The organism is Pseudomonas frederiksbergensis (assembly GCF_003732275.1).
Taxonomy (GTDB): Bacteria; Pseudomonadota; Gammaproteobacteria; order Pseudomonadales; family Pseudomonadaceae; genus Aquipseudomonas; species Aquipseudomonas frederiksbergensis_H.
In genome coordinates, this window is the sequence record NZ_MOBM01000039.1 from 343630 (window position 1) to 399989 (window position 56360).

Annotated in this window: 61 protein-coding genes and 2 pseudogenes (2 of these 63 only partly in view); 9 read left to right on the forward strand and 54 right to left on the reverse strand. The window is 59.2% G+C overall.

Annotation, left to right across the window (positions count from 1 at the left end; all coding sequences use genetic code 11):
* The 3 genes from BK662_RS27605 to BK662_RS27615 form a co-directional block, all read left to right on the forward strand.
* Nucleotides 1-401 carry the end of an urea transporter gene (locus BK662_RS27605; protein ID WP_123360177.1) on the forward strand. The gene continues 514 nt to the left of window position 1, outside the view, so 401 of the gene's 915 nt are visible here — the last part of the coding sequence; the start codon falls outside the window, past its left edge; its stop codon occupies nucleotides 399-401.
* 21 nt (nucleotides 402-422) lie between these two features.
* Nucleotides 423-1247 (forward strand): ion transporter, encoded by an 825-nt coding sequence (locus BK662_RS27610; RefSeq protein WP_123360178.1) that lies wholly within the window; start codon nucleotides 423-425, stop codon nucleotides 1245-1247.
* 106 nt (nucleotides 1248-1353) lie between these two features.
* Nucleotides 1354-2352 (forward strand): sulfate ABC transporter substrate-binding protein, encoded by a 999-nt coding sequence (locus tag BK662_RS27615; RefSeq protein WP_123360179.1) that lies wholly within the window; start codon nucleotides 1354-1356, stop codon nucleotides 2350-2352.
* Nucleotides 2353-2520: 168 nt separating this feature from the next.
* On the opposite strand, the gene BK662_RS27620 is transcribed toward BK662_RS27615, so the two are convergent.
* Complete coding sequence (locus tag BK662_RS27620; RefSeq protein WP_123360180.1) at nucleotides 2521-3150, reverse strand: hypothetical protein; 630 nt, start codon at nucleotides 3148-3150, stop codon at nucleotides 2521-2523.
* Nucleotides 3151-3386: 236 nt separating this feature from the next.
* Between BK662_RS27620 and BK662_RS27625 the strand changes: the two genes are divergently transcribed.
* The gene (locus tag BK662_RS27625; RefSeq protein ID WP_123360181.1) at nucleotides 3387-4592 is read left to right on the forward strand and encodes an MFS transporter; all 1206 of its coding nucleotides are present in this window, start codon (nucleotides 3387-3389) and stop codon (nucleotides 4590-4592) included.
* A gap of 113 nt (nucleotides 4593-4705) precedes the next feature.
* Here BK662_RS27625 and BK662_RS27630 read toward each other — a convergent pair whose 3' ends face one another.
* The 12 genes from BK662_RS27630 to ccmA form a co-directional block, all read right to left on the reverse strand.
* Entirely contained in the window at nucleotides 4706-5110 is a 405-nt protein-coding gene (locus tag BK662_RS27630) for a type II toxin-antitoxin system HicB family antitoxin (protein ID WP_123360182.1), read from the reverse strand.
* The gene (locus BK662_RS27635) at nucleotides 5110-5322 is read right to left on the reverse strand and encodes a type II toxin-antitoxin system HicA family toxin (protein WP_032836301.1); all 213 of its coding nucleotides are present in this window, start codon (nucleotides 5320-5322) and stop codon (nucleotides 5110-5112) included. The genes BK662_RS27630 and BK662_RS27635 overlap by 1 nt, the downstream gene beginning before the upstream one ends.
* A gap of 322 nt (nucleotides 5323-5644) precedes the next feature.
* A complete protein-coding gene (locus BK662_RS27640) occupies nucleotides 5645-6046 on the reverse strand; it encodes a hypothetical protein (protein WP_123360183.1) in 402 nt (133 codons plus the stop codon).
* A gap of 14 nt (nucleotides 6047-6060) precedes the next feature.
* Nucleotides 6061-7263, reverse strand: a complete 1203-nt coding sequence (gene ccmI / locus BK662_RS27645) for a c-type cytochrome biogenesis protein CcmI (protein ID WP_123360184.1) — start codon at nucleotides 7261-7263, stop codon at nucleotides 6061-6063.
* A complete protein-coding gene (locus tag BK662_RS27650; protein WP_123360185.1) occupies nucleotides 7256-7729 on the reverse strand; it encodes a cytochrome c-type biogenesis protein in 474 nt (157 codons plus the stop codon). The genes ccmI and BK662_RS27650 overlap by 8 nt, the downstream gene beginning before the upstream one ends.
* On the reverse strand, nucleotides 7726-8262 hold the full coding sequence (locus BK662_RS27655) for a DsbE family thiol:disulfide interchange protein (RefSeq protein WP_123360186.1): 537 nt from the start codon (nucleotides 8260-8262) through the stop codon (nucleotides 7726-7728). Before BK662_RS27655 ends, BK662_RS27650 begins: the two co-directional genes overlap by 4 nt.
* Entirely contained in the window at nucleotides 8259-10262 is a 2004-nt protein-coding gene (locus BK662_RS27660) for a heme lyase CcmF/NrfE family subunit (RefSeq protein ID WP_123360187.1), read from the reverse strand. Before BK662_RS27660 ends, BK662_RS27655 begins: the two co-directional genes overlap by 4 nt.
* A gap of 3 nt (nucleotides 10263-10265) precedes the next feature.
* A complete protein-coding gene (gene ccmE / locus BK662_RS27665; RefSeq protein WP_123360188.1) occupies nucleotides 10266-10721 on the reverse strand; it encodes a cytochrome c maturation protein CcmE in 456 nt (151 codons plus the stop codon).
* The gene (gene ccmD, locus BK662_RS27670) at nucleotides 10718-10894 is read right to left on the reverse strand and encodes a heme exporter protein CcmD (RefSeq protein WP_123360189.1); all 177 of its coding nucleotides are present in this window, start codon (nucleotides 10892-10894) and stop codon (nucleotides 10718-10720) included. Before ccmD ends, ccmE begins: the two co-directional genes overlap by 4 nt.
* On the reverse strand, nucleotides 10891-11646 hold the full coding sequence (locus BK662_RS27675; protein WP_123360190.1) for a heme ABC transporter permease: 756 nt from the start codon (nucleotides 11644-11646) through the stop codon (nucleotides 10891-10893). Before BK662_RS27675 ends, ccmD begins: the two co-directional genes overlap by 4 nt.
* A 97-nt stretch (nucleotides 11647-11743) precedes the next feature.
* On the reverse strand, nucleotides 11744-12412 hold the full coding sequence (gene ccmB / locus BK662_RS27680; RefSeq protein ID WP_105339828.1) for a heme exporter protein CcmB: 669 nt from the start codon (nucleotides 12410-12412) through the stop codon (nucleotides 11744-11746).
* On the reverse strand, nucleotides 12409-13044 hold the full coding sequence (gene ccmA, locus BK662_RS27685) for a cytochrome c biogenesis heme-transporting ATPase CcmA (protein ID WP_030131760.1): 636 nt from the start codon (nucleotides 13042-13044) through the stop codon (nucleotides 12409-12411). Before ccmA ends, ccmB begins: the two co-directional genes overlap by 4 nt.
* Nucleotides 13045-13242: 198 nt before the next feature.
* Here ccmA and fliK point away from each other — a divergent pair, with 198 nt between their 5' ends.
* Entirely contained in the window at nucleotides 13243-14817 is a 1575-nt protein-coding gene (fliK, locus tag BK662_RS27690) for a flagellar hook-length control protein FliK (RefSeq protein ID WP_123360191.1), read from the forward strand.
* The gene (locus BK662_RS27695) at nucleotides 14814-15143 is read left to right on the forward strand and encodes an EscU/YscU/HrcU family type III secretion system export apparatus switch protein (RefSeq protein ID WP_123360192.1); all 330 of its coding nucleotides are present in this window, start codon (nucleotides 14814-14816) and stop codon (nucleotides 15141-15143) included. Before fliK ends, BK662_RS27695 begins: the two co-directional genes overlap by 4 nt.
* Before the next feature lie 117 nt (nucleotides 15144-15260).
* On the opposite strand, the gene BK662_RS27700 is transcribed toward BK662_RS27695, so the two are convergent.
* The 14 genes from BK662_RS27700 to flhA all read right to left on the reverse strand — a co-directional run bounded on the left by BK662_RS27700 (nucleotide 15261) and on the right by flhA (nucleotide 29645).
* On the reverse strand, nucleotides 15261-15653 hold the full coding sequence (locus BK662_RS27700) for a DUF2802 domain-containing protein (RefSeq protein WP_123360193.1): 393 nt from the start codon (nucleotides 15651-15653) through the stop codon (nucleotides 15261-15263).
* Nucleotides 15654-16139, reverse strand: a complete 486-nt coding sequence (locus BK662_RS27705) for a chemotaxis protein CheW (protein ID WP_007980742.1) — start codon at nucleotides 16137-16139, stop codon at nucleotides 15654-15656.
* Nucleotides 16140-16222: 83 nt separating this feature from the next.
* Nucleotides 16223-17089 (reverse strand): CheW domain-containing protein, encoded by an 867-nt coding sequence (locus BK662_RS27710; protein ID WP_123360194.1) that lies wholly within the window; start codon nucleotides 17087-17089, stop codon nucleotides 16223-16225.
* A gap of 117 nt (nucleotides 17090-17206) precedes the next feature.
* Nucleotides 17207-17995: a ParA family protein gene (locus tag BK662_RS27715; RefSeq protein WP_030130563.1), complete on the reverse strand. Its 789-nt coding sequence runs from the start codon at nucleotides 17993-17995 to the stop codon at nucleotides 17207-17209.
* A gap of 43 nt (nucleotides 17996-18038) precedes the next feature.
* Nucleotides 18039-18929: a flagellar motor protein MotD gene (motD, locus tag BK662_RS27720; protein WP_123360195.1), complete on the reverse strand. Its 891-nt coding sequence runs from the start codon at nucleotides 18927-18929 to the stop codon at nucleotides 18039-18041.
* A gap of 15 nt (nucleotides 18930-18944) precedes the next feature.
* Complete coding sequence (locus BK662_RS27725; RefSeq protein ID WP_123360196.1) at nucleotides 18945-19685, reverse strand: flagellar motor protein; 741 nt, start codon at nucleotides 19683-19685, stop codon at nucleotides 18945-18947.
* A complete protein-coding gene (locus BK662_RS27730; RefSeq protein ID WP_123360197.1) occupies nucleotides 19685-20815 on the reverse strand; it encodes a protein-glutamate methylesterase/protein-glutamine glutaminase in 1131 nt (376 codons plus the stop codon). The genes BK662_RS27725 and BK662_RS27730 overlap by 1 nt, the downstream gene beginning before the upstream one ends.
* Nucleotides 20816-20864: 49 nt before the next feature.
* Nucleotides 20865-23090, reverse strand: coding sequence for a chemotaxis protein CheA (locus BK662_RS27735; RefSeq protein ID WP_123360198.1), 2226 nt, complete (start codon nucleotides 23088-23090; stop codon nucleotides 20865-20867).
* A 53-nt stretch (nucleotides 23091-23143) separates the two neighbouring features.
* Nucleotides 23144-23932, reverse strand: coding sequence for a protein phosphatase CheZ (locus BK662_RS27740; RefSeq protein WP_123360199.1), 789 nt, complete (start codon nucleotides 23930-23932; stop codon nucleotides 23144-23146).
* 22 nt (nucleotides 23933-23954) lie between these two features.
* Nucleotides 23955-24326, reverse strand: a complete 372-nt coding sequence (locus BK662_RS27745; RefSeq protein ID WP_007975363.1) for a chemotaxis response regulator CheY — start codon at nucleotides 24324-24326, stop codon at nucleotides 23955-23957.
* A 167-nt stretch (nucleotides 24327-24493) separates the two neighbouring features.
* Entirely contained in the window at nucleotides 24494-25234 is a 741-nt protein-coding gene (gene fliA, locus BK662_RS27750) for an RNA polymerase sigma factor FliA (RefSeq protein ID WP_007894214.1), read from the reverse strand.
* Entirely contained in the window at nucleotides 25231-26061 is an 831-nt protein-coding gene (gene fleN, locus BK662_RS27755) for a flagellar synthesis regulator FleN (RefSeq protein WP_003222917.1), read from the reverse strand. Before fleN ends, fliA begins: the two co-directional genes overlap by 4 nt.
* 117 nt (nucleotides 26062-26178) lie before the next feature.
* On the reverse strand, nucleotides 26179-27504 hold the full coding sequence (gene flhF, locus BK662_RS27760; RefSeq protein WP_123360200.1) for a flagellar biosynthesis GTPase FlhF: 1326 nt from the start codon (nucleotides 27502-27504) through the stop codon (nucleotides 26179-26181).
* Between the two features lie 11 nt (nucleotides 27505-27515).
* Nucleotides 27516-29645: a flagellar biosynthesis protein FlhA gene (gene flhA / locus BK662_RS27765; RefSeq protein ID WP_123360201.1), complete on the reverse strand. Its 2130-nt coding sequence runs from the start codon at nucleotides 29643-29645 to the stop codon at nucleotides 27516-27518.
* A gap of 582 nt (nucleotides 29646-30227) precedes the next feature.
* Between flhA and BK662_RS27770 the strand changes: the two genes are divergently transcribed.
* Nucleotides 30228-30587, forward strand: a complete 360-nt coding sequence (locus tag BK662_RS27770) for a DUF6124 family protein (RefSeq protein WP_123360202.1) — start codon at nucleotides 30228-30230, stop codon at nucleotides 30585-30587.
* A gap of 76 nt (nucleotides 30588-30663) precedes the next feature.
* Here BK662_RS27770 and BK662_RS35575 read toward each other — a convergent pair.
* Nucleotides 30664-30813: pseudogene (locus tag BK662_RS35575) on the reverse strand (hypothetical protein); the annotation flags it as partial.
* A 155-nt stretch (nucleotides 30814-30968) separates the two neighbouring features.
* Here BK662_RS35575 and BK662_RS27780 point away from each other — a divergent pair.
* Nucleotides 30969-31673: a transposase gene (locus tag BK662_RS27780; protein WP_123360204.1), complete on the forward strand. Its 705-nt coding sequence runs from the start codon at nucleotides 30969-30971 to the stop codon at nucleotides 31671-31673.
* Nucleotides 31674-31724: 51 nt separating this feature from the next.
* On the opposite strand, the pseudogene BK662_RS27785 reads toward BK662_RS27780, so the two are convergent.
* A pseudogene (locus BK662_RS27785) lies at nucleotides 31725-32033 on the reverse strand (EscU/YscU/HrcU family type III secretion system export apparatus switch protein); the annotation flags it as partial.
* A gap of 89 nt (nucleotides 32034-32122) precedes the next feature.
* Here BK662_RS27785 and BK662_RS27790 point away from each other — a divergent pair.
* A complete protein-coding gene (locus BK662_RS27790) occupies nucleotides 32123-33268 on the forward strand; it encodes an RHS repeat-associated core domain-containing protein (RefSeq protein ID WP_123360205.1) in 1146 nt (381 codons plus the stop codon).
* A 356-nt stretch (nucleotides 33269-33624) separates the two neighbouring features.
* On the opposite strand, the gene flhB is transcribed toward BK662_RS27790, so the two are convergent.
* From flhB to BK662_RS27920, 25 genes are all read right to left on the reverse strand, one after another.
* A complete protein-coding gene (gene flhB, locus BK662_RS27795) occupies nucleotides 33625-34764 on the reverse strand; it encodes a flagellar biosynthesis protein FlhB (protein WP_123360206.1) in 1140 nt (379 codons plus the stop codon).
* Nucleotides 34765-34767: 3 nt separating this feature from the next.
* The gene (gene fliR / locus BK662_RS27800; protein WP_123360207.1) at nucleotides 34768-35550 is read right to left on the reverse strand and encodes a flagellar biosynthetic protein FliR; all 783 of its coding nucleotides are present in this window, start codon (nucleotides 35548-35550) and stop codon (nucleotides 34768-34770) included.
* Nucleotides 35551-35553: 3 nt separating this feature from the next.
* Nucleotides 35554-35823 (reverse strand): flagellar biosynthesis protein FliQ, encoded by a 270-nt coding sequence (gene fliQ, locus BK662_RS27805; protein WP_007938648.1) that lies wholly within the window; start codon nucleotides 35821-35823, stop codon nucleotides 35554-35556.
* The gene (gene fliP / locus BK662_RS27810) at nucleotides 35820-36578 is read right to left on the reverse strand and encodes a flagellar type III secretion system pore protein FliP (protein WP_123360208.1); all 759 of its coding nucleotides are present in this window, start codon (nucleotides 36576-36578) and stop codon (nucleotides 35820-35822) included. Before fliP ends, fliQ begins: the two co-directional genes overlap by 4 nt.
* Nucleotides 36578-37024 (reverse strand): flagellar biosynthetic protein FliO, encoded by a 447-nt coding sequence (fliO, locus tag BK662_RS27815; protein WP_123360209.1) that lies wholly within the window; start codon nucleotides 37022-37024, stop codon nucleotides 36578-36580. The genes fliP and fliO overlap by 1 nt, the downstream gene beginning before the upstream one ends.
* Nucleotides 37025-37483, reverse strand: coding sequence for a flagellar motor switch protein FliN (gene fliN / locus BK662_RS27820; RefSeq protein ID WP_123360726.1), 459 nt, complete (start codon nucleotides 37481-37483; stop codon nucleotides 37025-37027).
* A gap of 67 nt (nucleotides 37484-37550) precedes the next feature.
* Nucleotides 37551-38519, reverse strand: coding sequence for a flagellar motor switch protein FliM (fliM, locus tag BK662_RS27825; protein WP_123360210.1), 969 nt, complete (start codon nucleotides 38517-38519; stop codon nucleotides 37551-37553).
* Nucleotides 38520-38528: 9 nt separating this feature from the next.
* Nucleotides 38529-39032: a flagellar basal body-associated protein FliL gene (gene fliL, locus BK662_RS27830; RefSeq protein ID WP_123360211.1), complete on the reverse strand. Its 504-nt coding sequence runs from the start codon at nucleotides 39030-39032 to the stop codon at nucleotides 38529-38531.
* A 227-nt stretch (nucleotides 39033-39259) separates the two neighbouring features.
* Nucleotides 39260-40621 (reverse strand): flagellar hook-length control protein FliK, encoded by a 1362-nt coding sequence (locus BK662_RS27835; protein WP_123360212.1) that lies wholly within the window; start codon nucleotides 40619-40621, stop codon nucleotides 39260-39262.
* 106 nt (nucleotides 40622-40727) lie between these two features.
* On the reverse strand, nucleotides 40728-41075 hold the full coding sequence (locus BK662_RS27840) for an Hpt domain-containing protein (RefSeq protein ID WP_123360213.1): 348 nt from the start codon (nucleotides 41073-41075) through the stop codon (nucleotides 40728-40730).
* A 31-nt stretch (nucleotides 41076-41106) separates the two neighbouring features.
* Nucleotides 41107-42810 (reverse strand): ATP-binding SpoIIE family protein phosphatase, encoded by a 1704-nt coding sequence (locus BK662_RS27845; protein WP_123360214.1) that lies wholly within the window; start codon nucleotides 42808-42810, stop codon nucleotides 41107-41109.
* A 5-nt stretch (nucleotides 42811-42815) separates the two neighbouring features.
* Nucleotides 42816-43121, reverse strand: coding sequence for an STAS domain-containing protein (locus tag BK662_RS27850; RefSeq protein WP_123360215.1), 306 nt, complete (start codon nucleotides 43119-43121; stop codon nucleotides 42816-42818).
* 178 nt (nucleotides 43122-43299) lie between these two features.
* A complete protein-coding gene (fliJ, locus tag BK662_RS27855; RefSeq protein ID WP_123360216.1) occupies nucleotides 43300-43749 on the reverse strand; it encodes a flagellar export protein FliJ in 450 nt (149 codons plus the stop codon).
* A gap of 6 nt (nucleotides 43750-43755) precedes the next feature.
* Entirely contained in the window at nucleotides 43756-45114 is a 1359-nt protein-coding gene (fliI, locus tag BK662_RS27860; protein WP_123360217.1) for a flagellar protein export ATPase FliI, read from the reverse strand.
* Nucleotides 45104-45913, reverse strand: a complete 810-nt coding sequence (fliH, locus tag BK662_RS27865) for a flagellar assembly protein FliH (RefSeq protein WP_123360218.1) — start codon at nucleotides 45911-45913, stop codon at nucleotides 45104-45106. The genes fliI and fliH overlap by 11 nt, the downstream gene beginning before the upstream one ends.
* 7 nt (nucleotides 45914-45920) lie before the next feature.
* Nucleotides 45921-46940, reverse strand: a complete 1020-nt coding sequence (gene fliG / locus BK662_RS27870; RefSeq protein WP_008006649.1) for a flagellar motor switch protein FliG — start codon at nucleotides 46938-46940, stop codon at nucleotides 45921-45923.
* Nucleotides 46933-48720, reverse strand: a complete 1788-nt coding sequence (gene fliF / locus BK662_RS27875; protein WP_123360219.1) for a flagellar basal-body MS-ring/collar protein FliF — start codon at nucleotides 48718-48720, stop codon at nucleotides 46933-46935. Before fliF ends, fliG begins: the two co-directional genes overlap by 8 nt.
* 15 nt (nucleotides 48721-48735) lie before the next feature.
* Nucleotides 48736-49065, reverse strand: coding sequence for a flagellar hook-basal body complex protein FliE (gene fliE, locus BK662_RS27880; protein ID WP_008072611.1), 330 nt, complete (start codon nucleotides 49063-49065; stop codon nucleotides 48736-48738).
* Nucleotides 49066-49345: 280 nt separating this feature from the next.
* Nucleotides 49346-50731, reverse strand: a complete 1386-nt coding sequence (locus tag BK662_RS27890) for a sigma-54-dependent transcriptional regulator (protein WP_123360727.1) — start codon at nucleotides 50729-50731, stop codon at nucleotides 49346-49348.
* 5 nt (nucleotides 50732-50736) lie between these two features.
* Nucleotides 50737-51942, reverse strand: a complete 1206-nt coding sequence (locus BK662_RS27895; protein WP_185047195.1) for a sensor histidine kinase — start codon at nucleotides 51940-51942, stop codon at nucleotides 50737-50739.
* Between the two features lie 128 nt (nucleotides 51943-52070).
* Nucleotides 52071-53546, reverse strand: coding sequence for a sigma-54 dependent transcriptional regulator (locus BK662_RS27900; protein ID WP_007894189.1), 1476 nt, complete (start codon nucleotides 53544-53546; stop codon nucleotides 52071-52073).
* A 171-nt stretch (nucleotides 53547-53717) separates the two neighbouring features.
* Nucleotides 53718-54014 (reverse strand): flagellar protein FliT, encoded by a 297-nt coding sequence (gene fliT, locus BK662_RS27905; RefSeq protein ID WP_008006639.1) that lies wholly within the window; start codon nucleotides 54012-54014, stop codon nucleotides 53718-53720.
* Between the two features lie 11 nt (nucleotides 54015-54025).
* On the reverse strand, nucleotides 54026-54421 hold the full coding sequence (gene fliS / locus BK662_RS27910; protein ID WP_123360222.1) for a flagellar export chaperone FliS: 396 nt from the start codon (nucleotides 54419-54421) through the stop codon (nucleotides 54026-54028).
* Nucleotides 54422-54547: 126 nt separating this feature from the next.
* Nucleotides 54548-55990 carry a flagellar filament capping protein FliD gene (gene fliD / locus BK662_RS27915; RefSeq protein WP_123360223.1) on the reverse strand — a complete coding sequence of 481 codons (1443 nt, stop codon included), beginning with the start codon at nucleotides 55988-55990 and terminating at the stop codon, nucleotides 54548-54550.
* Nucleotides 55991-56072: 82 nt separating this feature from the next.
* Nucleotides 56073-56360, reverse strand: the 3' portion of a protein-coding gene (locus BK662_RS27920) for a flagellar protein FlaG (RefSeq protein WP_123360224.1). 81 nt of this gene lie beyond the right edge of the window; 288 of the gene's 369 nt are visible here — the last part of the coding sequence; its start codon lies off the right edge, out of view — the gene reads right to left on this strand; it ends in the stop codon at nucleotides 56073-56075.

Sequence of the window (56360 nt, forward strand, 5' to 3'; positions counted from 1 at the left end):
TGTTTCTCGGTCATCCGCTGGCCGGCGCTCTGATTGCCACCGGTTTGCTGATCGCCGACCGTCGTGCCTTCCTGTGGGCGCTGCTCGGCTCCGTTGCCGGCCTTGGATTCGCCTTTCTGCATCACGAAACATCAACCGCGCTGCTGGGTTTGAGCGGCTACAACGCCGTGCTCGCCGCCCTCGCCTTCAGCCAAAATCGTCGCCAGCCTTGGCTGCCATTGTTGGCAATCCTGCTGGCGGTGTTGCTCACACCGGGGTTCGCCGCACTCGGCCTGGCCACGTTGACCGCGCCTTTCATCCTCGCGTGCTGGCTGATTCGCGCAGGCATTCGGGTGTTGCGTCAGGCCGCCATAGACAGCGCGCCTTGCGCTACCGGGGAGAATCGACCTAGGCTTCGCTGATTCTCGATTCAGGCGTTTTCCATGGACAGCAGCAAAAACTGGCGTGAAGAGCTTTACGTCATCATTTTCCAATCCGATACCCCGGCCGGTCGCCGCTTCGACAGCATTCTGCTGCTGATCATCCTCGCCAGCCTGGTGATCGTGATTCTGGACAGTATCGACAGCGTTCACCAGAACTACGCCGACATACTGGCGTACATCGAATGGGGCTTCACCGTCGTTTTCGCCATCGAGTACGGTCTGCGCCTGTACTGCTCGCCCAAGCCGTTGCGCTACGCGTTCAGCTTCTATGGGCTGGTGGATTTGCTGGCGATCGTGCCTGGCATCCTCGCGCTGTATTACAGCGATGCGCAGTACCTGCTGATTATCCGGATCATTCGGATGCTGCGGATTTTCCGCGTGCTCAAGCTCAGCCCGTATCTGAAGCAAGCCAACTACTTGATGACGGCGCTGCGCGGCAGCAAGCAGAAGATCGTGGTGTTTCTGCTCAGCGTCAGCACTCTGGTGACCGTGTTCGGCACTCTGATGTACGTGATCGAAGGCCCGGAACACGGCTTCACCAGCATCCCCAAAGGTATCTATTGGGCCATCGTCACGCTGACTACCGTGGGTTTTGGCGACATCGTGCCCAGGACGCCGTTGGGTCAGGTGGTTTCGTCGCTGGTGATGATCACCGGTTACTCGATCATCGCCGTGCCAACAGGGATCTTTACTGCGGAACTGGCCAACGCCATGCGCGGCGAACAACTGCAACACGATTGCCCGACCTGCCAGAAAAACAGTCACGAACATGGCGCAGCATTTTGCTCCCGTTGCGGCAATGCGCTGTTCAAGAAACTGGAATAAGCAAAGTGCTTTTTAATCTTTAAAGGACTATGCGAGCCCGGCTATAGTCGCTGGCAAATTGCCAACACTTTCCATAGAACATGTTTGATAAAACAAGGAATGCGCAGTGAAAAAACTCTTTGGCGCCTCACTTCTGGCCGCTGGCCTGGCCTTGGGTAGCATGGCTCAGGCTGCTCCGACCCTGCTTAACGTTTCCTACGACGTGATGCGAGATTTCTACAAGGACTACAACGCTGCCTTCCAGAAACACTGGCAAGCCGAACACAACGAAAACATCACGCTGCAGATGTCCTTCGGCGGTTCCAGCAAACAGGCGCGTTCGGTGATCGATGGCCTGCCGGCGGATGTCATCACCATGAACATGGCCACCGACATCAACGCCCTGGCGGACAACGGCAAACTGGTCCCGGAAAACTGGGTCACGCGCCTGCCGAACAACAGCGCGCCGTTCACGTCGGCCACCGTGTTCATCGTGCGCAAAGGCAACCCGAAAGCCCTGAAAGACTGGCCAGACCTGCTCAAGGATGGCGTGCAAGTGATCGTCCCCAACCCGAAAACCTCGGGCAACGGCCGCTACACCTATCTCTCGGCCTGGGGCTATGTGCTGAAGAACGGCGGCGACGAAAACAAGGCAAAAGCCTTCGTCGGCAAACTGTTCAAACAAGCCCCGGTGCTCGATACGGGCGGCCGAGCAGCGACCACCACGTTCATGACCAACCAGATCGGCGACGTGCTGGTGACCTTCGAAAACGAAGCGGAAATGATTGCGCGTGAATTTGGTCGTGATCAGTTTGAAGTGATTTACCCGAGTGTTTCCGCTGAGGCCGAGCCGCCGGTGTCCGTGGTCGACAAAGTGGTCGAGAAAAAAGGTACTCGTGCTGCCGCTGAGGAATATTTGAAGTACCTGTGGTCGCCGGAAGGTCAGGAGATTGCCGCGGCCAACTACCTGCGTCCGCGTGATCCGGCGGTATTGGCCAAGTACACCGATCGCTTCCCGAAAGTGGATTTCCTTTCGGTGGAGAAGACCTTTGGTGACTGGCGCACGGTGCAGAAGACCCACTTCAATGATGGTGGGGTTTTTGATCAGATTTACAGCGGCCAGTAATTCCTGAGCCAAACGAAAAGGCGACCTAGGTCGCCTTTTTTTGTGGGGGCTTGAAGATCAAAAGATCGCAGCCTTCGGCAGCGCCTACAAAGGCTTTTGCGTACACCTGTAGGAGCTGCCGAAGGCTGCGATCTTTTGATTTTGATTTTCAGGGTTTGCGCCATGCCGTTACATGGGTGGAGTTATGCCGTCCTTGCCGGCCGCGATGGATTGGGCGGTGAGTGTCCCATCGGCACTTTGGGTCACGAACGTCACGATCTTCACGCCCACCTTCAACAAGCTCCGATCCCCCGGCACCAGATTCACGATCGGCACATCCTCCGGCACCAGAATTTTCTGCTGGCCGCCCTTGTAGTTGACGGTCAGCACCCGGCCGTTGCTGACCACCAGATCGCCCACGCTGCCATTGGTCATGCTGCTGCCCTTGACCAGATCAAAGGGCCGATGGCCGTCGCCGCTGCCGGCCAGTTCTGGTGGGAACACGTGGACTTCCAGGGCCTTGAGAGAGCCATCTTCCTGCGGCACGGCAGCCGAGCCGATGTAGCTGCCGGGTTTGATGTCTTCGATATTGGCCACAGTAACGGCGCGGACGTTGGTGTCCTTGGTCAGGTTGATCACCACGTCTTCGCCGCTGTTGACGTGGACTTTCAGAATGTCGGCGCTGATACCGGTAATCTCGCCGCGTACACCGATACGCATACCCGGTGCGTCCTGGGCCTGAGCCAAGGTTATCGTGAACACAGTGATCAAGGTGACTGCTGAAGCGCCGCGGATCAGGTGACGGAACATCGCATTCATGAAAGTGCCTTCCGTTTTATGAAGCGTTAAGAGAGAACATAAGCACGCTATCGAACAAGATGTTAGTGAATGTATCATCGGACGCGACGATAGCGACCGACGATTCAAAGGTCCAAATGAACGGCCTCTCTCAATCATTCTTCAGAGGCATGATTACTATCACCCTAATCCCTCTTCCGCCGCTCTAGCCAGCTGATTAGCCTCTGCGCATTCCTTTTTGTTCAACGAGATCCGTTATGAACCCAACGACTCAGGTGCCCCACGGTGCCGCGACAATGACCCGAGGCATGGTGCTGCTCTTCGCCTTCTGCTGCGGCGCCATCGTGGCCAACATTTACTACGCCCAGCCGATCATCGGCCTGATCGCGCCGGACATCGGCCTGACCGACACCATGGCCAGCCTGATCGTTTCGCTGACGCAGATTGGTTATGCGCTGGGTCTGTTCTTCCTGGTGCCGTTGGGTGATCTGCTGGAAAACCGCCGTCTGATGATTATCACCACCGTGGTGGCGATTGCCAGTTTGCTGGGTGCGGCGTTCACCGATCAGCCGAATGTGTTTCTGCTGATCTCGTTGCTGGTGGGTTTCAGTTCGGTGTCGGTGCAAATCCTGATTCCTCTGGCCGCCCACCTGGCGCCGGAAGAATCCCGTGGCCGCGTGGTCGGCGGCATCATGGGTGGTTTGCTGCTGGGGATTCTGCTGGCTCGACCGGTGTCCAGCGTAATAGCCGACCACTTCGGCTGGCGTGCGATGTTCGTCATCGCTGCGGTATTGATGGCGGCCATCAGCCTCGTGCTGGCCCTGACCATTCCCAAGCGCCAGCCCGATCACAGCGCTTCTTATGGCCAGTTGCTGGGTTCGCTCTGGACGCTCTTGCGTCAGCAGCCAGTGTTGCGTCAACGGGCATTTTATCAAGCCTGCATGTTTGCCACATTCAGCCTGTTCTGGACTGCAGTGCCGCTGGAACTGTCGCGCAACCATGGCTTGTCGCAAACCCAGATCGCGATCTTCGCCCTGGTCGGCGCCATCGGCGCGATTGCCGCCCCCATCGCCGGTCGACTGGCGGATGCCGGCCATACCCGCATCGCCTCGCTGCTGGCCTTGCTATTCGCCAGCCTGAGCTTCCTGCCCGCCTTCATCCACCCGGCCTACAGCGTTATCGGCCTGGCGGTGACGGGGGTGGTGCTGGATTTCTGCGTGCAAATGAACATGGTCCTCGGCCAACGCGCGGTCTATACCCTCGACGCTAAAAGCCGCGGCCGCCTGAATGCGCTGTACATGACCAGCATCTTCATCGGCGGCGCATTTGGTTCTTCGGTGGCCAGCGCGGTGTATGAGCATGGCGGCTGGTTGTGGATCGTGATTGTGGGTAGTGCGTTTCCGTTGTTGGCGTTGTTGCGGTTTTTGAGTGCTTCGCAGAGGCATTCGTTGGCGACGGCTTAGGCCGCTAAAAGCTTCGCGGGCAAGCCTCGCTCCTACACGTATTGCATTATCCCTGCAGGAGCGAGCGGTGCGGCGATCCGACTTGCCCGCGAAGGCGATTCGACTGATACCACTCAATGCCGAACCAGCTTCTCCATCGCCGCATCCGCGAGAAAGGAGGAGCGGCTTTTGACATTGTGCTCTCGCACATAACGGTCAATGCGCTGGATCACGTAGCCAGGCAGCGTCACGTTGACCTTCTCGGTCTTGCCCAGATAGGGCGAGATGTCGAGTTCCAGCATCCCCCAACCCATGTCGGCAAATTCCGGATTCTCGCGGTGCGCAGCCGCTGAGGTCGGCATCGGAACTGACTCCCCGCCAGCCATGATCTCCTGCAGCATGATGTGGGCAATTTCGACCGCCGCGTTGTAAGCCTCTTCAAACGTATCCCCGGCCGTTACGGCACCTGGGATATCGGGGATCTGAATACCGATGGCGGTGTTCTCGTCGCCCCACTCGATACAGATTGGGTATTGCATTATGGATCTCCTGCCAAACTGGCTCCCGGGCAATAAAGCCCGGCTCGCCTCCTGATGCTTTTAACCGTCCCGATCGGCAAATCCTTCTTCGGATGAGGGACGGGTATCGTGTAAGGGTTGTAACGGTGAGTGAAGATGTGATGACTGCCGGTGACCCGGTCCAGTGTCCAGCCCGCCTCTATCAGTTCCTTGATCAATAACCTGCTCTGCACCACCAGCCTCCTTGCTCCGGCCCAACAAAAAATAACCCTAGAGTTACTTTTACTCAAGCATAAAAACCCGGATAGCGACGCTCGGTTGTTTTACAGGGTGTTGATTTGATCGGACCTACGTCGAGGTGCTCACTCTCTTGTGTTTTGTACCCCGCTCCCTGCGCTACACAATCAAGATCAAAAGATCGCAGGCTTCGCCAGCTCCTACCTTTACGTACATCCGTCGTTCATCGTCGTACGCGATCCTGTAGGAGCTGGCGAAGCCTGCGATCTTTTCAGACCCCAAAAAGCAAAACGGCGATCCTTAGATCGCCGTTTCCATTCACTGCCCGAATTGCCTGCCCAACCCACCCGGCACGCCATGGATATCTGTCTCTTCCCACGGCCCGTTCGGGCTGATCGAGCGGCTCCAGCCGTTGTTCCAGCGGTAGTAGGTGCGCTGACGGTAGAAAGTGTTGGTCTGATCATCGAGAACGTAAACGCCGAGTTTCGCGTCCCAATGGCTATTGCCACCCGGTGGCGGGGCGAAGCTGGCGGAGGTGCGTGGAATCGGCTTGGACGGTTTGACCGGGGTACTCGGTTTGCTCGGTGTCGTTGGAGCCGGTTTGGTGCTCGGCTGCGAAGGCGGAATTGGCGGCAGCCGTGTGGGCTCGGGCTGCTGGACCGCACAGGCGCTTAACCCCAAAACCATACTGAGCAGAGTGATACGAGCGATGGCGGTCATGGTGATGCTTCCTGTTATTTATCCGGGCTGTCGATGGTCAGTTTTTGTGGCGCGGTGGTGCTGGTGGCCAAGGGTTGGCTGCGACCGATCCATTCGCCGGCAGTCGGTTGGCCGGCGCGGGAGATGCGCGCAACCAGTTGGACTTCAGGGAAGTTCGACAGTTTCAACTGCGGCATCATGGCGTCGGCATCACCCAGTTCGACAGTCGCCGGCAAGTCGGCAACGGTCAGACGCTTGGCGGCCAGCGGCGCGGGCGGGCCGGAGATAGCGCGGGCGAAGATGAACACGCTGTCACCCGGCTGGACCTTGGCTTTGAGCTCTGGCGCCAGATCGACTTGCACCTTGAGCAGTGCTGCAGCTTGGGCCGCAGGCGCTTGGGCAACCTTGCCACCACTGGCTTCGAGTTTCTCGGCGGCCCGAGTAATGCCGCCTTGCAGCGCGACGCGAGATTTATCATCCGGCGGCAGTTGCGCCAGCAGGCGATTCCAGTAGTCGATGGCATCCTGGTAACGCTCGCTTTCAAAGGCCGCGATGCCCAGCAGACCGAGGCTGGTGACTTCTTTCGGATCAGCTTTCAGCGCTTCGTCGGTCAAGGCCTGAACCTTGTCCGACCACTTCTTGCCATCGGCGAAATATTGCGCCTGGGCCCATTGCCCGAGCAGTTCCGGCTGACGACCGGCCAGGGTCACGGTGCGTTCGAAGATCTTCGCTGCATCAGCCGGACGGTCCTGAGCCATGTAGGTGCGGCCGAGGAAGTACAGGCCTTCGGCCGAATCCGGTTGGGCGGCAACCGCACGTTCCAGGCGACGGGTCATCTCTTCCATCGACTGCGGCGCCTGAGCGAATTCGCGGGTCAGCTCGACTTTGTCACTGGCGCCGAAATGCAAGTACAGCCCAAGGCCCAGCACCGGCACCAGAATCGCCGCCAGCAATGGCAACGGTTTGCCCAGACGCGACACACGCGGCACCTCGACGCCTTCGGTGTCGGCGAGCAGTTCACGGGCAGCTTCGGCGCGGCCGGTGTCCATTTGTTCGGCGTTGAGCACGCCCTCTTCCTGCTGAGTCTGCAACTCAGCCACGCGCTCCTGATAAAGCGCGACGTTCAGTGCCGTGCGGTCCTCCTCAAGCTGAGCGCGGCGACCACGCAGAACGGGGATCAGCAGAAAACTCAGGGCAACCAGGAGCAGCAGGCCTGCAGCGAGCCAGAAATCAATCATTCTTGGTTTTATCCAACAGGTGGTCGAGGCGCTCGCGCTCCTCGGCAGAAAGCGAGTCCGGGCTGTCAGTGCGTCGCACGCGACGACGGCGGACGATCACGGCGATGATCACAAAACCGCCCAGCAGCAGGCCGGCGGGGCCGAACCAGAGCAGTGCGGTTTTGGCGTTGAGGGCAGGTTTGTAGCGGACGAAATCACCGTAGCGGTCGACCATGAAATCGATGATCTGCTGGTTGTCCTTGCCCTCGCCGAGCATGCGGAAAATCTCTTTGCGCAGGTCGGCGGCGATCGGTGCATTGGAATCGGCGATGTCCTGATTCTGGCACTTGGGGCAACGCAGCTCTTTGGTCAGCTCACGAAAACGCTCACGGTCGCCTTCTTTGGCGAACTCGTAGGTATCGATGGCCGCGTGGGCCATACCGGCCATGCTCAAACCCAATACGGCGGCGGCAATCCAGCGCTTCATGGCTTGGCCTCGTCGACCAGCGCCTGATACTTGGCCGCCAGTTTTTCGCGCCAGACTTGCTCGTCGATCACGCCGACGAATTTGTCGCGGATGATGCCCTTGGCGTCGATGAAGAAGGTTTCCGGTGCGCCGTACACGCCAAGGTTCAGGCCCAGGGTGCCGGCATCGTCACGGATGTCCAGTTGATACGGGTTGTGGAACTCGGCCAGCCATTTCAAGGCATCGGTGTTGACGTCCTTGTAATTGATGCCGTAGATCACCACGCCCTGCCCGGCCAGTTTGTTCAGCACCGGGTGCTCGACCCGGCAGGAAATGCACCAGGTGCCCCAGACATTGACCAACGCCGGTTTACCCAGAAGGTCCGCTTTGCTCAGGGTTTCGTCGCCCTGCACCGAGGGCAGCGAAAACTCCGGGAACGGTTTGTTGATCATCGCCGAAGGCAGCTCGGCCGGGTCCAGGTACAGACCTCGATACAGAAAAACAGCAACCACCAGAAAAATCGCCAGTGGCAACAGCATCAACCAACGTCTCATGCGGTGGCTCCCGTCATGCCGAGCGCTTCACGCACGCGACTTTTCACCTTGACCCGATAACGACGATCCAGCGCCGCCAGCAACCCGCCGAGACCGGTGAGCAACCCACCGAACCAGATCCAGCGCACGAACGGTTTGACGTGTACACGGACCGCCCAGGCACCCTCGCCCAGCGGCTCACCCAGTGCGACGTAAAGATCACGGGTGAAACCGGCGTCGATCCCGGCTTCGGTCATCACCGAGTTCTGCACGGTGTACAGGCGTTTTTCCGGGTGCAGCACGCTGACTTCCTTGCCGTCGCGGATCACCCGTACGGTGCCCTTGTCGGACGTGAAGTTCGGCCCTTCGAAATGCTTGGCGCCTTCAAATACGAATTGATAGCCGGCCAGGCTCATGGACTCACCCGGTGCCAGGCGCAGATCACGCTCGGCACTGTTCTGGCTCGACAACACGACGCCCAGCGCACAGACGGCAATGCCCAAATGCGCGACTTGCATGCCCCAATAGCTGCGGGTCAGAGTCGGCAGACCTTTGATCAGGCCCTTGTGACGGGTCTTGTCGAAGATATCCCGCACACCGGCCAGCAACACCCAGGCAGCCAGCATGAATGTCGCCAGCACTGCCCAATTGAAATCGCCGTAAGCGACGCCCGCCACGACGGCCAGCGCAGCGCTGCCGAGCAACACCGGGGTCAACATGCTCATCAGCCATTTGACCGGGGTGTCTTTCCAGCGCACCAGCATGCCGACCGCCATCACCACCATCAGCAACGCCATCAATGGAATGAACAGCGCGTTGAAGTACGGCGGGCCGACCGACAGCTTGGCGCCGGTCATCGCATCGAGAATCAGCGGATACAAGGTGCCGAGCAGGATCATCGAAGCGGCCACCACCAGCACCAGGTTATTGCCCAGCAGCAGGGTTTCCCGGGACCAGAGGTTGAAGCCGACGTGGCTCTTGACCACTGGGGCGCGCAGGGCGAACAGCGTCAGCGAGCCGCCGACCACGAATAGCAGGAAGATCAGGATGAACACACCGCGCTCAGGGTCGGACGCAAAGGCGTGAACCGAGGTCAGCACGCCGGAACGCACGAGGAAGGTCCCGAGCAAACTCAACGAAAACGCGGCGATGGCCAGCAGCACCGTCCAGCTCTTGAACACGCCACGTTTTTCCGTGACCGCCAACGAGTGAATCAGCGCCGTGCCCACCAGCCAAGGCATGAAGGATGCGTTTTCCACCGGATCCCAGAACCACCAGCCGCCCCAGCCGAGTTCGTAGTAGGCCCACCAGGAGCCCAACGTAATACCGATACCGAGGAAGGCCCAGGCCACGATGGTCCACGGACGCGACCAGCGCGCCCACGCCGCATCGAGGCGACCGCCCAGCAGCGCGGCGATAGCGAAGGCAAACGCCACGGAGAAACCGACATAGCCCATGTACAGCATCGGCGGGTGAACGATCAGGCCGATGTCTTGCAGCAGTGGATTGAGGTCGCGACCATCCGTCGGCATCTGCGGCAGGATTCGGGTGAACGGGTTGGACGTCAGGATCAGGAACAGCAGGAAGCCAGTGCTGATCATGCCCATCACCGCCAACACGCGAGCCAGCATCACTTGCGGCAACTGCCGGGAGAACACCGACACCGCGAAGGTCCAGCCGCCGAGGATCAGTGCCCACAGCAGCAACGAACCTTCGTGAGCACCCCAGACGGCGCTGAACTTGTAGTACCACGGCAGCGCACTGTTGGAGTTGCTGGCCACGTAAGCGACGGAGAAGTCGTCCGCCATGAACGCGTAAGTCAGGCAACCGAAAGCGAACAGCAGAAACGCGAACTGCCCCCATGCGGCCGGCTGGGCCAGGCTCATCCACAAGCGATCGCCACGCCAGGCACCGAGCAACGGCACCACGGCCTGCACCAGCGCGAAACACAGCGCCAGGATCATGGCCAGGTGGCCCAATTCGGGGATGAACAGCCCTGAACTATGGAGAGCAGAAGTCATCAATTAACCCTCTTTCGCGGGAGTGGGTGCCGACTGGCCGCTGTCTTTCAGGGCCTTGGTCACTTCCGGTGGCATGTACTTTTCATCGTGCTTGGCCAGTACTTCGTCGGCCACCACCACGCCGTCAGCGTTGATCTTGCCGAGGGCGACGATGCCCTGCCCTTCGCGGAACAGGTCCGGCAGGATGCCGCGATAACTGATGGTCACGGATTTGTTGAAGTCGGTGACGATGAATTTCACGTCCAGGGAATCGCCGGAGCGTTGCAGCGAACCTTTCTCGACCATGCCACCCGCGCGGATACGCGTGTCTTGCGGCGCTTCGCCGTTGGCGATCTGGGTCGGGGTGTAGAACAGATTGATGTTCTGTTTCAAGGCGCTCAAGGCCAGGCCGACGGCAGCGCCGACACCGACCAGGATCGCAAAAATGATGATAAGACGCTTTTTACGCAGCGGATTCACTTGCCGTTCTCCCGGCGCAGACGACGCGCCTCTTGTTGCAGATACCGCTTGCGGGCCAGGATCGGCACCGCCACGTTGAGGGCCAGCACCGCCAGGCTGATGCCATAGGCTGACCAGACATACAGGCCGTGATGGCCCATGGCGAGAAAGTCGCCGAATGAAGCGAAACTCATCGAGCGACCTCCAGACTGTTCTGCACTTCGGTTTTAACCCAGCTCGCCCGGGCTTCGCGCTTGAGCACTTCAAGGCGCATGCGCAGCAACAGCACCGCGCCAAAGAAACAGTAGAAACCCAGCGCCGTCAGCAGCAGTGGCAGCCACATCTCGGCGGGCATCGCCGGTTTTTCGGTGAGGGTGAAGGTCGCGCCCTGGTGCAGGGTGTTCCACCACTCCACCGAGTATTTGATGATCGGGATGTTGATCACGCCGACGATTGCCAGTACCGCACAGGCCTTGGCCGCACTGTCACGATTGCTGATGGCGTTGCCCAGCGCAATAAGACCGAAGTACAGAAACAGCAGAATAAGCATGGACGTAAGTCGCGCATCCCAGACCCACCACGAACCCCAGGTCGGTTTGCCCCAGATCGCGCCGGTAACCAGCGCCACGGCGGTCATCCAGGCACCGATCGGCGCGGCGCATTGCAGGGCGACATCGGCCAGCTTCATCTTCCACACCAGCCCGACGATGCCGCACACGGCCAGCATCACGTAGATGGACTGCGCCAGCATAGCGGCCGGGACGTGGATATAGATGATCCGAAAGCTGTTGCCTTGCTGGTAGTCCGGCGGTGCGAAAGCCAGCCCCCAAACCACGCCGACGCTAATCAGCAGCAACGCCGCGACGCTCAGCCACGGCAGCAGTTTGCCACTGATGCCGTAAAACCATTTGGGTGAGCCGAGCTTATGAAACCAGGTCCAGTTCATTGCTGTTTCCATCACGGGTGCTGCTCGCCATCACGAGCAGCGAAGGGTCTGCCTTTCATTTAAAAGAAAGCGATCAAAAATTGATCAGACCTCATTATTATTCGCCGACGCTGATCTTCAGGCCAGCAGCTATTGCAAAAGGTGTCAGCGTTATCGCCAGGGCGGTCAGGCTACCAAGCCACAAGAGATAACCGGTCGCCGGCATGCCCTGCAATGCCGCCTGCAAGGCGCCACTGCCGAGAATCAACACCGGGATGTACAGCGGCAGAATCAACAGCGCCAGCAACAGGCCGCCGCGCTTCAATCCTACCGTCAACGCCGCGCCCACCGCACCGAGCAGGCTCAGCACTGGTGTACCCAGCAATAAAGAAAGCAGCAACACCGGCAGACAGGCGGCAGGCAAACCAAGCATCAACGCCAGCAAGGGTGCGAGCAAAACCAGCGCCAGGCCGGAAAAGGCCCAGTGTGCCAGTACCTTGGCCAGCACCAGAAGAGGCAGGGGGTGCGACGAAAGGACCCACTGCTCAAGCGACCCGTCTTCGAAATCACTGCGGAAAAGCCCGTCCAGCGAGAGCAAAACCGATAAAAGTGCTGCCACCCAGACCAACCCTGGGGACAAGGTTTGCAACAATTGAGTCTCGGGGCCGACCGCCAATGGGAACAAAGAGACGACGATGGCGAAGAACACCAGCGGATTCGCCAATTCGGCAGGACGGCGGAACAGCAAACGTGCCTCGCGGGCGACCAACAGGCCGAAAACACTCATACGGCCCAGTTCCCCAAATCAATGTCGCGATAGCCGGCCGGCATCCGGGTCAACGTGTGGTGAGTGGTCAGGACCACCATGCCACCCCGCTCGCAGTGTGCGGCCAGGTGTTCTTCGAGTTGCGCCACGCCTTGTTTGTCGAGCGCGGTGAACGGCTCATCGAGAATCCACAGCGGCGGGCTGTCCAGATACAAGCGCGCCAACGCGACACGGCGTTGTTGCCCGGCGGAGAGCGTGTGGCAGGGAACATCCTCAAAACCGCGCAGCCCCACAGCCGTCAGCGCCTGCCAGATCGCCTCATGGGAGGCCGGTTGATGCAAGGCGCAAAGCCAACTGAGGTTTTCCTCGGGAGTCAGCAAGTCCTTGATCCCGGCCGCATGGCCGATCCACAGCAGGTTACGCGCCAGTTCGCTGCGTTGCTCATGCAGTGGCTGGCCGTTTAGCAATACTTGACCGGCAGTCGGGTGCATCAAACCGCATAGCAGACGTAAAAGACTGGTCTTGCCACTGCCGTTGGGGCCGCTGATTTGCAACATTTCGCCACTGGCCAGTCTCAATTCGAGATTTTCGAAGAGCAGCCGAAGGTCTCGCTCACAGGCAAGGGCAACGGTTTGCAGGACAGGACTGGTCAAGAGATCACGGGCCTTTTGCGGTTCAAGTCGGCAGTGGAGCGGCCGCTAAAGAGATGCAGGATAGATGCATTGGCGGCCCGTTTTAGAGAGCTGCGTCAATCAATTGCAATGTTTTTAGCGCCCCGGTTGCATCGGGGCGGCATTATACATGCCATGCCCGACTCTAAAGAGCGCAATTTCCACAGGTTGTGACCGCATATGACAGGCGAAATGAACATCCTTCCGCTGCCGCAGACCACGCCCGCGACTTCGCGGCCGCTGGTGGTGAGTGGTGAGCTACTCAAGCTGCTGACGCCGATGGAGGGCCTGATCTCCGTTGGGCAAACCGCCAAGGCTGAAGTGCTCTCGCTCAAGCAGACGGATCAGACTTTTCAACTGTTGCTCAAGGTCACCCTCGACAGCGGTCGCCAGACCACGGTCCAGGCCACCAGCACTCAGCCGTTGCCCCAGGGCACCAGCCTGGCGATCACCCAGCCATCGGCGGGCAATCTGGCGATCACGGTGCAACAGGCCATCGCCTCCAGTGTCGCGACCCTCACCCGCATTGACATGGCGCAACTGCCGGTCGGGACGTTGCTGCAAGGCAAAGTACTGACCTCTCAGGTAATGCCGCAGGTACCGGGTCAGCCAACGGTGTTTCGCTCGATGGTGAGCCTGCTCAACACGGCGCTAAGCGGCAGCACGTTGAGCATCGACAGCCCGACGCCGCTGCGCATCGGTACGTTACTGAGCGCCTTGGTGCAGGACACCCAGACCCTGAAGTTCATCCCGCTGAGCAGCCGTCAGGAACAGTTGGCGGTGACCCAACAACTGGTCAGCCAGCAAAGTCGCCAGGGCTCTCTGGATGGCTTGATCAAAGTCCTGCAAAACCTGCCGCCGTCGGATCAGACCTCCAGCGACCTGCGCGCTGTCGTGGACAAATTGCTCGCCGGCCTGCCGGATGTTCAGCAACTGAGCACGCCCAAAGGTCTGGCCCAGGCGCTGGCCAACAGCGGCCTGTTCCTTGAAGCGAAACTGTTGACCGGACAAAACCCGACGCTGACGCCAGACATGAAGGGCGACCTGCTCAAACTGATCGCACAACTGACGCCGGGGCTGCCGGCCAACACCAATCTCAACGCGATCATTGCCGCCAACACCTTGGCCCAGGCGCTGCCGAGTTTCGTGCGCAGCGCCCTCGGTATGCTGGGGCAAGTCAGCGCCAAACCATTGCCGACCAGTTTCCCGCTCCCCGAGCGTCTGCTGCAAAGTCAGGACGGTGAAAATGATCTGGAACACTTGCTGCGCCTGGCTGCGGCGGCCGTCTCGCGTCTGCAAAGCCATCAACTGTCGAGCCTGGAACAGACCGGCCTCACCGACGACCGCCGCCTGCTCAGTACCTGGCAGCTGGAAATCCCCATGCGCAACCTGCAGGACATCGTGCCGTTGCAGGTCAAATTCCAGCGCGAAGAAGCACCCGAGAAAGAACAACCGCACGAGCGCCGCGACGAACGCGAACCCAAGCAACAGTTGTGGCGCGTCGAACTGGCGTTCGATATGGAGCCGTTAGGGCCGTTGCAGATTCAGGCTCAGCTGATCAAAGGCAGCCTCTCCAGTCAGCTGTGGGCCGAACGGCCGTACACCGCGAGCCTGATCGAAAACAATCTGGCCGGGCTGCGCGAACGTCTGCTGGCGTCAGGCCTGAACGTCGGCGATCTGGATTGCCACCTCGGCACACCGCCACAAGGCCCTCAAACCCGCCTCGAACAACGCTGGGTCGACGAAACCGCATGAACGAATCCACCGCACCGCGCCAGGCCATCGCCCTCAAATACGACGGCACCCACGCCCCTACCCTCACGGCCAAAGGTGACGAGGAATTGGCCGAAGCCATTCTGCAGATTGCCCGTGATTATGAAGTGCCGATCTACGAAAACGCCGAACTGGTGAAACTGCTGGCGCGGATGGAATTGGGGGAGAGCATTCCGGAGGCGTTGTATCGCACGATTGCCGAAATCATTGCGTTTGCGTGGAATTTGAAGGGTAAGTTTCCTGAGGGGCAGGATCCGCATGCGGTGATGGTGGAGAAGGACATCACCCAGCGCGGAGATGATTATTGAATCTTTGTTGAATGCAAAAAGATCGCAGCCTCGTTGCACTCGACAGCTCCTACATTGGGACGGTGTACGCCCTGTAGGAGCTGTCGAGTGCAACGAGGCTGCGATCTTTTGATCTTTTCAGTTTCTGTGCAACTTACTCATCAACTCCGCCTCAGCCTGGGTCAACCCGCAAGACTGAGTCAGTTCATCGACGCTGGCCCCCATCCCCACCAGGCGTGCTGCCTGAGCGAATGAAAGACTCGACGGATCACGCTGCTCCAGCTGAGCCAGTTTGTCCGGCAACGGCCCGACTACAGCGCGCAGTTCGTGCAGGTCTTCACCCATGCGCACGTTGCCGTTCTGGTAGTCGTCGACGCGTTTGGCCAGGTCCTTGATGCGCTGATCGCGCAGCGCATCGCCCTCGGCCTGTTGCGCGGCGATCTGCCGCTGAGCGCGGATGTACGCCAGGAACATCGCCAGCGTGCCTGCCCAGAAGAGGAACAGGACAATGACAGCTACCTCAAGAATCAATCAGATACTCTCCAGTTCCGACCATTCTTCTTCGCTCATCATCTTGTCCAGCTCGACCAGGATCAGCAGTTCGTTGTTCTTGTTGCACACGCCTTGAATGAACTTGGCGGACTCTTCGTTACCGACGTTCGGCGCGGTCTCGATTTCCGACTGACGCAGGTAAACCACTTCAGCCACGCTGTCGACCATGATTCCGACCACTTGCTTGTCGGCTTCGATGATGACGATACGGGTGTTGTCGCTGATCTCGGCATTCATCAGGCCGAAGCGCTGACGGGTGTCGATCACCGTGACCACGTTACCGCGCAGGTTGATGATGCCCAGCACGTAGCTCGGAGCACCCGGGACCGGGGCGATTTCGGTGTAGCGCAGGACTTCCTGAACGCGCATCACGTTGATGCCGTAGGTTTCGTTGTCCAGCTTGAAGGTTACCCATTGCAGGATCGGATCTTCGGAACCCTTTGCAGCTGTCGCCTTATCATTCATACCCTGACCCCTCAAAAAACCGCCCTGGCGGTGTGTGTTCTGTGCGACGTCACTGAATGCCGTCGCTTGTCTGTTATGCAGCTTTATGTCGGTTTGTGGATCGGCTTGCCGCCGCCCATGTGCTTTGCCCCACCGCTGGCGATCAGCTCCGCCAGTGCGGAAACGTCGAGCAAGGCGCACATGTGCTCAATCACCGTGCCCGCCAGCCACGGCCGTTGACCCCGGTGGCTGCGCCATTTGATTTCGTTCGGGTCCAGGCGCAATGAGCGGCTGACCTGATGCACCGCCAGCCCCCACTCGTAGCCCTGAACCGAAATTACGTATTGCAGGCCTTGGCGGAAATCATCGCGGTAGCGGTCCGGCATGACCCAGCGCGCGGTGTCCAGAACTTTCAGGTTGCCGGCCTGGCTCGGCAGGATCCCGAGGAACCATTCCGGCTGGCCGAACAACGGTGTCAGCTCGTGACCGGCCAGGGAATAAATCGAACCCAGGCACACCAGCGGCACCGCCAGGGTCAACCCGGCGACGTCGAACAACAGACACTCGAACGGCTCGGCAGCCCATGCCGGACGACCGTCGGTTTCCACCGGTGGTGGCGTGTTGCTTGGTGGCAGATGAACTTCAACCACCGGCGGCACCAACGTTTGCAGCAGTGGTGCAATCGTCGACACGGGCGCCAGAATCGGTGCCGGCGCGTCGATCACGGCCACCGGTGCCTTCATCACTGGCACAACGATGGGTGCAGCGGCCACTGCCGGTTTCTGCGCATCACGGGCCTGTTCTTCAAGCACGGCCGCATGGAACTCATCCAGCACAGCTTCAACCTCGACAACCTCGGGAAGCGCCTCGATTTCTGGCGGCAACTCTTCGGTTGCGTCCTGCAGCAAGGCGTCCAGATAGGACTGGAGGGCCAGTTGCGGACGCGAGGTGATCTTCACCGGCCGAGTCATGCGCACACCATCGTAGGAGCTGCCGAAGGCTGCGATCTTTTGGCGGATTCGAAGATGTCACAAAGCAAGATCAAAAGATCGCAGCCTGCGGCAGCTCCTACAGGGATCGGGTTCATCTCAAGCCACCTGCGGAACAAGTTGTGCCGCCAGCAGATGCTTGAGCAATGCACGGTAAGCGAGAACGCCACGACTTTTGCCGTCGAATTGCGAAGGTGTCAGCCCTGCCCGGCTCGCATCACGCAAGCGGGTGTCGATCGGGATGTAGCCTTGCCAGATTTCTTCCGGGTACTTGTCACGCAGCACGCGAAGGGTGCCGAGGGAAGCCTGGGTGCGACGGTCGAACAGGGTCGGCACGATGCTGAACGGCAGCGCCTGTTTGCGCGAGCGGTTGATCATCGCCAGGGTGTTGACCATGCGTTCCAGGCCTTTAACGGCCAGATGCTCGGTCTGCACCGGGATCACCAACTGCTGGCTGGCCGCCAAGGCATTGACCATCAGCACACCGAGCAACGGCGGGCTGTCGATCACGGCGTAATCAAAATCCTGCCAAAGTTGCGCCAGGCTCTTGGCGATTACCAGGCCCAACCCACTCTGGCCCGGCGACTGGCGCTCAAGGGTTGCCAGCGCGGTGCTCGATGGCAACAGGGAAATGCGTTCATCACTGGTGGGCATCAGCAACTGACCGGGCAAACCTTGCGGCACGCTGCCCTTGTGCAGAAACAGGTCGTAGCTGCTGTGTTCCAGGCTGTCGGGATCGTAACCGAAGTAGCTGGTCATAGAGCCGTGGGGGTCGAGATCGACCACAACCACGCGCTTGCCCGCCTCGGCCAGCAAACCGGCTAAAGCGATGGAGGAAGTGGTTTTACCAACACCACCCTTTTGATTGGCGACTGCCCAGACTCTCATTCGGATTGTTCCTCCCGGTCGAAAAGGTCGGCCGAGAAATAGCTCAACGTATTAATGCGGGTGACGGAGAATTGACGGCGCTCTCTCGTCCCGGCGACTTGACCGGGGTCGGTGCAGTTTGTGTGCCAGCCCGCTTCAACGCGGCATCCGGTTTCGCATTGGCGGTTCCGGTGCCGGTGAGGCTGCGGCGTACATCGAGATTTCGTGAAACCACCAGCACCACCCGACGGTTTCGCGCCCGGCCTTCGGCAGTGGCGTTATTGGCCACCGGCTGGAACTCGCCGTAACCCACCGAGGCCAGACGACCGGGGTTCACGCCCTGCATCGCCAGCATGCGCACGATGCTTGCCGAACGGGCCGAGGACAGTTCCCAGTTGGTCGGGTATTGCGCGGTACGAATCGGCTGATCGTCGGTAAAACCTTCGACGTGGATCGGGTTGTCGAACGGCCTGAGGATCGCGGCGACCTTGTCGATGATGTTGAACGCGATGTCGCTGGGCATGGCGTCGCCACTGCCGAACAACAGGCTGGAATTGAGTTCGATCTCGACCCACAACTCATTGCCGCGCACGGTCATCTGATTGGAACTGATCAAGTCGCCAAACGCCGCGCTGATGTCATCGGCAATGCTTTTGAGCGGGTCGCTGGCACCGGCGATGCCGGCGTCGACCTGCTCGCTGTCTTTGACCAGCGGCTTGGCCGGGGTCACGGTCTTCGGTCGCTCATCGCCGATAGGAATCGGCTTGAGGGCGCGATCAGAGTCGGTAAACACCCCTATCAGCGCCTCGGAAATGATCTTGTACTTGCCTTCGTTGATCGACGAGATCGAGTACATCACCACGAAGAAAGCGAACAGCAACGTAATGAAGTCGGCGTAGGAAACGAGCCAGCGCTCATGGTTTACATGTTCTTCAGGTTGCCTGCGACGAGCCATAATCCATTACCCCCATCAATCCATGAAGCCTTGAAGCTTCAACTCAATAGAGCGAGGGTTTTCACCTTCGGCGATCGACAGAATCCCTTCCAGCAACATCTCGCGATAACGCGACTGCCGCAACGCGATGGACTTGAGCTTGGCGGCAATCGGCAGCAACACCAGGTTGGCACTGGCCACGCCGTAGATGGTGGCGACGAAGGCGACGGCAATGCCGCTACCCAGTTGCGATGGATCGGCCAGGTTGCCCATGACGTGGATCAGGCCCATCACCGCACCGATGATGCCGATGGTCGGCGCGTAGCCGCCCATGCTTTCAAAGACTTTGGCGGCTTCGATGTCGCGGCTTTCCTGGGTGTAGAAATCCACTTCCAGAATGCTGCGAATCGCTTCCGGTTCGGCGCCGTCCACCAGCAATTGCAGGCCTTTGCGCGAGTAGCTGTCGGGTTCTGCGTCGGCCACCCCTTCCAGGCCGAGCAAACCTTCCTTGCGGGCGGTCAGGCTCCAGTTCACGACGCGATCGACGCCGCCGGCCAGGTCCACGCGAGGAGGGAACAGGATCCAGGCAAGAATCTGCATGGCGCGCTTGAAGGCGCTCATTGGCGATTGCAGCAGCGCCGCACCGATGGTCCCACCGAGTACGATCAACGCTGCCGGGCCGTTGGCCAACGCGCCGAGGTGACCGCCTTCAAGGTAGTTGCCGCCAATGATGGCGACGAACGCCATGATGATCCCGATAAGGCTGAGTACATCCATCAGAGACACGCCTCGACCAAGTGTCGGCCGATATCGTCCAGGCTGTACACCGCGTCCGCGAGCTCGGCTTTGACAATCGCCATCGGCATGCCGTAGATCACGCAGCTGGCTTCATCCTGAGCCCAGATCGCACTGCCACCTTGCTTGAGCAGACGCGCGCCTTCGCGACCGTCGGCGCCCATGCCGGTCAGTACCACCGCCAGAACTTTGTCACCGTAGGATTTGGCTGCGGAACCGAAGGTGATGTCCACGCACGGCTTGTAGTTCAGACGCTCGTCGCCCGGCAGGATTTTCACCGCGCCACGGCCGTCGATCATCATTTGCTTGCCACCCGGCGCCAGCAGCGCCAGGCCCGGACGCAGGATGTCGCCATCCTCGGCTTCCTTGACGCTGATGCGGCACAACTTGTCCAGACGCTCGGCGAACGCCTTGGTGAAGGCTGCTGGCATGTGCTGGATCAACACGATCGGTGCCGGGAAATTCGCCGGCAACTGTGTCAGCACCCGTTGCAGTGCCACCGGGCCACCGGTGGAGGTGCCGATGGCGACCAGTTTGTAGGCTTTGCGTTTGGGCGCTGGAGACGACGGAGTCGCTGCATGGCTGCGAGCCGGAATCGGTGCCGGTGCCGGACGCGCAGGCGCGCTGCTGCCGTAGCTGCCGACGCTCGAAGGCGCAGGCGTCGGCGCTGGTGCGGCCACTGGAGCCGGAGCACTGTAGGTGCTGACACGACGGTTACTGCGCGAGATGCTGAGAATCTTTTCGCACAGCAGTTGTTTGACCTTCTCCGGGTTACGGGAGATGTCTTCGAAATTCTTCGGCAGGAAGTCCACCGCGCCGGCGTCCAGCGCATCGAGGGTGACTCGCGCGCCTTCGTGAGTCAGCGAGGAGAACATCAACACCGGGGTCGGGCAGCGCTGCATGATGTGCCGCACTGCCGTGATGCCATCCATCATCGGCATCTCGTAGTCCATGGTGATCACGTCTGGCTTGAGGGCCAGCGCCTGATCGATCGCCTCTTTGCCATTGGTCGCCGTACCGACGACCTGGATATTCGAATCCGCTGAAAGAATTTCCGAGACGCGGCGGCGGAAAAACCCCGAATCGTCCACCACCAGGACTTTGACTGCCATAAACACTCCGTTAGACGGGGCGAGGCTCAGTCGCCCCGCTCCCCCAGAATCAAATACGCCGTGCGGCGTAACGCTTGAGCATGCTCGGAACATCGAGAATCAGCGCAATGCGGCCGTCACCGGTGATGGTGGCGCCGGACATGCCGGGGGTTCCCTGGAGCATTTTGCCCAATGGCTTGATGACCACTTCTTCCTGGCCCACCAGTTGGTCGACGACGAAGCCGATCCGCTGAGTGCCCACCGAAAGGATCACCACATGGCCTTCGCGCTGCTCTTCGTGAGCGGCGGAGCTGACCAGCCAGCGCTTGAGGTAGAACAGAGGCAGCGCCTTGTCCCGCACGATCACCACTTCCTGGCCGTCCACCACGTTGGTGCGCGACAGGTCGAGGTGGAAGATCTCGTTGACGTTCACCAGCGGGAACGCGAACGCCTGGTTGCCGAGCATGACCATCAGCGTCGGCATGATCGCCAGGGTCAACGGGACCTTGATGACGATCTTCGAGCCCTTGCCCTTGGTCGAGTAGATATTGATGGTGCCGTTGAGCTGGGCGATTTTGGTTTTCACCACGTCCATGCCCACGCCGCGCCCGGAGACGTCGGAAATCTCGGTCTTGGTCGAGAAACCCGGGGCGAAGATCAGGTTGAAGCAATCCGACTCGCTGAGACGGTCCGCCGCATCCTTGTCCATCAAGCCTTTCTTCACGGCGATACCGCGCAGAACATCGGCGTCCATGCCTTTGCCATCATCGGAGATGGACAGCAGGATGTGGTCGCCTTCCTGTTCCGCGGACAGGATCACCTTGCCGCTGCGAGGCTTGCCCATCGCTTCGCGCTCAGCCGGCTCTTCGATACCGTGGTCGACCGAGTTGCGCACCAAGTGGACCAGCGGGTCGGCCAGGGCTTCGACGAGGTTCTTGTCGAGGTCGGTTTCTTCGCCGACCAACTCCAGGTTGATCTCTTTCTTGAGCTGGCGAGCCAGGTCGCGAACCAGACGCGGGAAGCGCCCGAAAACTTTCTTGATCGGTTGCATCCGGGTCTTCATGACCGCGGTTTGCAGGTCGGCCGTGACCACGTCGAGGTTCGACACGGCCTTGGACATGGCTTCGTCGCCGCTATTGAGGCCCAGACGGACCAGGCGGTTACGCACCAGTACCAACTCGCCGACCATGTTCATGATTTCGTCGAGACGCGCGGTATCGACACGCACGGTGGTCTCGGCTTCGCTGGCCGGTTTTTCCGGTGGTGGCGCAGCCGGGGCACGAGCAGGCGACGGTGCTGCTGCGGCGGCTGGTTTGGGCGCTTGGGCTTTTGGCTCAGGGGCTTTGGCGACCGGGGTTGCTAGCGCCGAAGCAGCAGAACCTGTGCCCACTTCTGTGAACTTGCCTTTACCGTGTAATTCGTCGAGCAGCGATTCGAACTCGTGATCGGAGATCAGATCGCCGCCGGCGGCTTTAGCGGTTGGCGCAGCCGGGGCCGGAGCCGAAGCAATCGCCGATTCCAGCGCATCGACCGCAAAGTTGCCTTTGCCGTGCAGCTGGTCGAGCAGTGCTTCGAATTCGTCGTCGGTAATGTCGGCGCTGTCGCCTGCCGCTTTCGGGGCAGCCGGTGCGGTAGGCGCCGCGGCCACGGCATCGGGGGCGAACTGGCCTTTGCCGTGCAATTGATCGAGCAATGACTCGAACTCGGCATCGGTGATTTCGTCAGTGGCCGCCGCATCGCTGGTCGGCGCCGGTGCCGGAACAGCAGCTGGCGCCTCGGCCTGAGCCTTGACGGCATTCAGCGAGTCCAGCAGTTGTTCGAATTCGTTATCGGTGATGTCACCTGACTCGCTTTCGGCGGCAGGCTCTTGCACCACTTCAGCGACAGGTGCCGCTTCATCGGCGGTTTGCGGCTCGGCCAAACGGGCCAACGCTGCCAGCAATTCAGGCGTGGCAGCCGTGATCGGGCTGCGTTCGCGGACTTCGCTGAACATGCTGTTCACCGCGTCCAGTGCTTCGAGAACCACGTCCATCAGTTCCGAGTCGACGCGTCGTTCACCCTTGCGCAGGATGTCGAAGACGTTCTCGGCGATGTGACAGCACTCCACCAGCTCATTGAGCTGGAGGAAGCCGGCGCCCCCTTTTACAGTGTGAAAACCGCGAAAAATTGCATTGAGCAAATCCGCATCATCCGGTCGGCTTTCAAGCTCGACCAGCTGTTCGGACAGTTGCTCTAGAATCTCGCCGGCCTCAACCAGGAAATCCTGAAGGATCTCTTCATCGGCGCCGAAGCTCATTAAGGGGGTGCTCCTGAGGTCTAAAAACCTAAAAAACCTAAAATGCTAAAACTCTAAAATCCTAGGCTGGATAACAAATCGTCCACATCGTCCTGACCGGACACAACGTCTTCTCTTTTATCGGCATGAATCTGCGGACCTTCACCCTGAGAGAGATGTTTTTGTGGATCTTTTTCAGCCAGCATCGCTTCACGGTCATGTTCGATACCCGCAAAGCGGTCGACCTGACTGGCCATGAGCACGAGCTTGAGCAAATTGCTTTCAACTTCGGTGACCAATTGGGTCACGCGCTTGATCACCTGACCGGTGAGGTCCTGGTAATCCTGGGCCAGCAGAATGTCGTTGAGGTTGCTCGACACGACGCGGTTGTCTTCACTGCTGCGCGTCAGGAAACCATCAACCCGCCGGGCCAGTTCACGGAACTCTTCAGCCCCGACTTCGCGACGCATGAACCGCCCCCAATCCGTGCTCAGCGCCTGAGCTTCGTCGCTCAGGCCGTTGATCAGCGGCGTGGCGTTTTCCACCAGATCCATGGTGCGGTTGGCCGCGGCCTCGGTCAGCTTGACCACATAGCCCAGGCGCTCAGTGGCATCGGTAATCTGAGACACCTCTTCGGCTTGCGGCATGTGCGGGTCAATCTGAAAATTGACGATCGCGCTATGCAGCTCGCGGGTGAGCTTGCCCACTTCCTGATACAGGCCGCGGTCACGGGTCTGGTTGAGCTCATGGATCAGTTGCACAGCGTCGCCGAACCTGCCTTTTTCAAGGCTTTCGACCAATTCGACCGCGTGTTTTTTCAGGGTCGATTCAAAATCGCCCTGTGAAGATTCGATATGCTCCATAGCTCCCCCGTGGCACAGTTTCTCAACCGATGCGTTCGAAAATCTTCTCGATTTTTTCTTTTAACGCCTGGGCCGTGAAGGGCTTGACCACATAGCCGTTAACACCGGCCTGGGCCGCTTCGATGATCTGCTCGCGCTTGGCTTCAGCGGTCACCATCAGCACCGGCAGGTGCTTGAGCCTTTCATCGGCGCGCACGTGACGCAGCAGGTCGATACCGGTCATGCCAGGCATGTTCCAGTCCGTTACCAGAAAGTCGATGCTCCCGCTGTTGAGCACTGGAATGGCAGTGGTGCCATCATCCGCCTCGACCGTGTTGGTGAACCCAAGGTCACGCAACAGGTTTTTTATGATCCGCCGCATCGTTGAGAAGTCATCAACGATGAGGATTTTCATGTTCTTGTCCAATTCGACCTCCAAGCAGTCTTAAACGCGCCCAGCACCTGGACGCGCCATTTCAATCAATCCGGCAAAGCACTCAATGACTGTCTGGAGCACAACAGATCGAGACGGGCGCAGTTCAACACCACACCCGCTCCATTCGCAGTGTCCCCACACTGCCTTCAGCGCGCTCGCCACTCCCCCAAACGCCCCCGCAAACGGGCCGCGCACTGGCTGTGTAACTGGCTGACCCGCGATTCGCTGACCCCCAGGACCTCACCGATTTCCTTGAGATTCAACTCTTCGTCGTAGTACAGCGCCAAGACCAGTCGCTCACGCTCCGGCAAATTGGCAATCGCGTCCGCCAGCGCCGCCTGGAAGCGTTCATCTTCCAGATCGCGTGACGGCTCGAGATGAGCACTCGCGCCATCCTCATGCAGCCCTTCGTGTTCGCCGTCCTGCAACAGATCGTCGAAACTGAATAACCGGCTGCCGAGGGTGTCGTTCAAAATCCCGTAATAATCGTCGAGACTCAATTGGAGTTCGGCCGCAACCTCATGATCTTTAGCGTCACGACCGGTTTTAGCTTCAATCGAGCGAATCGCGTCGCTGACCATACGGGTATTGCGGTGAACCGAACGTGGCGCCCAGTCCCCCTTGCGCACTTCATCGAGCATCGCGCCGCGGATTCGAATGCCCGCGTACGTCTCGAAACTCGCGCCTTTGCTGGCGTCGTATTTGGTTGATACTTCAAGCAGGCCGATCATGCCGGCCTGGATCAGGTCTTCGACCTGGACACTGGCCGGCAAACGCGCCAGCAAATGGTAGGCAATGCGTTTGACCAGTGGCGCGTAACGCTCGATTAGCTCGTACTGCGCGTCACGTGCCGATTTCTTGTAGAGGTTGTAACCGCTGGCTGTCATAGGACGGGTCCTGCCGTTTGTTGCACGAGGCGCTCGACGAAAAATTCCAGATGCCCACGCGGGTTGGCCGGCAGCGGCCAGGTATCGACCTTCTGCGCAATGGCCTTGAAGGCCAGAGCGCACTTGGAACGGGGAAAGGCTTCGTAGACGGCACGCTGCTTCTGCACGGCCTTGCGCACGCTTTCGTCGTAAGGCACCGCACCGACGTACTGTAAGGCGACGTCAAGAAAACGATCCGTGACCTTGGTCAACTTGGCAAACAGGTTGCGGCCCTCCTGCGGGCTCTGCGCCATGTTGGCCAGGACGCGGAAACGATTCATGCCGTAGTCGCGGTTCAGCAGTTTGATCAGCGCGTAAGCGTCGGTGATGGAGGTTGGTTCGTCGCACACCACCAGCAAGACTTCCTGGGCTGCGCGCACGAAACTGACTACCGAGTCACCAATGCCCGCAGCGGTGTCGATCACCAATACGTCGAGGTTGTCGCCGATGTCGCTGAAGGCTTGGATCAGGCCGGCATGCTGGGCCGGGCTCAGATGAACCATGCTCTGGGTGCCGGACGCGGCCGGGACGATGCGGATACCGCCGGGCCCTTGCAGCAGCACGTCGCGCAGCTCACAGCGGCCTTCGATCACGTCGGCCAGGGTACGTTTGGGTGTCAGCCCCAGCAGGACGTCGACGTTCGCCAGCCCCAGATCGGCATCCAGCAACATGACGCGCCGGCCGAGCTCAGCTAGAGCCAGGGACAAGTTCACTGACACGTTAGTCTTCCCGACGCCACCTTTGCCGCCGGTCACCGCGATCACCTGTACGGGATGCATGCTGCCCATGTTATTTCTTTACCTTGTCTTACTTAGACGGAGGCCACATTACTGGCTGCGCGTTCACCAACTGAACAATGCATTGGCAGACCATCGATGTAGGTACAAAAACTGTTCATTAATACCTCAGCCAACCCGCTTGGTCGGACTGTGGTAGAGGTCAGCGAACATATCAGCCATGGCTTCTTCGCTGGGTTCTTCCTGCATTTGCACGCTAACGGCGCGGCTGACCAACTGATGACGACGCGGCAGATGCAAGTCATCCGGGATCCGCGGGCCATCGGTCAGGTAAGCCACCGGCAATTCATGACTGATGGCCAGGCTCAACACCTCACCCAGGCTTGCCGTTTCATCCAGTTTAGTCAGGATGCAGCCAGCTAGCCCGCAGCGCTTGTAACTGTGATAAGCGGCGGTTAGAACCTGTTTCTGGCTAGTGGTTGCCAAGACCAGATAATTTTTTGATTTGATGCCCCGTCCGGCCAGGCTTTCGAGCTGCATGCGCAGTGCCGGATCGCTGGCCTGCAGGCCGGCGGTATCGATCAGCACCACGCGCTTGCGCAGCAAAGGCTCCAGCGCCTGCACCAGGGATTGGCCCGGATCGACGTGGGTGACCGACACGTTGAGGATGCGGCCCAGGGTCTTGAGCTGTTCCTGAGCACCGATGCGATAGCTGTCCATGCTCACCAGCGCGATGTTCTGCGCGCCGTACTTGAGCACGTAACGGGCCGCGAGCTTGGCCAGCGTGGTGGTCTTGCCCATGCCGGCCGGGCCGACCATGGCAATCACACCGCCCTCTTCCAGCGGCTCGACTTCCGGGGTAGCAATCATCCGCGCCAGGTGCGCGAGCAACATGCGCCACGCCTGACGGGGTTCTTCAATGTCGGTAATCAGCGCCAGCAGATCACGCGACAACGGGCCCGACAGGCCGATGCGTTGCAGGCGACGCCACAGGTTGGCCTGCGCCGGACGGCTGCCTTGCAGCTGATTCCAGGCCAGCGAGCCAAGTTGCACTTCCATCAGTTCACGCAGGCTGTTGAGCTCGAAACGCATCGAGTCAAACGCACGCGGGTCGACGCCGGTCGCTGCGGCAGGCGCAGGTGCCGGGCGCCGAGGCTCTGCCAGCGTTGGCTCGATCAGCGGTTCGGCGGCAGTCAACGGCAGGCCGGCGAACAATTGGCGATTGGTGGCCTTGTCGCTCTCGCCATCGCCCCGCAGGCTCAATTCGGCCTGGGCGGTGACGATCCGCGACTGGGTCTTGCGCAGCTCGTCCTCGAGTTCCATGTTCGGAACACGCGGGGCCAGCGCCGACAATTTGTAATCCAGGGCAGCCGTCAGCTCGACACCGCCAGCGATCCGGCGATTGCCAATGATCGCGGCATCGGCGCCCAGCTCATCACGAACCAGTTTCATGGCCTGACGCATATCGGCGGCGAAAAAACGCTTAACTTGCATAAACCACTACCTCAGCCGTTGGGCCCTACTGTCGCAACGATGGTCACTTGCTTGTTGTCAGGGATTTCCTGGTAAGCCAACACATGCAAACCCGGGACTGCCAGTCGGCCGAATCGCGAGAGCATCGCGCGAACCGGACCGGCCACCAGCAGAATCACCGGCTGACCTTGCATTTCCTGACGCTGCGCCGCTTCGATCAACGAGCGTTGCAGTTTCTCTGCCATGCTTGGCTCCAGCAGAACACCCTCTTCCGAGCCTTGTCCTGCCTTCTGAAGACTATTGAGCAATATTTGTTCCAACCTTGGCTCCAAGGTGATCACAGGCAGCTCCGACTCAGTGCCTACAATGCTTTGCACGATTGCACGAGATACGCCGACGCGCACCGCGGCCACCAAAGCGGCAGTATCTTGACTCTTGGCGGCGTTGTTGGCGATGGCTTCAGCGATGCTGCGAATGTCCCGCACCGGCACCTGTTCGGCCAGCAATGCCTGCAAGACTTTGAGCAGTTGCGACAGTGAAACCACCCCCGGCACCAACTCTTCTGCCAGTTTCGGTGAGCTTTTGGCCAGCAATTGCATGAGTTGCTGGACTTCTTCGTGGCCAATCAGCTCGCTGGAGTGCTTGTACAAAATCTGGTTCAAGTGGGTTGCCACTACCGTACTGGCATCGACCACGGTGTAGCCGAGGGATTGCGCCTGGGCCCGCTGGCTGATTTCGATCCAGACCGCCTCCAGACCAAAAGCCGGATCTTTGGCGGTGATGCCGTTGAGCGTGCCGTAGACCTGCCCCGGGTTGATCGCCAACTCGCGGTCCGGGTAAATCTCGGCCTCGGCCAGGATCACGCCCATCAGGGTCAGACGGTAGGCGCTTGGCGCCAGGTCGAGGTTGTCACGGATATGCACAGTCGGCATCAGGAAGCCCAGGTCCTGGGAGAGTTTTTTACGCACACCCTTGATCCGCGCCAGCAACTGACCACCCTGATTGCGATCCACCAGCGGAATCAGGCGATAGCCGACTTCCAGACCGATCATGTCGATCGGCGTCACGTCATCCCAGCCAAGCTCCTTGGTTTCCTGCGCGCGGGCCGGCGATGGCAGCAGTTCCTGCTGACGCTTGACCTCTTGCAGGGCCTGAACCTTGACGGCGTTTTGCTTCTTCCAGAACAGGTAAGCGCCACCGGCCGCCAAGGCTGCCATGCTCAGAAAGGAGAAGTGCGGCATGCCTGGCACCAGGCCCATCACCGCCATCAAGCCAGCGGCCACTGCCAAGGCTTTCGGCGAGGCGAACATCTGGCGATTGATCTGCTTGCCCATATCTTCCGAACCGGAAGCACGGGTCACCATGATCGCAGCGGCAGTCGACAACAGCAGTGATGGCAATTGCGCCACCAAACCGTCACCGATGGTCAACAAGGCGTACACCCGACCGGCATCGCCAAAGCTCATGCCGTGCTGAAAAATACCGACCGCCATGCCGCCGATCAGGTTGATAAACAGAATCAGCAGGCCGGCGATGGCGTCACCGCGCACGAACTTGCTGGCACCGTCCATGGAACCGTAGAACTCGGCTTCCTGGGCCACTTCCATCCGGCGCAGTTTCGCCTGGTTCTGATCGATCAGGCCGGCGTTCAAATCGGCGTCGATCGCCATTTGTTTGCCGGGCATCGCATCGAGGGTGAAACGCGCGCTCACCTCGGAAATCCGCCCGGCGCCCTTGGTCACCACGACGAAGTTGATGATCATCAAAATCGCGAAGACCACGATACCGACCACATAGTTACCGCCGATCACCACCTCACCGAAGGCCTGGATCACCTTACCGGCGGCGGCATGACCGTCCTGGCCGTGGAGCATCACCACCCGTGTCGAGGCCACGTTCAGCGCCAGTCGCAGCAACGTCGCCACCAGCAGAATAGTCGGGAACACCGCAAAATCCAGCGGCCGCAAGGCGTACACGCAGACCAGCAATACGACGATGGACAAGGCAATGTTGAACGTGAAAAACACGTCCAGCAGGAACGGCGGCACCGGCAACATCATCATGGCCAGCATGACCAGCAGCAACAGCGGCACACCCAGATTGCCCCGACTGAGGTCGGCAACGTTTGTGCGTGCAGTGTTGATTAACTGAGAGCGATCCACCGGTTTTCCCCGTTCCTTTAAAGCAAACTTTTGACGCCTGAAGCAGGCGCAGGGCGGCTACTGCAAGAAGCTTTCCAACTTTTGCTGGGGTGGGGAATAAAGGGTTGCGCGAGTCACGGAAGATCAAAAGATCGCAGCCTTCGGCAGCTCCTACGGATTGGGTTTACACCGCAACATCGCGGGTAACGCATGATCCATGTAGGAGCTGCCGAAGGCTGCGATCTTTTGATTTTAAACAGACATGTTTAATCGACATCTCCAGACACTCACCCAGACTACACATCCTTGCGTCGCTGCCTACGACTACGCCAGAATCCGCTGGCTTGTGCGCCTAAGGGCCGGGCTCTATCGTTTCCCTGTCGCTGAAAAACAGCGATCGGGTTTGGTAGCCCGGTTTGACTTGCGTGCATAGCGCACCTGATGCAGAGCCTTTTCGGCCTGCGTTTATGGTGGCCATGCGCAGGGCACCTTCGGGTGCGCCGGTTTTCCAAGTCACCGGCCTACCAACCTTCGTATGGCCACCACCCCTTCGTTTGGTAGCGAAGGATGATGGCTCCTCTTTTCTGATTTGGAGATTCATCTATGTTCAAACCAACACCCAACCCACCGGAAACCGATCCGGCGTCCCCCTACGAATCCCTCGATTCAAAAAAACTCCACGAAGCCGCCGACCGCGCCCTCGATTACTACCTCAATCCGCCCATCCCCAAAGACACCCCGCGCAAACCCAGCACCATTTACCACGTCGGCACAGAGGTCGATAACGAAACCCTGCTGGTCAATGCCTGCGCATCCCTGGCATCGGCAAGCGTGATGCTCAGTGATTTCGCCGGATTGGTGGACGGGCCCTATCGCAACACGATGCTGGGGATTCAACAGGTGGTCATGCTCGGTGAGTTGGCGGTGAACCGGGTGCTGGATAACTTCGACCCACAAAGCTAGCGCAGACTTGTGGTGAGGGGCTTGCCCTACCACAAAAGCTGGTAAAGCAGAAAAGATTGCAGCCTTCGTCAGCTCCCTACACGCCTGTGGGCGCCGCCAAAGACTGCGATCTTTTGATCTGCCAGGAATCGCGGCGCAGATCCGGTGGAATCGGCAGATCGTCCTGGAGCGGATCCGGCCGCTTGCCCTTGCCGGCGCGGTGCTGACGGATCTGGTAGACGTATGCAGATTTGGGGACTGAGATTTGGGGACAGATTTGGACAGATTTGGGGACAGATTTATTTTCCCGAAAAACTGGACAGATTTGCTTACGATACAGCGAGCACAAAATCATTGGCCCTACTAGGCTTTCATCATCACTACAAGGACGTAGGAAGATGTATGCCCAGAATAGGACGCGTTGTACTGCCCAACTACCCTCACCATGTGGTACAGCGAGGCCACAATCGGCAGGTCGTTTTCGCGAATGCAGGTGATTTTGAGTACTACCTCTCAGACCTGCGTGAGCTAAAAGAGGCCTTTGGTGTACGCGTTTATGCCTACTGTTTGATGACCAACCATGTCCATCTTTTGCTTGCGCCTGGTGACACTGCGTCCAGCCTTGGACAAATGATGAAGGCCCTTGCAGCCCGCATGACTCGTTACAGAAACAAGTTAGAAGGACGTTCGGGCACATTATGGGAAAGCCGTTACAAGTCCAGCCTGGTTCAATCTGACACCTACCTGCTCGCGTGCAGCCGATACATCGAATTGAATCCGGTGAGAGCTCATATTGTGCCGCGTGCGGAGGATTATCCGTGGTCGAGCTTTCGTCTTCGCCTACTGGAACCCGCAGAAAATAATTGGCTGGACTTCGACCCCTGCTTTAACGCACTAGGACCAACAGAACTCATTCGTCGCATTCGCTATAAAGAATTTGTAGATCAGATCGCTTCGAGTGGAGAACTGGAGCTCATAAGAAATGCCCTCCAACGTGGGCAGTTGACCGGAACCCGTCGTTTTGCAGACGAAATAGAGCACATCACAGGGCTTCGAATAACAGACCGCGGACGAGGCAGGCCCGCAAAAAAATCTGACGTTTTCTAAAAAACCCGCTTTCGTCTTGATCCACAAATAAATCTGTCCCCTTTCAAATATTCAAATAAATCTGTCCCCTTTGTTGTTCAGCGGATCCGGTCGCTTGCCCTTGCCGGCGCGGTACTGGCGAATCTGATAGACGTAAGCCAATACCTGAGCGACCGCCAGATAGAGCCCGCCGGGAATTTCCTGCTCCAGTTCGGTGGAGTAGCCACAGCAATTTCACGAATCGTCAAGGCCAGGAAGTCGCTGCCCTTGGCGACCAACATCGGCGCCCCGCCCTTTTTCCGAGTCGTGTATGAGGGCCACGGCGTAGAGGGTCGGTTTGGCGATGACTACGTCAGCCTCGAGCACGGAAACCACCATCCGAGGGGACCGACCTAGCAGTTCTGCTAGTTCCCACCTCCAACAAAACTACCGATACTCAGGCATCGACACTTTGAAACCCGGGGCACCCCATGTCTTCGCCACAGCAGCTCGTACTCTGCCATTATCGCTACGACCCGCTCGACCGCTTGAGCGACCACACCCTGGCCGCCAGCGCTCCGCTCCAGCGGTTCTACTGCAAGACCCGCTTGGTCACGGAAATCGATGGTGCCATCAGCCGATCCATTGTTCAGCACGGAGATCAGCTACTTGCCCAAAGCGAAACCACCGGCACTGCTCGACAGGCAACGTTACTGGCAACCGATCAGCAGCGCTCCGTGCTGCATGCCGTTGCGAGCAGTGGGCAACAACCGCTCGCCTATACCCCTTACGGCCATCGCCCTGCCGCGGCCAGCTATGGCCTGCTGAATCTGCTCGGGTTCAACGGCGAACGGCCGGATCCGGTGACCGGGCATTATTTGTTGGGAAATGGGTATCGGGCGTTTAATCCGGTGTTGATGCGGTTTAATAGTCCGGATAGTTTGAGTCCGTTTGGGAAGGGCGGATTGAATACGTATGCGTACTGTTTAGGAGACCCAATTAATCTGCATGACCCAAATGGGAACTTCTCATTAAAAGTGATCTTTTCCCGCACGAGAGGTAATGCTAGACCCGCCGCAGTCGTCGCAACCACTAACACTTCGCTTCCCTCACCACCGAGTGCAACATTTAGCGCCCCCGCAACAAGGGACTTGGCTGTATATGCCCCGAAGCGTTCCGCGCCCGGTTATGGTAGACCACGTGCGAATGTGAATACACACCCAAACTCCCAAGCGACAGGAAGACGCCGTTCCCTCCCTACGGCGAGTACAAACGCCATCAACGAAAGTCAATTTGAACCAGTGGGTTATCATGGTTCTTTAACAAAAAACGCAAGCAGCTTACAGAATGGCGTAATACAGCAAGGAAGAGGCGGAAAATATGGTGATGGGTTTTATACCTCCGTAAATCGCGATGCCGCATTAAGTGCCACACCTGACAATGCAGATGCAACAGCATTTGGTGTATGGGTAAAAAATTACAGCGGTATGACACCAGGCCGAGACTACACCACCGGCAATTGGGGAGAGTTAACGGCTGTTGCTTTCAATATGCACACATACCCGTTAATTCGTGTAGATGTAATTAGGGGCAAGTTCAAACCAGTAATGCCTAGGGCTAATGAGGCCCCATTTTGAGTTTAAAGATACTCAGCACACCGAGCGCCACCGAATGGACCACTTTAACGTCTTGCGTGCATTGGCCACCTTGAGATCAGATCATGGCCAATTTAGTTGAATCCATGCAATGGCAGTATCGCTATTCCTCAAGCAAAAAGAAGCAAAACGGGGATACCCATTAGCCGCTGGATAGACATACGCTAGCACGTGAGCAACATTCAGATAAAGCCTACTAGGGATTTCCTACTTCTGAAAAAAGAAAACTGGAAAGGTTGCCGCTTCAAGATCAAAGATCGCAGCCTTCGGCAGCTCCTACACAGGTATTGCGTACACCCTGGAGCTGCCGAAGGCTGCGATCTTTTGCTTTGGATTTATCAGGAATCGCGGCGCAGATCCGGCGGAATCGGCAAATCATCCTTGAGCGGATCCGGCCGCTTCCCTTTACCTGCTCGGTGCAGCCGAATCTGATAGACGTAAGCCAATACCTGCGCCACAGCGAGATACAACCCACCCGGAATTTCCTGTTCCAGTTCAGTGGAGTAATAAATCGACCGCGCCAGCGCCGGCGACTCGAGCAATAGCACTTCATTGGCCACCGCAATCTCACGAATCTTCAAGGCCAGAAAGTCGCTGCCCTTGGCGACCAGCATCGGCGCCCCGCCCTTTTCCGGATCGTACTTGAGGGCCACGGCGTAGTGAGTCGGGTTGGTGATGACCACGTCGGCCTCGGGGATCGCGGCCATCATCCGCCGCTGGGACATCTCGCGTTGCAACTGACGAATGCGCTGCTTGACCTCTGGCTTACCTTCCTGATCCTTGTGTTCGTCGCGCACTTCCTGCTTGGTCATCTTCAGTTTTTTCAGGCTTTCCCAAATCTGTACCGGCACATCCACTGCGGCGATGATGATCAACCCGCAAGCCATCCACAGCGTGCTCCAGCCAACCAATTGCAGGCTATGAATAATCGCCATGTCCAATGGCTCATGGGCGATGCGCAGCAGATCGTCGATGTCCGACGACAAGACCGCCAATGCCACGAACAACACGATGAAAAACTTCGCCAAGGCCTTGAGCAATTCCACCAGCGCCTTGGCCGAGAACATCCGTTTCAGCCCCGCGCCGGGGTTCATGCGACTGAATTTCGGCGCCATGGAGCCCGCCGCGAACAGCCAGCCGCCGAGGGAGATCGGGCCAATCAACGCAGCCAACAGCAAAGTGATCATCACCGGTTGAATCGCCAATAGGGCAATCTGTCCCGAGTGCAGCAAGAAGGTGCCCATGCTGCGCTGATCCAGAATCACTTCCCGCGACAGCGTGAAGTTCATCCTCATCAGCTCCATCATGTCCTGCGCCAATGCACCACCGAAAATCAGCAGCGCACCCGCGCCGGCGAGCATGATCGCCAGAGTGTTGAGCTCCTTGGAGCGCGCAATCTCGCCTTTCTCACGGGAGTCCCTTTTGCGTTTCTCCGTGGGGTCTTCTGTTTTGTCCTGACCGCTTTCGCTCTCAGCCATGACTCAGCGCGCCCGTGCCAGTTCGCGTAACAACTGCAAAGCCTCGGCGGCCAGCGGCTGATACTGATTGAGAATGTCCGCCAGACCAACCCAGACAATGAACAGCCCGAGCACCAGGGTCAGCGGGAAGCCGATCGAGAAGATATTCAGCTGCGGCGCCGCCCGGGTCATCACGCCAAATGCAATGTTGACCACCAGCAACGCGGTGATCGCCGGCAACACCAACAACAGGGCCGCACCGAGCACCCAACCGAGCTTGCCGGCCAACTCCCAAAAATGATTGACCATCAACCCGCCACCGACCGGCAGCGTGGTGAAGCTTTCGGTGAGGACTTCGAACACCACCAGATGGCCGTTCATCGACAGGAACAGCAGGGTCACCAGCATGGTGAAAAACTGCCCGATCACCGCCACCGACACACCGTTCGTAGGGTCGACCATCGACGCGAAGCCCATGCCCATCTGGATCGCGACGATCTGTCCCGCCACCACGAACGCCTGAAAGAACAGCTGCAAGGAGAAGCCGAGGACCGCACCGATGATGATCTGCTCGGCAATCAGCAGCAGCGCATTCAAGTCCAGCGCATTGACGGCGGGCATGGGCGGCAGCCCCGGCGCAATGACCACGGTGATCGCCAGCGCGAAGTACAAACGCACGCGCGTGGGCACCAGCGTCGTACCGAAAATCGGCATGACCATCAGCAACGAGCCGATGCGAAACAGCGGCAACATGAACGTCGCCACCCATGTGCTGATCTGGGTATCGGTCAGCTGCAGCAGCGACATGGTTCAGCCAATGACCTGAGGAATGCTGTGGTACAGCTGGAGGATGTATTCCATGAAAGTCTGCACCAGCCACGGGCCGGCAACGATCAGGGTCACCAGCATCACCAATAGGCGCGGCAGGAAGCTCAGGGTCTGTTCATTGATCTGGGTAGCCGCCTGGAACATCGCCACCAACAACCCCACCAGCAAGCTCGGGATCACCAGCACGGCGACCATCATGGTGGTCAGCCACAGCGCTTCGCGAAAGATGTCTACGGCAACTTCCGGCGTCATGGTGAAACACCGCCGAAGCTGCTGGCCAAGGTGCCGATGATCAACGCCCAGCCATCCACCAGCACGAACAACATGATTTTGAATGGCAGGGAAATGATCAGTGGCGAGAGCATCATCATACCCATCGCCATCAACACACTGGCCACGACCAGGTCGATGATCAGGAACGGGATGAAGATCATGAAGCCGATCTGGAACGCGGTTTTCAACTCAGAGGTCACGAACGCCGGCACCAGAATCGTCAACGGCGCCTGATCAGGCGTAGCAATGTCAGTGCGCTTGGACAAGCGCATGAACAGCTCCAGATCGCTGCTGCGAGTCTGGGCCAGCATGAAGTCCTTGATCGGCACTTGCGCCTTGGTCACGGCATCCTGAGCGGTGAGTTTCTCCGCCAGATACGGCTGCAAGGCATCCTGATTCACTCGATCGAACACTGGCGCCATGATGAACATGGTCAGGAACAATGCCATGCCGGTGAGGATCTGGTTCGACGGCGTCTGCTGCAAGCCCAGGGCCTGACGCAGGATCGAGAACACGATGATGATCCGGGTGAAACTGGTCATCAGCATGACGAACGCCGGGATGAAACTCAGCGCGGTCATGATCAGCAGGATTTGCAGGCTGACCGAGTATTCCTGAGCGCCGTTGGCGTTGGTGCCCAGGGTGATCGCCGGGATCGACAACGGATCGGCGGCAAGCGCCAGCGGCGCGGCCAGCATCAGGGCCAGCGTCAAGACGATGCGTAGCGCACCCATTACTTCTTATCCTTCTGATCCTTGCCCAACAACTCCAACAGGCGCTGGGCAAACTCCGGAGTCGCCTTCTCGGTGCTCGGCACTTGTACCGGCTCCTTGAGCACATGCAACGCGGTAATGGTGCCGGGGCTCAGGCCGAGCAGAATCTGTTCGTTGCCGACCTGCACGAGCATCAAACGGTCACGGGGACCTAGCGCGCGGGAACCGATCAGCTCGATCACCTGCCCCTTGCCGGCCGGCCCGGCCTGCTGGACCCGGCGCAGCAGCCAGGCGAGGAAGAAGATCAACCCCAACACCAGCAGCAAGCCGAACACCAATTGCGTCAATTGCCCGGCCACACCGCTGCTGACAGCCGGCGCAGCGGCCGTCGTTACCGGCTCGACCGCCAGCACGCTGAACGGCAAGGCCAGCACTAACCCCAGCACAAAACCCAGAACCCTTTTCACTCAGCGCAGCTTCTTGATGCGTTCGCTTGGGCTGATCACGTCGGTCAGGCGGATGCCGAACTTTTCGTTGACCACCACCACTTCACCGTGGGCGATGAGCGTGCCGTTGACCAGCACGTCCAGCGGCTCGCCGGCCAGACGATCGAGCTCGATCACCGAACCCTGGTTGAGTTGCAGCAGGTTGCGGATGTTGATATCGGTGCTGCCGACTTCCATGGAAATCGACACTGGAATGTCGAGAATCACGTCCAGGTTCGGACCGTCCAGCGTTACCGGATCGTTGTTCTTAGGTACGCTGCCGAACTCTTCCATTGGCAGGCGGTTGGACGACGAACCGCTGGCATCGGCGGCCAGCAAGGCATCGATATCGTCCTGCCCGGCGTCACCGGTTTCTTCCAGGGCCGCAGCCCATTCATCAGCCAGTGCCTGGTCGTCCTGGGCGTTCATATCGTCGTTCATCATTTGTCCTCGGCGGGCACCTGCTCAATCAAGAGCAGTCAATTAAAAGGGGGGGGTGGAGCGCCGGTCAGCGGCGCTCGATCGGCTCGATCACCTGCAACGCGAGGTTGCCTTTGTGCGAGCCCATCTTGACCTTGAAGGCCGGTACGCCGTTGGCGCGCATGATCATTTCTTCCGGCATCTCGACCGGAATAATGTCCCCGGGCTGCATGTGCAGGATGTCGCGCAGGCGCAGCTGGCGGCGGGCAACGGTGGCACCGATCGGTACATCAACGTCCAGCACGTCCTGGCGCAAGGCATTGATCCAGCGCTCGTCCTGATCGTCGAGGTCCGACTGGAAGCCGGCATCGAGCATTTCGCGCACCGGCTCGATCATCGAGTACGGCATGGTGACGTGCAGGTCGCCGCCACCGCCATCGAGCTCGATGTGGAACGTCGACACCACAACGGCTTCGCTCGGGCCGACGATGTTGGCCATGGCCGGGTTCACTTCCGAGTTGATGTACTCGAAGTTCACTTCCATGATCGCCTGCCAGGCTTCCTTCAAATCGATGAAGGCCTGTTCCAGCACCATGCGCACCACACGCAGTTCGGTGGGGGTGAATTCACGCCCTTCGATCTTCGCGTGACGGCCATCGCCGCCGAAGAAGTTGTCCACCAGTTTGAACACCAGTTTGGCGTCGAGGATGAACAGTGCGGTACCGCGCAGCGGTTTGATCTTGACCAGGTTGAGACTGGTCGGCACGTATAGCGAATGCACGTATTCGCCGAACTTCATCACCTGCACGCCACCGACGGCAACGTCCGCCGAGCGGCGCAGCATGTTGAACATGCTGATGCGGGTGTAGCGGGCGAAACGCTCGTTGATCATTTCCAGGGTCGGCATGCGTCCACGGACGATGCGATCCTGGCTGGTCAGGTCGTAGCTTTTGACACTGCCGGGTTCGGCAGCGTTATCGGTCTGTACCAGACCATCGTCGACGCCATGCAACAGCGCATCGATCTCATCCTGGGACAGCAGGTCCTGCACGGCCATGTCGTGTTCCTACTGCAGTACGAAATTAGTGAAAAGCAACTGTTCGATCACCACTTTGCCAAGCTCTTTCTGCGCCACTTCCTGGACGCTGGCCGTGGCCTTCTGACGCAACATCTCCTGGCCGACCGGGGTCGCCAGCGTGGCGAAATCCTGGCCGGAAAACAGCATGACCAGGTTATTGCGGATCACCGGCATGTGGACTTTGAGCGCTTCCAGATCGGCCTGATTGCGGCCCAGCATGGTGATGCTCACCTGCATGTAGCGCTGGCGGCCGTTCTGGTTGTAGTTGGCCACGAAGGCCGGCGCCATGGGCTCGAAGATCGCCGGTTGCTTGCCGACCACAGCGGTTTCAGCCGCGGCGGCAGGCTTGCTCTGGGCGCTATGCATGAAGTACCAGGTCGCCCCCACGGACAAGCCGATCGCCAGCAACAGGGCCACGACGATCACAATGACCAGCTTGATTTTGCCTTTGGTTGCGGGGTCTTTCACTGGTGCTGCGTCGCTCTTAGCCATGCCAATAATCCGTCACTATTCGGGTTTTCACAGTCGCACGGCAAGGCAAGAGCAAGTGTTATGCCAGAAGTGTCGGGGACGAGTTGAGGCAGGGGATCATCAGCCACCATAAAACAAATGTGGGAGCGAGCCTGCTCGCGATGAGGCAGTAACATTCAACATCTCCGTTGATTGCTCCACCGCTATCGCGAGCAGGCTCGCTCCCACACTGGGGGTATTGCGTTTGATCAGGCGTAGTAGTCGACGGCGCTGGAGCCAGTCACGCTGGTGGTGTTCGCGGCTACTTCAGCAACAGTCACAGGGAGTTCTTCATCGACAGAGTCGAGGCGACCGCCATTGGCGCTGGTACGTCCACCCTGCCCCTGTTGAGCCTGTTCCTGACCCTGACCCTGCCAGCCGCGGGATTGATCGGAAACGTTGACGTCGACCTGGCCCATGCCTTGCTGCGCGAACATGTCACGCAGGCGATGCATTTGCCCGTCGAGCGCTTCGCGAACGCTTGGGTGGGCGCTCATGAAGGTCACCTGGGTCTGCTGATCCGGAACCATGTTCACCCGAATATCCAGGCGTCCCAGCTCGGCCGGTTGCAACTGGATATCGGCCGCCTTGAGATTGGCGCTGGACAGGTACATGACCCGGTTGACCACCTCTTCGGTCCAACCGCTCTGATGCATGGCGATTGGCTGGTTCACCGGCAATGCATTGGCTGTCTTCGGCGTTGCTGCCTGGGTCAGTGCCGCCAGACGGTTGGCGAAATCATCGACACGGGTATCGCTGCTGGCGGACTTGAGATCCTTGAGGCCGTCATCGATCAGGCCACTGAAAGCCTTCTCGCCGCCCTGACTGGTGCTGTCCCGATCGGTTTGCACATCAAGCATGCTCGCCATGCCCGCGGCAAAGTTGTGTGCCGAAGTCGGCTCGCCGTCGACTTGAGCCGGAGTTGGCGCAGCTTTTGGCTGGGCCTGGCTGGCGGCCGAAACATGCCCGCCCTGCTCCATGGCCATGCGCACGGCTGGCAGCGCATCGAGAGGATCGGCTTCGGGGTCGAAATCCGGATCGATGGTCGCAACCTTCTGCGCCGCAGCCGCGGTAACGACGGCAGCGACAGGTGCCTCAACGTGTGGTTGTACAGTGGCCACAACTGTTGGGGTTTCCGGCACAGGGGCCGGCACCGCCGGCTGCACCACCAACGCAGGATCGAGGGCCGGATCGACAGGCGCGGCATCGACCACTGGCGTCAACGCCTCGACCGTATCCGGCGTGTCATCGCTGGCCGTCTTGTCGTCAGCCTGCGCCGGTTTATCGGCGGGCAAGGAATTGCCGGTATCGGCAACTGTCGGTTCCGGGGCGGCAGACTTGTCGTTGCTCACGTCTTTTTTGCCGACGCTGTCCGAGTCTTTGTCGCGTGCGGGTTTAGCCGAGCCATCCGCCACGGCCGAGGGCTTGTTCTGGGCTTGATTGGCATAGACCTGAGCGAAGCTGGACGCCTTGTCCCCGGGCTCAGCCGTCTGCGCCGGCGTATTGGCGGAGGCGGCTTGAGTCTTGGCCGCAGCGGCGGCCTGAAGCAGGATATTGGGGGTAACAGGCATAAAACGGTCTCCGCTGCACTGGGATCGTAGGTACAGTTGAGTAAGTTGATTGCAAGGGTCGAGCCAGCTTTTTATGACTCGCCACTAAAAGCGCCGGCCGGTTGCTTTATTCAGCAAGGGAACGCTGGCGCTCCGCTTCGTAGAGAGGCCGGACAATGGCGAATTCGCCGTCAATTTCTCCGACCAGCGCTTCAATGCCTTCCAGGCTTTTTTGCTTGGCCCGCTGCTCCAGCTCATGGCACAGCTCGGCGAGCCGGGTGGCGCCCATATTGCTGCTGCTGCCTTTGAAGCTGTGCGCAGCAGCGCCCAACTGATCGGCATCGTCAACTTGCCGCAGCAGACTCAAACGCTCTTCGGAATCGGCGAGAAAGGTATCGAGCAATTCTGGATACCCGTCTTCCATAACTTCCTGCAACGCGCTCAGCACGTCACGGTCCAGATGTGTGTCAGCCACTTGTTCACTCCTTGATCAAGAATGCCTGGGATTATGCCAGAGCCTCCCAGAAGAACTCCACGTGAGCACTGCGACCATTATCGGTCCAGCGCGCATGATGGCTCAACTGGCGGATCAAACTGACGCCACGTCCCGACAGACGGACATCATCGACAGGACGCTCCATCACCCGCGCCACATCGAAACCCTTGCCACTGTCTTCGACCCGGACCGTCAGGCAACCGCCCTCGCCTTTTGGTGCCACCTGCAAATGCACCCGTACGTAGCCATCTCGCAACTCATCGAGACGCGCATTGCGCTGCTGATAATAACGCGCAAAACCTGAAGCATCTCGTTTCAGACTCGAATCCAGGCCCAGCACGCCATGCTCCAAAGCATTGGAATAAAGCTCTGCCAACACACTGTAGAGTGCGCCACTCTGAGTCCGCAGACCATGCACCTCAAGCAGCAATTGCAACAAGTACGGCAGCGGATTGAAGCGTTTGAGCGTGGCGGCGCGAAACTCGAAACTCACCGACCAGTCCAGCGGGCTGGACTGGCCGCTGTCGGAGTACACCGGCGCTGGCGGACTCAGTTGCGCAGCCTCCAGCAGACTGACCTCGACCATGCTCACGTCATCGCGGGCTTCGCCGCGAAAGTCCCGCAGGGCCTGTTCGATCTCTTCGAACAGCGCATCAGGCTGACGATTGGCTGCAAACACCTGCTCCAATCGCTCTACGCCAAACAATTGTTCATTGGCATCGCAGGTATCGATCACCCCGTCGGACAACAGAAAGACCCGATCCCCGACGGCCATCGGGAATACCTCGGTGCGGTCATCGAAGGTTTGCGGGCTCAGCACCCCGAGCGGCAAGTGCCGTGCCGTCAGAGCGATACGTTCGCCGCTGGCGGTGCTGTGCAAGTAACCGTCCGGCATCCCGCCGTTCCAGACCTCCACCGATCCCCGCTGAAAACTCAGGCACAGCAGGGTCGCACAGCAGAACATGTCCACGGGCAGAATACGTTTGAGTTTGGCGTTCATCTCGCGCAGGGTTTCGGACAGGCCATAACCCTTTGCGGTCATGCCGTAGAAGACTTCGGCCAAGGGCATGGCACCCACAGCAGCCGGCAAACCATGACCGGTGAAATCGCCGAGCAATACGTGCATGTCGCCGGCCGGGGTGAACGCGGCCAACAACAGATCGCCGTTGAACAGCGCATAGGGCGATTGCAGGTAACGGATGTTCGGTGCATTCAGGCAACCGGAGTGGGCGACTTTGTCGAACACGGCTTTGGCCACCCGTTGTTCGTTGAGCAGGTAATCGTGGTGCCTGGCGATCAGGTCGCGCTGCTCCAGCACGGTGGCCTGCAAACGCCGCAAGCGATCCATGGCCTTGATCTTGGCGGCAAGGATCACCTGGTTGTAAGGCTTTGCCAGAAAATCGTCACCCCCCGCCTCCAGACAACGGGCCAGGGCTTCGCTTTCGGTCAGCGACGTCAAAAAGATGATCGGCACCAGCGTTTCGCCGGCCAGCGCCTTGATCTGCTGCGCAGCCTCAAAACCGTCCATCACCGGCATCATGGCGTCCATCAGCACCAGGTGCGGTCGCTGCGAACGGAACGCTTCGACCGCCTCGGCGCCGTTGGCAGCCGTCAGCACTTCATGGCCCTGGCGCCGGACGATAGTCGACAGCAGCATGCGGTCGGCCGCGCTGTCTTCGGCGATCAGAATCGTCAGCGGCTCCAGCGGCTGCATGACGATCAACTGATGTCGAACAGCTTGTCGAAATTGGAGATGGCGAGGATTTTCTTCACATCGGTGCTGCTGTTGACGACGCGAATATCGGAACTGTCGCCACCGGCGTGATCACGCAGCAAAAGCAGCATGCCCAGCGCCGAGCTATCGAGATATGTGGCTTTCTTCAGGTCCACCACAATGGACTCGGGTTTACTGTTGAGTCGCTCGTAGGACTCGCGAAACTCCTGATGCCGACCGAAATCGAATCGCCCCTCGATCGAAATCGTCAGCTTTTTCCCATCCGAAGATACTTCTGTAACGACTGACATTTCACGGCTTCCTTGTCATTGACGAACGTACGTGTAGAAGGTTTAGCACCTGACGAGGGTAGGAGCAAGGCAGGAAATCAGAATCAAAAGATCGCAGCCTTCGGCAGCGCCTGCATTGACCGCATGTAAACCCGATCCCGTAGGTGCTGCCGAAGGCTGCGATCTTTTAAAACCACACTCAATACGGATCCTGACGCGGCAACCGCTGGGACAATTCATCCAGCAGCTTCTGCTCGCGCGTGTCTTCCAGTTGCCGCGCCTCATCCCTGTAGCGCTGAACCAGTTTGCGCAAACCTTCGACCCGGGCAAACGCCTGCTGCCAGGCCTCCCGGGACTTGTTCAGATTGTTTTGGTGCCAGTTCAGGCTCTGACGCTGCTGGTCGATGGCCGTGCCCAATTGCGCGAGAAAGCCCTGATAGCCCAGCAGCCACTGACCCGAAACGCCGCTACTGCCGCGCACGATCCATTGCTCCTGGTATTCGAGGCGGAAGTTTTCCAGGTCGGCGAGTTTGCTTTCCGCCAGACGGACCTGACCCTGGAAGTGCCCCAGGCGCTGGACAGCGGTTTTCTCGGCCTTTTCAGCCATTTCCACCACCGGTGCCAGGCGTGCTGCGCGACTCAGGGCCATGGTCGATTAACCGCCCGGCGCTGGCGCGAAGACCGACGCAAGATGGCCTTCGCTGGCGCCCATGCTGATGTTGTCGTTCAATCCCTGGCGCAGGTACGTCACCATAGCCGGTTGCAGGGCGATGGCGGTGTCGGTTTCACGATCACCGCCAGGCACGTAGGCGCCGACGCTGATCAAATCGCGACTTTGCTGATAACGCGACCAGTACTGCTTGAACATCTGCGCGCGAGTCATGTGTTCGGGGCTGACCACCGACGGCATGACCCGGCTGATGGACGCTTCGATATCGATGGCCGGGTAATGCCCTTCCTCGGCCAGGCGCCGGGACAGCACGATGTGCCCGTCGAGCACGCCCCGCGCCGAGTCGGCGATCGGGTCTTGCTGATCGTCGCCTTCGGACAATACGGTGTAAAACGCAGTGATCGAACCGCCGCCTTTTTCGGCGTTACCGGCTCGCTCCACCAGTTTCGGCAACTTGGCGAACACCGATGGCGGATAGCCCTTGGTCGCTGGCGGTTCGCCGATAGCCAGGGCGATTTCCCGCTGGGCCTGGGCGAAACGGGTCAGGGAATCCATGAGCAACAGGACATTCTTGCCCTTGTCGCGAAAATACTCGGCGATTCGCGTGCAGTACATGGCCGCGCGCAGACGCATCAGCGGCGCATCGTCCGCTGGCGACGCCACCACCACCGAACGCTTGAGCCCTTCTTCACCGAGGATGTGCTCGATGAACTCTTTAACTTCTCGACCCCGTTCACCGATCAGCCCGACCACGATAATGTCGGCCTCGGTGAAGCGGGTCATCATGCCCAGCAGTACACTCTTGCCCACGCCGGTACCAGCGAACAGCCCGAGTCGCTGACCGCGACCGACCGTCAACAAACCGTTGATGCAACGAATGCCAACGTCCAGCGGCTGGCTGATCGGGTCACGCTTGAGCGGGTTGATGGTCGGACCGTCCATCGGCACCCAATCTTCAGCCTTCATCCCGCCCTTGCCATCCAGCGCGCGACCGGCGCCATCCAGCACCCGCCCGAGCATGCTCATGCCCATTGGCAAGCGGCCGGTATCGGCAAGTGGAACCACGCGGGCGCCAGGCGCAATGCCGGCGACACTGCCGACCGGCATCAGAAAAACTTTGCTGCCCGAGAAGCCCATGACCTCGGCTTCGACCTGCACCGGGTGATAGCTGTCATCGTTGATGACCATACAGCGGCTGCCCATGGCGGCGCGCAAACCTTCAGCTTCGAGGGTCAGGCCGACCATGCGCAGCAGCCGACCTTCGAGGATTGGCGCACCGGCAAGTTCCGTGGCTTCGGCATAGCTGCCCAACCGCTTGGCGAAGCTGGTGCGATCAAGGCGCATCGGGGTCGTCCAGTTCCGGCTCGACCGGGGCAACCGCAGGCTTTTCACCGCTCGGCAGTTCCAGGCTCAGGTCCGGCGCGGCCGGGTGCAGTGCCTGATCGTGCAATTGATCGAACAGTTTGGCCATGACCTGGGTCACACGGGTTTCGATGGTGGCGTCGATGCGGCTGTGCTCTGTTTCGACCCGGCAACCGCCCGGCAACAAGGACTCGTCCTCGACGATGCGCCAGGTTTCTTCATGGCGCTCGCGCAGGGCTTTGACCTGTTCGAAATCTTGCGGGTTGATGTACAACCGCACGTTGCCCACGCCCAGTGGCAAGAGTTTGAGCGCCTCACGCATGACATGTTCGATCTGCGTCGAGTCGATGGCCAGTTCGCGCTGAATTACTTGCTTGGTGATGTGCTGCACAAGGTCGACCAGCGACTTTTCGATCTGGGTGTCCTGTTCGGCAATCGGCTCGAACAGGTTGGCCATCAGTTGTTCCAGGCCAGCGATCTTGGCCGTCAGGGCCACTTCGGCTTCCTGACGGACCTTGAGCGTGGTGCTATGGAAACCTTCTTTTTCGCCAACAGCGAAGCCTTCGTTGTAGGCCTCCTGGCGAATGCCTTCGAGCTCTTCGAGGGTCAGTGGCTGGACTTCTTCCAGCGGCACTTCTTCCATTTCCGGCGGTTCGGGCTCGGGCTCCGGCTCGGGTTCCGGCACAAACGGATCGAAACTGGGCAGCGACCAGATGTCGAAACCACCGACGTCCTTGGCACGGATCAGGTCGGTATTGGACTCATCATGTTTGGACGACATAGTGACCTTAGATCATCTCTTCGCCGCCCTTCCCGCCGAGAACGATTTCTCCGGCTTCGGCCATACGGCGGGCAATGGTGAGGATTTCTTTCTGCGCGGTTTCCACGTCGCTGACGCGCACCGGGCCTTTGGCCTCGAGGTCGTCGCGCAACAGTTCGGCCGCCCGTTTGGACATGTTCTTGAAGATCTTTTCCTTGACGCCTTCGTCCGAGCCCTTGAGGGCCAGCACCAGGACGTCCGAGGACACTTCGCGCAACAGCGCCTGAATGCCGCGGTCGTCGACATCGGACAGGTTGTTGAACACAAACATGAGGTCTTCGATCTGACCGGACAGGTCTTCGTCGACTTCGCGGATCGAGTCCATCAGCTGACCTTCGATCGAACTGTCGAGGAAGTTCATGATGTCGGCCGCCCGCTTGATACCACCCAGGGTGGTGCGCGAGGCATTCGAGTTGCCGGAGAACTGCTTCTCGAGAATCTGGTTGAGTTCTTTCAGGGCCGCCGGCTGCACGGTGTTCAGCGAAGACACACGCAGGATGATGTCCAATCGGACCTTGTGGTCGAAGTTACCCAGTACTTCACCGGCCTGATCCGGGTCGAGGTACGCCACTACGATTGCCTGGATCTGCGGGTGCTCGTAACGAATCACGTCGGCGACGGCGCGCGGTTCCATCCACTTCAGGCTGTCGAGGCCACTGGTGTTGCCGCCCAGCAGGATCCGGTCGATCAGGCCGTTGGCCTTGTCTTCGCCCAGAGCCTGGGTGAGCATTTTGCGCACGTAGTCATCGGAGCCGACGCCCAGGCTGGTCTGGTCGCCGACGATGTCGACGAACTCGCTCATGACCTGTTCGACCTGCTCGCGATGCACGTTACCCATCTGGGCCATGGCCACGCCCACACGCTGGACCTCTTTGGGCCCCATGTGGCGCAGCACTTGTGCGGCATCGGTAGAACCCAGGGACAGCAGCAGAATCGCGGCTTTGTCGACCCGGGACAGTTTGGCGGCAACGGCTCGGTTATCACTCATCTGCGTTAATCCACTCTTTCACGACCTGGGCCACGCGACCCGGATCTTCTGCCACCAGACTCTTGATTGCGTTCAACTGTGCGTCATAGCCTTCGCTCGGGCTCGGCAGCAGGATGCTGGTCGGGCCACCGAGGCTGACGCGGTCGTTGGCCAGTTCGCCGTCCAGGCCGCCCATGCCACCGAGTTCGACGTCGCTGCCCAGGCCAGCGAGTTGCTTGTCTTTGCCGCCACCGGTGATGTTGTTGAGCACCGGACGCAGCACACCGAACACCAGCACCAGAATGAACAACACACCCAGCACTTGCTTGACGATGTCCCAGAACCAAGGCTGGGAGTAAAACGGAATTTCGGCGATCACTTCACCGCGCTCGGCAGAGAACGGCATATTGATCACACTGACGCTGTCGCCACGGCTCGCGTCGAAACCGACCGCGTCCTGTACCAGACGGGTGAAGCGCGCCAATTCATCGGCGCTCCACGGCGCACGAGTCGTTTCGCCATTGGCCGCGTTGACCTTGACCTGATCGTCCACCACCACCGACACCGACAGGCGATTCAAACGGCCCTGTTGTTGTTTGGTGTGGCTGATGGAACGGTCGAGTTCGAAGTTCTTGGTGGATTGTTGACGCTTGTCGGCCGGGTACGGCGCCAGCATCGGCTGACCGGTGGCCGGGTCCATGATTTGCTGACCGTTGGCATCGAGTAATGGCTGACCTGGCTGCACCATGCCGGCCGACGCGGTGGCGCCACCGGTGGTTTGCGGCGCCGAGGCTGGCGATGGCGGCTGATTGCTCAGGGCACCCGGCACACCTTGCGGGCCATTGCTGGCGGTACGCTGTTCGTTGACCGACTGCTCACTGCGCAATGCTGGCTGGTCCGGGTTGAACTGCTCGGAAGTCGACTCGACGGCGCTGAAATCCACATCCGCCGAGACTTCGGCTTTATAGCGATCATTGCCCAGCACCGGTTGCAGAATGTTATGCACGCGCTGGGTCAGCATGCTTTCCATGCGACGGCTGTAATCGAATTGCTTGCCGGCCATGGTCAGTTCGGAGTTTTCCGCCTGATCCGACAGCAGGTTGCCCTTCTGGTCGACCACGGTGATCTGCGACTTGCTCAGTTCGGGAACGCTGGTCGCCACCAGATTGATGATGGCGACGACCTGGCCCGGCTCCAGCGAGCGACCGGAATAGAGTTCAACCAGAACAGAAGCGCTTGGCTTGCGCTCGTCACGCACGAACACCGAGCTTTTCGGAATCGCCAGATGCACGCGGGCACCCTTGACGTTGTTCAGGCTGGAAATGGTCCGGGCCAGTTCACCTTCGAGGCCGCGACGGTAGCGAGTCGCTTCCATGAACTGGCTGGTGCCCAGCCCCTGCTCCTTGTCGAGGATCTCGAAACCGATGTTGCCGTCGCTGGGAGTGACACCAGCGGCCGCGAGCTTGAGGCGCGCACGGGACAGGTCATCGGCCTTGACCAGCAAGGCACCGGAGTTCGGTTCAACGGTATAGGGGATATCGGCTGCGGCCAGGGTTTCCATGACCTGCTTGGCGTCCATACCGGCAAGGCTGCCGTACAGAGGACGGTAGTCTGGCTGCTGCGACCACAACACCACGGCAAAACCAATCGCCACGCTCGCAGCCAGGCCGACCAACAGGCCCACCTGACGCAACATGGTCATCTCGGAGAGGTTTTCCAGGAAGGACAACCCGAACAGCGGCGGTTTGCCGTCTATTGGGATGGCCTTGGCCGGAACATTATCGGCGATTGCTTCTGCCATGACTCAATCTCGTCCTTAAACCGGCATCTGCATGATGTCTTGGTAAGCCTGAACCAACTTGTTACGCACTTGAGTCAGCGCCTGAAAAGACACGCTGGCCTTCTGTGAGGAAATCATCACATCCGTCAGGTCGACGCCGCTCTTACCGATTTCGAAGGCACTGGCCAACTGATTGGACGCCTGCTGGGTGTCGTTCACTTTATTGACGGCCTGACCGAGCATGTCGGAAAAGCTGCTGCCACCCAATTCAGGGACTGCGGCAGTCGATTTCGGCGCAGACATCGCATCCATTTGCATGGAGCGCATATCCAGCATCAACCGATTGAATTCAATACCTTGGCTCATGGTTTCTCTCTTTGACGAAGCTACGTCTTTGGCTACCCGCAATTTTTTGACACTCACTCGGCGGGTAGTGAGGTGTTAGCAACAAGGGTGCCAGCTCGGTGGCCACTCCAAACAAAAGCCAATTCCGGGCTTGCTCAACCGTGAACCACCGCAAAACAAATGTGGGAGCGGGCTTGCTCGCGAATACGGTTTTCCATTCAACAGAGATGCTGGCTGGTCTACAGCTTTCGCGAGCAAGCCCGCTCCCACATTTGTTTTGCGGTGTTGCTTGCGTCAACTTTCAGGTGGCGAACAAGTAGCCTTCCACATCCATACCAGCGTCGCGCATCTGCGCCAGCTTGTAGCGCAAGGTGCGCGGGCTGATGCCCAATCGCTCGGCGGCTTCTTTTCGACGGCCGCGCTCGGAGCGCAAGGTGTCGATGATCATCTGGAATTCACGGCGCCGCAGATCATCGCCGAGAGCGCCCGCCGATTCGGCTTCGACTTCCACTGCGCGCACGGGCGTCGACACCAATGCCGGCAACGGCGCACACGCCACAGGCCCGGCCAGGCAGAAATCCTGCGGCTGGATCAAACCGCCCTGCTGCAGAATCAAGGCACGCTGGATCGCGTTATCCAGTTCACGCACGTTGCCCGGCCACGGATAACCGATCAGGCAAGCCTGCGCCTGCGGCGAGAGCTTCGCCGCGGCATGCTTCATTTTATTGACGTGTTTGGCCAGCAGTCGCTCGGCCAGCGGCAGGATGTCGGCGGTGCGCTCGCGCAGCGGACGCCAGGCCAGCGGAAACACTGACAGGCGATAGTAGAGGTCTTCACGAAAACGCCCCGCCGCCACTTCAGCGGCCAGGTCACGGTTGGTGGTGGCAACCACTCGGATGTCCAGCGTGATCGGCTTGCGTGCGCCGACTCGCTCGACTTCGCGCTCCTGCAAGACCCGTAGTAATTTGGCTTGAAGGCCAAGGGGCATTTCGGAGATTTCATCGAGCAGGATCGTCCCGCCATCGGCCTGCTCGAACTTGCCGGCCTGCGCCGCGATGGCGCCGGTGAACGAACCCTTTTCGTGACCGAACAAGGTGGCTTCGAGCATGTTGTCCGGGATCGCTGCACAGTTGATCGCAATGAACGGCTGACTGGCGCGATGGGAGTGCTGATGGATGTAACGCGCCAGCACTTCCTTACCGGTCCCGGACTCACCGGAGATCAATACCGTGGAATCACTGCGCGCCACCCGTGCGGCCAATTCCAGCAATTGCGCACTGGCCGGCTCGAACGCCACAGGCCCCTCACTCTCGGTCGCGCCGAGATTGCCCAGTGCGTGACGCGCCACCAGATCGAGCAAGGCTTTGGGCTCGAACGGCTTGACCAGATAATCCGCTGCACCCTGACGCATGGCGTCGACCGCGCGCTCGACCGCACCATGAGCAGTCATCAGCAACACCGGCAGTTGCGGCTGGCGAGCCCGCAGCAATCCAAGCAGTTGGTGACCGTCCATGCCCGGCATGTTGACGTCACTGAGCACCAGATTAAACGTCTCGACACCGACCGCAGCCAGCGCCTCTTCCGCCGAACCGACCGCCGTGTAATCGTGCCTGGCAAGCAGCAGCGTATCGGCTAATGCCTCCCGTAGCGCGCGGTCATCCTCGACCAGTAAAACCTTGATCGCCATGTCTTTCACTTCGCTCCCTGAGCGCTGCGCTGTTCACCCGAAAAAAGCGGCAAAATCAGCTGCGCACAAGTGCCGCGACCCGGCCGCGAGCGCAACTGTAATTCCCCCTGATGTGCCCAGGCGACTGCCTTGACCACGGTCAGGCCCAGACCGGTGCCGGTGGTTTTAGTGGTGAAAAACGGCTCACCCAAACGCGCCAGGACCTTCGTGTCGATGCCACTGCCGCTGTCGCTGACGCACAAGCGCAGATTTTGGCCGCGGGTATACAGGTGAACCTTCAAACGGACATCACCGGCACTTGCCTGAATGGCGTTCTCGATCAGATTCAGAATGGCCCCGACCAGGGTGTCGCGATTGCACAACAACTCACCGGCATGACTGTCGCACTGCCAGCGAATCGGCAGATCCTGAACATGGGTCAGCGCTGCCGCTTGCAGCGACTGCATCAGCATTTTGGGGGTCACGCGATCGGTCAGCGGCAGCTCGCCGCGAGCGAACACCAGCATGTCGCGAACCTGGTGTTCGAGCTCATGCAGACGCTCTTTCAGGCGCCCGGCAAAACGTTGCTGAGTCTCGACCGGCAACGCCTGCTCAGTCAAATGACTGGCATAGAGCAACGCAGCGGACAACGGCGTGCGAATCTGATGAGCCAACGATGCGACCATACGACCGAGAGACGACAGGCGCTCATGACGAGCCAGTTGACCTTGCAGATGACGGGTTTCAGTCAGGTCGTTGAGCAACACCAATTGACCAGGCTCGGCGTCCAGCGACCGGGTAGCGATCGACAGGCGTCGACCGTCCTTGAGAGAAATTTCGTGACCGTCGTCTTCGCGCGGCGCAAAGCATCGAGCAATCACATGACGCCACAGCTCGCCTTCAAGAGGCAGACCTAGCAGTTCGCTCGCGGCGGGATTGGCTTCGCGCACGATGCCTTGGGCGTCGATGACGATGACGCCGCCAGGCAACAGATCGAGGAGGTTTTGCAGACGGTTGGCCAGACGCTCCTTTTCCGCCAGCTCCTGCATGCGCTGAGCACTGACCACCGCCAGCTCACCCTTGAGCTCGGTGACCCGGGCTTCGAGCATGCTGTAGGAATCGGTCAATTGGCTCGACATCTGGTTGAACAGTGCAAATGCCTGCTCAAGGCCAAGCCGGCTTGCCTGCTCTACGGACGACGGTTGCCCCGAAGCATCTGGGACAGGAGACATCTGGGCGGCTTGGGGCATCGTGCTCTCTCGCGTGGTTGACCGTCAGTTAAACGGAACGTTGCGAGGGATGTAGCAATACCCGTGCCTAAAAAAAAACGCCTATAAATGAAGGAGTTGAAAAACAGGCGTCAATCATCCGCCTGTTCATCACCGTCACGACGACTCATGCCGTACTTGCGCATCTTCTCCACCAGCGTGGTGCGACGAATCCGCAGCCGTTCGGCCGCCCGCGCCACGATGCCATTGGCATCATCCAGCGCCTGCTGAATCAGCCCTTGTTCCAGACCGCCGAGGTAGTCTTTCAGGTCAAGGCCTTCCGGCGGCAGCAGGGCATTGGCGGTGAAGTCCGGGGTATGACCGTTGATGGCCACCCGTTCTTCAAGATCGCTGCGCAGGCTGTCGACCAGTTGCTCGTCTTCGTCATCGACATAGCGGAATTTCTTCGGCAACTCGACCACGCCGATCACCCCGTACGGGTGCATGATCGCCATGCGCTCCACCAGGTTGGCCAGCTCGCGAACGTTGCCCGGCCAGCCGTGACGGCACAGCGACATGATCGCCGCCGAGTTGAAACGGATCGAACCGCGCTTCTCGTGCTCCATGCGCGAGATCAACTCGTTCATCAGCAGCGGGATGTCCTCGACGCGCTCACGCAATGGCGCCATCTCGATCGGGAACACGTTCAAGCGATAGTAGAGATCTTCGCGGAAGGTGCCGATCTCGATCATGCTTTCGAGATTCTTGTGGGTCGCCGCAATGATCCGCACATCGACGCTTTGGGTCTTGTTGCTACCCACGCGCTCGAAGGTGCGCTCCTGCAAGACACGCAGCAGTTTGACCTGCATCGGCAGCGGCATGTCGCCGATTTCGTCGAGGAACAGCGTACCGCCGTTGGCCAGCTCGAAACGCCCGGCGCGACTGGTGATCGCTCCGGTGAAGGCGCCCTTCTCGTGGCCGAACAATTCGCTTTCCAGCAACTCGGCCGGGATCGCCCCGCAGTTGACCGGCACGAACGGCGCGTCACGACGCTTGGAATGGTAGTGCAGGTTACGCGCGACCACTTCCTTGCCGGTCCCGGACTCGCCGAGGATCAGCACGCTGGCGTCGGTGTCGGCGACTTGCTGCATCATCTGACGGACGTGTTGAATCGCCCGGCTGGTGCCGACAAGGCTGCGGAAAAGATTGGGTTCACGGTGACGACCGCGCTCACGGGCCTGGTCATACATCTCGCGATAGACCTGGGCACGGTGCAACGAATCGAGCAATTTGCTGTAGCTGGGTGGCATTTCGAGAGTCGAAAGCACTCGGCGACGCTGGTCTTCCGGCAAGTCAATGGAAGAATTATCGCCCATCAACAAAACTGGAAGGAACTCATCCCAGGTTGAGAGTGTCTTTAACAGGCCCAAAAGTGCACCAGGAGCATTTACCGTCCCGATGAGGACACAGATTACTTCACGACTTGATGACAGAGAGCCGACCGCCTGCTGCCAGTCATGGCTGCCACAGGGTAAATTTTCTTCGCCGAGAAAATTTAAAATCACCGCCAAATCGCGGCGACGGACGCTATCGTCATCAATCAGCAGAATTTTGGTTTCACGCCACATGCAATAGCAACTTCCCTAGTCAACTCAATGCCCAAAATGAGGGGCAAGCTAGACGCTTGCAGACACGTTATGCCTGTAGACGCCTGAAATCTGGAACCAGCCACTAGTTAAGTCAAAAAACCGTGCACAGTCAAATTTATGGCGCACTATGTTTGGATTAACTGGGGTTAACTAACCAAACAGATGGTAAACCTTTGCCGCGCTCTGTGCTTGGTGGATCTGCGACATCTCATCGACTATCGCCTGCCGCTCTCCCGTCGCCGCCTCCAGAAGCTGTTTATACACCCCCAGCAACTCCTCAAGGTTATCGCGCAACGCGGCCTCATCCACCGAAGCTTCACTCAAGACGTCTTCCATGCAGGAACGGCAAGCCAGGTCCAATTCACCAATGGCTTCCCAGTTGCGCTCGGCCAATGCACCGACGAGGGCATCGCGGGTTTGTTCGATTCGCTGCAAGACAAGACTCATGAGTGATCTCCTTAAAACTGGGGAGCAGGTGCGCCAATGGCGTCCCAACCGTCTTTGACCGTACGGAGCAGGTCGGCGACTTCGTCGAGGATTTTCGGATCGGTCTTGAGGTTCGCTTCCGCCAGGCGTTTCATCATGTAAGCGTAGAGACTATCCAGCTCACTGACGGACTCTGCCTGCTTCTCCAGATCCAGACCCTCTCGTAACCCACCGACAATGCCGATGGCCTTGCTGATCAGAACACCCTTGTTGGCGATATCCTTGCGCTCCATGGCACCTTTGGCCTGAGCGATGCGATCCAGAGCACCTTCCATAAGCATTTGCACCAGACGATGAGGACTGGCCTCGGAAGTCTGGGCTTGCGCGCCAATCTTCTGGTACTGCCGAAGGGCTAACATCGGGTTCATGTTTTACCTCATCCAAAGCTCTGTGATTCGTATAATCAGGCTATCGACACGGCGTCAAAAATCTTTAGACCAAACCAAAAAAAGCCCGACAAGCGGAATCGCTGCCGGGCTTTTGGCGTTTATGTGTTACGAGGCGTTTTTCTGCGCGTTCATCGCCTCGAACATCGAGGTGATGTTGCTGGCAGTTGCCTTGAGTTTGCCAACCAGAGAATCCATGTCGTTGTACTTCTTGGTCAGCACAGCAGTCAGCGTCTCGATACGGCGATCCAGGGCTGCCTGCTGGTTGGCCAGATTCGACTTGGCCTTGGCCAGGTTGGTCGAGCGGGTGTCGAGGATACCCTCACTGCCTGTGACCGTGTAAGGGGTGATTGCATCGTTCATGCGCGTCAACAGGCCCTTGGCGGCATCGCCAGTGGCCGTCGGATCACCCAGGAACAACTTCTGAACCTCACCACCGAGCTTTTGGGTATCCATCGCGGTCGTGAACTTGGTGCTATCGAAATCCAGTGCACCGGTCTTCTGATTGGTGGTGATACCCAATTGCGACAGGACAGTAAGCTTGTCACCCGCGCCGGTAGTGACTAACGGCGAACGAATCGATGCCATGATACCGCGCGCCAACGGGTCACCGGTCAGTGCAGCAGCAACGGTCGGCTTGCCATCGTCATCCAGGGAAGGCTTGGTCAGCGCATTAACACTGGTCACTACCTGGTTATAAGCATCAACGAAAGCTTGAATGGATTTTTTCAGGCCATCACTGTTAGGGCCGACCGTCACCGTCGTGGTTGCACCAGCACCGGCGACCAGATTCAGGGTCAAGCCGGAAACGGCCGCGTCAACCTTGTTGCTTTTGCTGGTCAGCGCGAGCCCGTCCACGGTGAAGTTGGCGTCCACCGCGAAATCGCCGATGGCACCCGCCGAAGTAGCTGTCGGTGTTGTACCCATTTGCTGGCCGGCATTGATTTCCAGACCCGCGATACCGCTGAGGGTGATATCGGAGCCGGCACCGGTCGCCGTGGACCCCATCACCAGACGCGAGCCAAACGAGTCGGTCACGATGTTGGCGCTGAAGCCGTTGGCGCCCTGCTGGGTGTTTATCGCATCCCGAACCGACTGCAATGTCGCGCCCGCCGGAATGGTGACAGAACTGGAAACGCCGTTTTGCGTGATATTGAGCGTGCCGCTTGGAATGGCACTGCTGGTACCGCCGGCAAACGCTGCGGTGGCTACTTTGGACGAGGTCGCAAGGTTAGTGACCTTGACCACGTAAGTGCCGTTCACGGCCGTGTTGCTGGCCACAGCGGTCAATACTTTCGCGTCAGCGGAGGTGGCGTTGTAGCCCAGGAATTGCGGAGCCTGCGTATCTTGCAGCTTCTTGATTGCAGCCTGGAAGTTCGCCAGGACACTTTTGAGAGTACCAATACCGGAAATCTGCGCAGTGTTGGTAGTCGTCTGACGGTCGATCTGGTTCTGCTTGGCTGCTTTGTCGGCATTGACCAAGGCTTTGACAATAGCACCGGTATCAAGGCCAGAGCCTAAACCCGTGCCCGGTAGAATTGGACTTGCCATGCATATCTCCCTTCAGTGTGTCGCCGGTCTTTTGACCACTACAACGTCCAAAAGAACATAGCAACAATATTCATGCCAGCTGTCAGACTTTCGCGCTGAACAACAAGCTGCTTGCATCATTCAAACTATTGGCCAGTTTCAGGACTTCTTCATTGGGGATCTGGCGAACCACCTCACCCGAGTCACTGGCGATAACCTTGACAACTACTTTGCCTGAAGGCTCGTCAATCGAGAACTCCAGATTGCGCTTGACCGACTGAACGAACTTTTCAATTTCCTGAACGGCCATCTTGAGTTTGTCCTGCTCGGATACCGCGTCTTTCTTTTGTTCATCCTTGACCGGCGCCACCACAAGGGCATCGGTTCGAGG

Coding starts and splice junctions, on each gene's coding strand:
- BK662_RS27610 (WP_123360178.1), top strand. CDS start 423: ATGGACAGCAGCAAAAACTGGCGTGAAGAGCTTTACGTCATCATTTTC.
- BK662_RS27620 (WP_123360180.1), bottom strand. CDS start 3,150: ATGAATGCGATGTTCCGTCACCTGATCCGCGGCGCTTCAGCAGTCACC.
- BK662_RS27625 (WP_123360181.1), top strand. CDS start 3,387: ATGAACCCAACGACTCAGGTGCCCCACGGTGCCGCGACAATGACCCGA.
- BK662_RS27630 (WP_123360182.1), bottom strand. CDS start 5,110: ATGCAATACCCAATCTGTATCGAGTGGGGCGACGAGAACACCGCCATC.
- BK662_RS27640 (WP_123360183.1), bottom strand. CDS start 6,046: ATGACCGCCATCGCTCGTATCACTCTGCTCAGTATGGTTTTGGGGTTA.
- ccmI (WP_123360184.1), bottom strand. CDS start 7,263: ATGATTGATTTCTGGCTCGCTGCAGGCCTGCTGCTCCTGGTTGCCCTG.
- BK662_RS27650 (WP_123360185.1), bottom strand. CDS start 7,729: ATGAAGCGCTGGATTGCCGCCGCCGTATTGGGTTTGAGCATGGCCGGT.
- BK662_RS27655 (WP_123360186.1), bottom strand. CDS start 8,262: ATGAGACGTTGGTTGATGCTGTTGCCACTGGCGATTTTTCTGGTGGTT.
- BK662_RS27660 (WP_123360187.1), bottom strand. CDS start 10,262: ATGACTTCTGCTCTCCATAGTTCAGGGCTGTTCATCCCCGAATTGGGC.
- ccmD (WP_123360189.1), bottom strand. CDS start 10,894: ATGAGTTTCGCTTCATTCGGCGACTTTCTCGCCATGGGCCATCACGGC.
- BK662_RS27675 (WP_123360190.1), bottom strand. CDS start 11,646: ATGAACTGGACCTGGTTTCATAAGCTCGGCTCACCCAAATGGTTTTAC.
- ccmB (WP_105339828.1), bottom strand. CDS start 12,412: ATGAGTGTTTTCGGCCTGTTGGTCGCCCGCGAGGCACGTTTGCTGTTC.
- fliK (WP_123360191.1), top strand. CDS start 13,243: ATGACAGGCGAAATGAACATCCTTCCGCTGCCGCAGACCACGCCCGCG.
- BK662_RS27695 (WP_123360192.1), top strand. CDS start 14,814: ATGAACGAATCCACCGCACCGCGCCAGGCCATCGCCCTCAAATACGAC.
- BK662_RS27705 (WP_007980742.1), bottom strand. CDS start 16,139: ATGAATGATAAGGCGACAGCTGCAAAGGGTTCCGAAGATCCGATCCTG.
- BK662_RS27710 (WP_123360194.1), bottom strand. CDS start 17,089: ATGACTCGGCCGGTGAAGATCACCTCGCGTCCGCAACTGGCCCTCCAG.
- BK662_RS27715 (WP_030130563.1), bottom strand. CDS start 17,995: ATGAGAGTCTGGGCAGTCGCCAATCAAAAGGGTGGTGTTGGTAAAACC.
- motD (WP_123360195.1), bottom strand. CDS start 18,929: ATGGCTCGTCGCAGGCAACCTGAAGAACATGTAAACCATGAGCGCTGG.
- BK662_RS27725 (WP_123360196.1), bottom strand. CDS start 19,685: ATGGATGTACTCAGCCTTATCGGGATCATCATGGCGTTCGTCGCCATC.
- BK662_RS27730 (WP_123360197.1), bottom strand. CDS start 20,815: ATGGCAGTCAAAGTCCTGGTGGTGGACGATTCGGGGTTTTTCCGCCGC.
- BK662_RS27735 (WP_123360198.1), bottom strand. CDS start 23,090: ATGAGCTTCGGCGCCGATGAAGAGATCCTTCAGGATTTCCTGGTTGAG.
- BK662_RS27740 (WP_123360199.1), bottom strand. CDS start 23,932: ATGGAGCATATCGAATCTTCACAGGGCGATTTTGAATCGACCCTGAAA.
- BK662_RS27745 (WP_007975363.1), bottom strand. CDS start 24,326: ATGAAAATCCTCATCGTTGATGACTTCTCAACGATGCGGCGGATCATA.
- fliA (WP_007894214.1), bottom strand. CDS start 25,234: ATGACAGCCAGCGGTTACAACCTCTACAAGAAATCGGCACGTGACGCG.
- fleN (WP_003222917.1), bottom strand. CDS start 26,061: ATGGGCAGCATGCATCCCGTACAGGTGATCGCGGTGACCGGCGGCAAA.
- flhF (WP_123360200.1), bottom strand. CDS start 27,504: ATGCAAGTTAAGCGTTTTTTCGCCGCCGATATGCGTCAGGCCATGAAA.
- BK662_RS27770 (WP_123360202.1), top strand. CDS start 30,228: ATGTTCAAACCAACACCCAACCCACCGGAAACCGATCCGGCGTCCCCC.
- BK662_RS27780 (WP_123360204.1), top strand. CDS start 30,969: ATGCCCAGAATAGGACGCGTTGTACTGCCCAACTACCCTCACCATGTG.
- BK662_RS27790 (WP_123360205.1), top strand. CDS start 32,123: ATGTCTTCGCCACAGCAGCTCGTACTCTGCCATTATCGCTACGACCCG.
- flhB (WP_123360206.1), bottom strand. CDS start 34,764: ATGGCTGAGAGCGAAAGCGGTCAGGACAAAACAGAAGACCCCACGGAG.
- fliR (WP_123360207.1), bottom strand. CDS start 35,550: ATGTCGCTGCTGCAGCTGACCGATACCCAGATCAGCACATGGGTGGCG.
- fliQ (WP_007938648.1), bottom strand. CDS start 35,823: ATGACGCCGGAAGTTGCCGTAGACATCTTTCGCGAAGCGCTGTGGCTG.
- fliP (WP_123360208.1), bottom strand. CDS start 36,578: ATGGGTGCGCTACGCATCGTCTTGACGCTGGCCCTGATGCTGGCCGCG.
- fliN (WP_123360726.1), bottom strand. CDS start 37,483: ATGAACGACGATATGAACGCCCAGGACGACCAGGCACTGGCTGATGAA.
- fliM (WP_123360210.1), bottom strand. CDS start 38,519: ATGGCCGTGCAGGACCTGCTGTCCCAGGATGAGATCGATGCGCTGTTG.
- fliL (WP_123360211.1), bottom strand. CDS start 39,032: ATGGCTAAGAGCGACGCAGCACCAGTGAAAGACCCCGCAACCAAAGGC.
- BK662_RS27835 (WP_123360212.1), bottom strand. CDS start 40,621: ATGCCTGTTACCCCCAATATCCTGCTTCAGGCCGCCGCTGCGGCCAAG.
- BK662_RS27845 (WP_123360214.1), bottom strand. CDS start 42,810: ATGCAGCCGCTGGAGCCGCTGACGATTCTGATCGCCGAAGACAGCGCG.
- BK662_RS27850 (WP_123360215.1), bottom strand. CDS start 43,121: ATGTCAGTCGTTACAGAAGTATCTTCGGATGGGAAAAAGCTGACGATT.
- fliJ (WP_123360216.1), bottom strand. CDS start 43,749: ATGGCCCTGAGTCGCGCAGCACGCCTGGCACCGGTGGTGGAAATGGCT.
- fliI (WP_123360217.1), bottom strand. CDS start 45,114: ATGCGCCTTGATCGCACCAGCTTCGCCAAGCGGTTGGGCAGCTATGCC.
- fliH (WP_123360218.1), bottom strand. CDS start 45,913: ATGTCGTCCAAACATGATGAGTCCAATACCGACCTGATCCGTGCCAAG.
- fliG (WP_008006649.1), bottom strand. CDS start 46,940: ATGAGTGATAACCGAGCCGTTGCCGCCAAACTGTCCCGGGTCGACAAA.
- fliF (WP_123360219.1), bottom strand. CDS start 48,720: ATGGCAGAAGCAATCGCCGATAATGTTCCGGCCAAGGCCATCCCAATA.
- fliE (WP_008072611.1), bottom strand. CDS start 49,065: ATGAGCCAAGGTATTGAATTCAATCGGTTGATGCTGGATATGCGCTCC.
- BK662_RS27890 (WP_123360727.1), bottom strand. CDS start 50,731: ATGGCGATCAAGGTTTTACTGGTCGAGGATGACCGCGCGCTACGGGAG.
- BK662_RS27895 (WP_185047195.1), bottom strand. CDS start 51,942: ATGTCTCCTGTCCCAGATGCTTCGGGGCAACCGTCGTCCGTAGAGCAG.
- BK662_RS27900 (WP_007894189.1), bottom strand. CDS start 53,546: ATGTGGCGTGAAACCAAAATTCTGCTGATTGATGACGATAGCGTCCGT.
- fliT (WP_008006639.1), bottom strand. CDS start 54,014: ATGAGTCTTGTCTTGCAGCGAATCGAACAAACCCGCGATGCCCTCGTC.
- fliS (WP_123360222.1), bottom strand. CDS start 54,421: ATGAACCCGATGTTAGCCCTTCGGCAGTACCAGAAGATTGGCGCGCAA.
- fliD (WP_123360223.1), bottom strand. CDS start 55,990: ATGGCAAGTCCAATTCTACCGGGCACGGGTTTAGGCTCTGGCCTTGAT.